The 55,325-nt window shown below is 53.7% G+C and carries 66 protein-coding genes (2 of these 66 running past the window's edge); 59 read left to right on the forward strand and 7 right to left on the reverse strand.

Annotated features, from left to right (window positions below):
• The 10 genes from AC07V9_RS06815 to AC07V9_RS06860 all read left to right on the forward strand — a co-directional run.
• A protein-coding gene (locus tag AC07V9_RS06815; RefSeq protein ID WP_495014960.1) for a hypothetical protein crosses the window boundary here: on the forward strand, positions 1-21 show its end. It extends 309 nt beyond the left edge of the window; 21 of the gene's 330 nt are visible here — the last part of the coding sequence; the start codon falls outside the window, past its left edge; the stop codon is at positions 19-21.
• A 48-nt stretch (positions 22-69) separates the two neighbouring features.
• A complete protein-coding gene (locus AC07V9_RS06820; protein WP_495014961.1) occupies positions 70-678 on the forward strand; it encodes a hypothetical protein in 609 nt (202 codons plus the stop codon).
• Between the two features lie 10 nt (positions 679-688).
• Entirely contained in the window at positions 689-1,513 is an 825-nt protein-coding gene (locus tag AC07V9_RS06825; protein ID WP_495014962.1) for a hypothetical protein, read from the forward strand.
• A gap of 184 nt (positions 1,514-1,697) precedes the next feature.
• Positions 1,698-1,982, forward strand: a complete 285-nt coding sequence (locus AC07V9_RS06830) for a hypothetical protein (RefSeq protein ID WP_495014963.1) — start codon at positions 1,698-1,700, stop codon at positions 1,980-1,982.
• Positions 1,983-1,997: 15 nt separating this feature from the next.
• The gene (locus tag AC07V9_RS06835) at positions 1,998-2,609 is read left to right on the forward strand and encodes a hypothetical protein (RefSeq protein WP_495014964.1); all 612 of its coding nucleotides are present in this window, start codon (positions 1,998-2,000) and stop codon (positions 2,607-2,609) included.
• Between the two features lie 54 nt (positions 2,610-2,663).
• Positions 2,664-3,044 carry a hypothetical protein gene (locus AC07V9_RS06840; protein WP_495014965.1) on the forward strand — a complete coding sequence of 127 codons (381 nt, stop codon included), beginning with the start codon at positions 2,664-2,666 and terminating at the stop codon, positions 3,042-3,044.
• A 60-nt stretch (positions 3,045-3,104) separates the two neighbouring features.
• The gene (locus AC07V9_RS06845) at positions 3,105-3,977 is read left to right on the forward strand and encodes a hypothetical protein (protein ID WP_495014966.1); all 873 of its coding nucleotides are present in this window, start codon (positions 3,105-3,107) and stop codon (positions 3,975-3,977) included.
• A 106-nt stretch (positions 3,978-4,083) separates the two neighbouring features.
• On the forward strand, positions 4,084-5,577 hold the full coding sequence (locus AC07V9_RS06850; protein WP_495014967.1) for a UvrD-helicase domain-containing protein: 1,494 nt from the start codon (positions 4,084-4,086) through the stop codon (positions 5,575-5,577).
• A 375-nt stretch (positions 5,578-5,952) separates the two neighbouring features.
• Positions 5,953-6,567, forward strand: a complete 615-nt coding sequence (locus AC07V9_RS06855) for a DUF262 domain-containing protein (protein WP_495014968.1) — start codon at positions 5,953-5,955, stop codon at positions 6,565-6,567.
• Positions 6,568-6,687: 120 nt separating this feature from the next.
• Complete coding sequence (locus AC07V9_RS06860; protein WP_495014969.1) at positions 6,688-7,350, forward strand: YiaD family glycine zipper/OmpA-like lipoprotein; 663 nt, start codon at positions 6,688-6,690, stop codon at positions 7,348-7,350.
• Position 7,351: 1 nt separating this feature from the next.
• On the opposite strand, the gene AC07V9_RS06865 is transcribed toward AC07V9_RS06860, so the two are convergent.
• Complete coding sequence (locus AC07V9_RS06865; RefSeq protein ID WP_495014970.1) at positions 7,352-8,041, reverse strand: YcbK family protein; 690 nt, start codon at positions 8,039-8,041, stop codon at positions 7,352-7,354.
• A gap of 480 nt (positions 8,042-8,521) precedes the next feature.
• Here AC07V9_RS06865 and AC07V9_RS06870 point away from each other — a divergent pair, with 480 nt between their 5' ends.
• From AC07V9_RS06870 to AC07V9_RS06990, 25 genes are all read left to right on the forward strand, one after another.
• A complete protein-coding gene (locus AC07V9_RS06870) occupies positions 8,522-9,166 on the forward strand; it encodes a hypothetical protein (protein ID WP_495014971.1) in 645 nt (214 codons plus the stop codon).
• Positions 9,167-9,248: 82 nt separating this feature from the next.
• Complete coding sequence (locus AC07V9_RS06875; protein ID WP_495014972.1) at positions 9,249-10,625, forward strand: hypothetical protein; 1,377 nt, start codon at positions 9,249-9,251, stop codon at positions 10,623-10,625.
• A 54-nt stretch (positions 10,626-10,679) separates the two neighbouring features.
• Positions 10,680-11,204 (forward strand): hypothetical protein, encoded by a 525-nt coding sequence (locus AC07V9_RS06880; RefSeq protein WP_495014973.1) that lies wholly within the window; start codon positions 10,680-10,682, stop codon positions 11,202-11,204.
• A gap of 875 nt (positions 11,205-12,079) precedes the next feature.
• The gene (locus AC07V9_RS06885) at positions 12,080-12,613 is read left to right on the forward strand and encodes a hypothetical protein (protein ID WP_495014974.1); all 534 of its coding nucleotides are present in this window, start codon (positions 12,080-12,082) and stop codon (positions 12,611-12,613) included.
• A gap of 734 nt (positions 12,614-13,347) precedes the next feature.
• Positions 13,348-13,614 carry a hypothetical protein gene (locus tag AC07V9_RS06890; protein ID WP_495014975.1) on the forward strand — a complete coding sequence of 89 codons (267 nt, stop codon included), beginning with the start codon at positions 13,348-13,350 and terminating at the stop codon, positions 13,612-13,614.
• Positions 13,615-13,646: 32 nt separating this feature from the next.
• Positions 13,647-14,222, forward strand: coding sequence for a hypothetical protein (locus AC07V9_RS06895; protein WP_495014976.1), 576 nt, complete (start codon positions 13,647-13,649; stop codon positions 14,220-14,222).
• Positions 14,215-14,745, forward strand: coding sequence for an HD domain-containing protein (locus AC07V9_RS06900; protein WP_495014977.1), 531 nt, complete (start codon positions 14,215-14,217; stop codon positions 14,743-14,745). Before AC07V9_RS06895 ends, AC07V9_RS06900 begins: the two co-directional genes overlap by 8 nt.
• 57 nt (positions 14,746-14,802) lie before the next feature.
• Entirely contained in the window at positions 14,803-15,225 is a 423-nt protein-coding gene (locus tag AC07V9_RS06905) for a hypothetical protein (protein WP_495014978.1), read from the forward strand.
• A 113-nt stretch (positions 15,226-15,338) separates the two neighbouring features.
• The gene (gene ssb / locus AC07V9_RS06910) at positions 15,339-15,884 is read left to right on the forward strand and encodes a single-stranded DNA-binding protein (RefSeq protein ID WP_495014979.1); all 546 of its coding nucleotides are present in this window, start codon (positions 15,339-15,341) and stop codon (positions 15,882-15,884) included.
• A gap of 211 nt (positions 15,885-16,095) precedes the next feature.
• Positions 16,096-16,902 (forward strand): hypothetical protein, encoded by an 807-nt coding sequence (locus AC07V9_RS06915; RefSeq protein WP_495014980.1) that lies wholly within the window; start codon positions 16,096-16,098, stop codon positions 16,900-16,902.
• 86 nt (positions 16,903-16,988) lie between these two features.
• A complete protein-coding gene (locus AC07V9_RS06920) occupies positions 16,989-17,306 on the forward strand; it encodes a hypothetical protein (protein WP_495014981.1) in 318 nt (105 codons plus the stop codon).
• A gap of 91 nt (positions 17,307-17,397) precedes the next feature.
• Entirely contained in the window at positions 17,398-18,432 is a 1,035-nt protein-coding gene (locus AC07V9_RS06925) for a COG3904 family protein (protein ID WP_495014982.1), read from the forward strand.
• 126 nt (positions 18,433-18,558) lie between these two features.
• Entirely contained in the window at positions 18,559-18,804 is a 246-nt protein-coding gene (locus tag AC07V9_RS06930) for a YheU family protein (protein WP_495014983.1), read from the forward strand.
• A gap of 952 nt (positions 18,805-19,756) precedes the next feature.
• Positions 19,757-20,035 carry a hypothetical protein gene (locus tag AC07V9_RS06935; protein WP_495014984.1) on the forward strand — a complete coding sequence of 93 codons (279 nt, stop codon included), beginning with the start codon at positions 19,757-19,759 and terminating at the stop codon, positions 20,033-20,035.
• Positions 20,036-20,591: 556 nt separating this feature from the next.
• Positions 20,592-21,341, forward strand: a complete 750-nt coding sequence (locus AC07V9_RS06940) for a tetratricopeptide repeat protein (protein ID WP_495014985.1) — start codon at positions 20,592-20,594, stop codon at positions 21,339-21,341.
• A gap of 500 nt (positions 21,342-21,841) precedes the next feature.
• On the forward strand, positions 21,842-22,231 hold the full coding sequence (locus AC07V9_RS06945) for a response regulator (protein WP_495015110.1): 390 nt from the start codon (positions 21,842-21,844) through the stop codon (positions 22,229-22,231).
• A 211-nt stretch (positions 22,232-22,442) separates the two neighbouring features.
• The gene (locus AC07V9_RS06950; RefSeq protein WP_495014986.1) at positions 22,443-22,898 is read left to right on the forward strand and encodes a hypothetical protein; all 456 of its coding nucleotides are present in this window, start codon (positions 22,443-22,445) and stop codon (positions 22,896-22,898) included.
• Positions 22,899-23,381: 483 nt separating this feature from the next.
• Positions 23,382-24,068, forward strand: a complete 687-nt coding sequence (locus AC07V9_RS06955; protein ID WP_495014987.1) for a hypothetical protein — start codon at positions 23,382-23,384, stop codon at positions 24,066-24,068.
• Complete coding sequence (locus tag AC07V9_RS06960) at positions 24,068-24,520, forward strand: hypothetical protein (protein ID WP_495014988.1); 453 nt, start codon at positions 24,068-24,070, stop codon at positions 24,518-24,520. Before AC07V9_RS06955 ends, AC07V9_RS06960 begins: the two co-directional genes overlap by 1 nt.
• A 30-nt stretch (positions 24,521-24,550) precedes the next feature.
• Entirely contained in the window at positions 24,551-24,940 is a 390-nt protein-coding gene (locus AC07V9_RS06965) for a hypothetical protein (RefSeq protein ID WP_495014989.1), read from the forward strand.
• Between the two features lie 101 nt (positions 24,941-25,041).
• Positions 25,042-25,962, forward strand: a complete 921-nt coding sequence (gene rdgC / locus AC07V9_RS06970; protein WP_495014990.1) for a recombination-associated protein RdgC — start codon at positions 25,042-25,044, stop codon at positions 25,960-25,962.
• A gap of 41 nt (positions 25,963-26,003) precedes the next feature.
• Positions 26,004-26,249, forward strand: a complete 246-nt coding sequence (locus tag AC07V9_RS06975) for a hypothetical protein (protein ID WP_495014991.1) — start codon at positions 26,004-26,006, stop codon at positions 26,247-26,249.
• Positions 26,239-26,937 carry a hypothetical protein gene (locus AC07V9_RS06980; protein ID WP_495014992.1) on the forward strand — a complete coding sequence of 233 codons (699 nt, stop codon included), beginning with the start codon at positions 26,239-26,241 and terminating at the stop codon, positions 26,935-26,937. The genes AC07V9_RS06975 and AC07V9_RS06980 overlap by 11 nt, the downstream gene beginning before the upstream one ends.
• A complete protein-coding gene (locus AC07V9_RS06985; RefSeq protein WP_495014993.1) occupies positions 26,934-27,398 on the forward strand; it encodes a hypothetical protein in 465 nt (154 codons plus the stop codon). Before AC07V9_RS06980 ends, AC07V9_RS06985 begins: the two co-directional genes overlap by 4 nt.
• Positions 27,395-27,934, forward strand: coding sequence for a hypothetical protein (locus AC07V9_RS06990; RefSeq protein ID WP_495014994.1), 540 nt, complete (start codon positions 27,395-27,397; stop codon positions 27,932-27,934). The genes AC07V9_RS06985 and AC07V9_RS06990 overlap by 4 nt, the downstream gene beginning before the upstream one ends.
• Before the next feature lie 422 nt (positions 27,935-28,356).
• Here AC07V9_RS06990 and csrA read toward each other — a convergent pair whose 3' ends face one another.
• Positions 28,357-28,545: a carbon storage regulator CsrA gene (gene csrA, locus AC07V9_RS06995; RefSeq protein ID WP_495014995.1), complete on the reverse strand. Its 189-nt coding sequence runs from the start codon at positions 28,543-28,545 to the stop codon at positions 28,357-28,359.
• 178 nt (positions 28,546-28,723) lie between these two features.
• On the opposite strand from csrA, the gene AC07V9_RS07000 reads away from it, so the two are divergent.
• From AC07V9_RS07000 to AC07V9_RS07020, 5 genes are all read left to right on the forward strand, one after another.
• Entirely contained in the window at positions 28,724-29,146 is a 423-nt protein-coding gene (locus tag AC07V9_RS07000; RefSeq protein WP_495014996.1) for a hypothetical protein, read from the forward strand.
• Positions 29,147-29,321: 175 nt separating this feature from the next.
• Positions 29,322-30,494 carry a replication protein gene (locus AC07V9_RS07005; RefSeq protein WP_495014997.1) on the forward strand — a complete coding sequence of 391 codons (1,173 nt, stop codon included), beginning with the start codon at positions 29,322-29,324 and terminating at the stop codon, positions 30,492-30,494.
• 861 nt (positions 30,495-31,355) lie between these two features.
• Complete coding sequence (locus tag AC07V9_RS07010; RefSeq protein ID WP_495014998.1) at positions 31,356-31,808, forward strand: hypothetical protein; 453 nt, start codon at positions 31,356-31,358, stop codon at positions 31,806-31,808.
• A 35-nt stretch (positions 31,809-31,843) separates the two neighbouring features.
• The gene (locus AC07V9_RS07015; RefSeq protein ID WP_495014999.1) at positions 31,844-32,221 is read left to right on the forward strand and encodes a hypothetical protein; all 378 of its coding nucleotides are present in this window, start codon (positions 31,844-31,846) and stop codon (positions 32,219-32,221) included.
• The gene (locus AC07V9_RS07020; protein ID WP_495015000.1) at positions 32,218-32,547 is read left to right on the forward strand and encodes a hypothetical protein; all 330 of its coding nucleotides are present in this window, start codon (positions 32,218-32,220) and stop codon (positions 32,545-32,547) included. The genes AC07V9_RS07015 and AC07V9_RS07020 overlap by 4 nt, the downstream gene beginning before the upstream one ends.
• Here AC07V9_RS07020 and AC07V9_RS07025 read toward each other — a convergent pair.
• Entirely contained in the window at positions 32,544-32,822 is a 279-nt protein-coding gene (locus tag AC07V9_RS07025) for a hypothetical protein (protein ID WP_495015001.1), read from the reverse strand. The genes AC07V9_RS07020 and AC07V9_RS07025 overlap by 4 nt on opposite strands.
• A gap of 160 nt (positions 32,823-32,982) precedes the next feature.
• Here AC07V9_RS07025 and AC07V9_RS07030 point away from each other — a divergent pair, with 160 nt between their 5' ends.
• From AC07V9_RS07030 to AC07V9_RS07080, 11 genes are all read left to right on the forward strand, one after another.
• Positions 32,983-33,378, forward strand: a complete 396-nt coding sequence (locus tag AC07V9_RS07030) for a response regulator (RefSeq protein ID WP_495015002.1) — start codon at positions 32,983-32,985, stop codon at positions 33,376-33,378.
• Between the two features lie 8 nt (positions 33,379-33,386).
• On the forward strand, positions 33,387-34,019 hold the full coding sequence (locus AC07V9_RS07035) for a hypothetical protein (RefSeq protein ID WP_495015003.1): 633 nt from the start codon (positions 33,387-33,389) through the stop codon (positions 34,017-34,019).
• Between the two features lie 11 nt (positions 34,020-34,030).
• Entirely contained in the window at positions 34,031-34,363 is a 333-nt protein-coding gene (locus AC07V9_RS07040) for a hypothetical protein (RefSeq protein ID WP_495015004.1), read from the forward strand.
• A gap of 11 nt (positions 34,364-34,374) precedes the next feature.
• Positions 34,375-34,842, forward strand: coding sequence for a hypothetical protein (locus AC07V9_RS07045; RefSeq protein WP_495015005.1), 468 nt, complete (start codon positions 34,375-34,377; stop codon positions 34,840-34,842).
• Between the two features lie 28 nt (positions 34,843-34,870).
• Positions 34,871-35,653: a hypothetical protein gene (locus tag AC07V9_RS07050; RefSeq protein WP_495015006.1), complete on the forward strand. Its 783-nt coding sequence runs from the start codon at positions 34,871-34,873 to the stop codon at positions 35,651-35,653.
• 108 nt (positions 35,654-35,761) lie between these two features.
• A complete protein-coding gene (locus tag AC07V9_RS07055; protein WP_495015007.1) occupies positions 35,762-37,579 on the forward strand; it encodes a PRTRC system ParB family protein in 1,818 nt (605 codons plus the stop codon).
• A 41-nt stretch (positions 37,580-37,620) separates the two neighbouring features.
• Positions 37,621-38,079 (forward strand): PRTRC system protein E, encoded by a 459-nt coding sequence (locus tag AC07V9_RS07060; protein WP_495015008.1) that lies wholly within the window; start codon positions 37,621-37,623, stop codon positions 38,077-38,079.
• A gap of 9 nt (positions 38,080-38,088) precedes the next feature.
• Positions 38,089-38,301, forward strand: a complete 213-nt coding sequence (locus AC07V9_RS07065; RefSeq protein ID WP_495015009.1) for a PRTRC system protein C — start codon at positions 38,089-38,091, stop codon at positions 38,299-38,301.
• Between the two features lie 102 nt (positions 38,302-38,403).
• Positions 38,404-39,870 (forward strand): hypothetical protein, encoded by a 1,467-nt coding sequence (locus AC07V9_RS07070; RefSeq protein WP_495015010.1) that lies wholly within the window; start codon positions 38,404-38,406, stop codon positions 39,868-39,870.
• Complete coding sequence (locus AC07V9_RS07075; protein WP_495015011.1) at positions 39,863-40,564, forward strand: PRTRC system protein B; 702 nt, start codon at positions 39,863-39,865, stop codon at positions 40,562-40,564. Before AC07V9_RS07070 ends, AC07V9_RS07075 begins: the two co-directional genes overlap by 8 nt.
• Positions 40,561-41,337, forward strand: coding sequence for a PRTRC system ThiF family protein (locus tag AC07V9_RS07080; protein ID WP_495015012.1), 777 nt, complete (start codon positions 40,561-40,563; stop codon positions 41,335-41,337). Before AC07V9_RS07075 ends, AC07V9_RS07080 begins: the two co-directional genes overlap by 4 nt.
• Here AC07V9_RS07080 and AC07V9_RS07085 read toward each other — a convergent pair.
• Positions 41,325-41,675, reverse strand: coding sequence for a hypothetical protein (locus tag AC07V9_RS07085; RefSeq protein WP_495015013.1), 351 nt, complete (start codon positions 41,673-41,675; stop codon positions 41,325-41,327). The two genes, AC07V9_RS07080 and AC07V9_RS07085, sit on opposite strands and share 13 nt — an antisense overlap.
• 153 nt (positions 41,676-41,828) lie before the next feature.
• On the opposite strand from AC07V9_RS07085, the gene AC07V9_RS07090 reads away from it, so the two are divergent.
• From AC07V9_RS07090 to AC07V9_RS07110, 5 genes are all read left to right on the forward strand, one after another.
• Complete coding sequence (locus AC07V9_RS07090) at positions 41,829-43,226, forward strand: hypothetical protein (protein ID WP_495015014.1); 1,398 nt, start codon at positions 41,829-41,831, stop codon at positions 43,224-43,226.
• Between the two features lie 3 nt (positions 43,227-43,229).
• Positions 43,230-43,988, forward strand: a complete 759-nt coding sequence (locus AC07V9_RS07095; protein ID WP_495015015.1) for an NADAR family protein — start codon at positions 43,230-43,232, stop codon at positions 43,986-43,988.
• Complete coding sequence (locus tag AC07V9_RS07100; RefSeq protein ID WP_495015016.1) at positions 43,988-44,968, forward strand: hypothetical protein; 981 nt, start codon at positions 43,988-43,990, stop codon at positions 44,966-44,968. Before AC07V9_RS07095 ends, AC07V9_RS07100 begins: the two co-directional genes overlap by 1 nt.
• 170 nt (positions 44,969-45,138) lie before the next feature.
• Positions 45,139-46,248, forward strand: a complete 1,110-nt coding sequence (gene dnaN / locus AC07V9_RS07105; protein ID WP_495015017.1) for a DNA polymerase III subunit beta — start codon at positions 45,139-45,141, stop codon at positions 46,246-46,248.
• A 22-nt stretch (positions 46,249-46,270) separates the two neighbouring features.
• Entirely contained in the window at positions 46,271-47,872 is a 1,602-nt protein-coding gene (locus tag AC07V9_RS07110) for a sigma-70 family RNA polymerase sigma factor (RefSeq protein ID WP_495015018.1), read from the forward strand.
• Positions 47,873-48,188: 316 nt separating this feature from the next.
• Here the strand turns inward: AC07V9_RS07110 and AC07V9_RS07115 are convergent, their stop codons facing one another.
• Positions 48,189-48,656 (reverse strand): hypothetical protein, encoded by a 468-nt coding sequence (locus tag AC07V9_RS07115; RefSeq protein ID WP_495015019.1) that lies wholly within the window; start codon positions 48,654-48,656, stop codon positions 48,189-48,191.
• Between the two features lie 120 nt (positions 48,657-48,776).
• Here AC07V9_RS07115 and AC07V9_RS07120 point away from each other — a divergent pair, with 120 nt between their 5' ends.
• From AC07V9_RS07120 to AC07V9_RS07130, 3 genes are read left to right on the forward strand one after another with little or no spacing between them, the layout of a single operon-like run.
• A complete protein-coding gene (locus AC07V9_RS07120) occupies positions 48,777-49,325 on the forward strand; it encodes a hypothetical protein (protein WP_495015020.1) in 549 nt (182 codons plus the stop codon).
• A gap of 56 nt (positions 49,326-49,381) precedes the next feature.
• Complete coding sequence (locus AC07V9_RS07125; protein ID WP_495015021.1) at positions 49,382-50,383, forward strand: hypothetical protein; 1,002 nt, start codon at positions 49,382-49,384, stop codon at positions 50,381-50,383.
• 59 nt (positions 50,384-50,442) lie between these two features.
• Entirely contained in the window at positions 50,443-50,739 is a 297-nt protein-coding gene (locus AC07V9_RS07130; RefSeq protein ID WP_495015022.1) for a hypothetical protein, read from the forward strand.
• A gap of 60 nt (positions 50,740-50,799) precedes the next feature.
• Here AC07V9_RS07130 and AC07V9_RS07135 read toward each other — a convergent pair whose 3' ends face one another.
• Positions 50,800-51,735, reverse strand: a complete 936-nt coding sequence (locus AC07V9_RS07135; RefSeq protein WP_495015023.1) for a chemotaxis protein CheB — start codon at positions 51,733-51,735, stop codon at positions 50,800-50,802.
• Positions 51,732-55,325 carry the 3' portion of a response regulator gene (locus AC07V9_RS07140; RefSeq protein ID WP_495015024.1) on the reverse strand. 2,400 nt of this gene lie beyond the right edge of the window, so 3,594 of the gene's 5,994 nt are visible here — the last part of the coding sequence; its start codon lies off the right edge, out of view; the stop codon is at positions 51,732-51,734. Before AC07V9_RS07140 ends, AC07V9_RS07135 begins: the two co-directional genes overlap by 4 nt.

The following is a 55,325-nucleotide window of genomic DNA, read 5'->3' on the forward strand; positions in this document are numbered from 1 at the left end:
GATCTCGTAGACCCGTTTTGATGGCTGCTGCCGATCGGCACGCGTCAATGCGCCAAAAAGGATGATGAAATGGACCAGTTTCTTCTGCAGGACACCCGAGAGCTGATTGGCAGCCGGCTGACTTGGTGGAGAGATGGTGGGGGATATACCTCGAGCCTGGATGAGGCTCAGGTATTTACCCGCCAAAGTGCGCTTTCCCAACATGCAAGTCGTGAGACCGACGTTCCTTGGCCGGCGGAATTTGTCCGTGCCCGCCATGAATTGGCAGTCGACTTCCAATACTTGCGCATCAAATGGGTTCCCCAGTCTGACGACGAGCTGTGCTATGTCGCGGTCAAGCGCGACTTCGACGGTAATGACATCAAGTGGGTTGGCGACTCTGGCACCCTCCCAGACCTTTCGAAAGCTACCGTGTTTACGATTCGTGATGCAGCCGAAAAGTACGGCAGTGAATCAGACTTTTTTACCTACCAGATTTGGCCAAAGGCTCACGTAGACGCCTTGGCTCGCCCAATTGTCTCTGTAACGAGGGTGAGTGTTGATCAGGCTTTAGCAGGTACAGGAATCCAGTTGATCAAAAGACCTGTTAAACGACGAGCTACCCCGAAGTGCTACGGATGTGGTCGGTACGTGACGGCCGACCAAGCGCCTGGCTGCCTTTGTCGCGATTGCAGGTAGGAGAGCGCCCATGAATGAGATACCTCCGAATCCACGTGTACTGGCGCGCTACCGAGCCGTTGTGGCTGCTGCCGGTGGCACTGAAAATCACATCCTGCAGAAATCCTCGCTGTACCAGCGTTTGCTAGATGACAAGCGGCCCTTCGCATTACCACCGCCGCTAAACCACAGCTACCCTTGGTATTCAGTTATTGAATCAGAAACCCCATTGCCATTGCCATTTGCGCCGTCTGATTGGAGTCCCGACTGGGACTCTAGAAGCGGCATCGCCATCAACCAGGATGTGTGGACCAAGCTCGATGGCGACGTGGCGAGGGATCTGACAGTTACTTTCCCCGGCTGGCATGAGTTAGGTTTTGTCTGGCGAGTCTGGCAAGCAGACGAACCTGCTGAGATCACCCAGGCTCTGCTTTGCTGCTGGCACCGAGATGATGTTAGCAAGCTCACCACCCCAGAGTTGGTTGAAGCGGAATGTCGGTGGCGCATCGAGCGCACAGCTAGCTGGGTGGCCGAATCGGAAAAGCTTGATGATGAGGCATTCAAAGCGGCCTATCTAGCTTCAGGCCAAGCAGGAAAGGCAGGAGACAAGTTCGGTGAGCTTCTCTCGGAGCAACACTTAAAATCATGTCGCTCAATCGCGCAAGAGCGGTTATCTGCGGGGCTTAGCCTGGAGTACACCCAAGACGAAATTGACCTGCAAGTCGCTGAGTCGGTCACCGATCTGATGGGAGATAGCTGGTTCGCGAGAGACGGGAAGCTTTATCACCGCACATGGCTTATTCAACGTATTTTGCCCACTGCTCTCGCTGCTGAGCACTACCTGGAGCCCGCCTAACCCGCGCTTTGATGGCCCTCAAGCTAGATCCATTCCCCAGGCTGGCGCTTCTATACCTGAGCGCCAGTTTCACCCGCTCTGCTTGTCTGCTCAGGTACTTCGCGTGCACAACCGCCCCGGGAGCTAGTGGCACAAACTCCGTCGAGTGAGGATATGCCAACTCACTCAAACGGACTTTTTCTCTATGCCCGATGTTCAATCTACTTCGTCTACGGCTGAACACGTTGCGTGCCCTGTCAAGCCACTTGACCGTGTCACCTTCATCCCCCACGAAGCTTCAGATCTCAAACCTGTGATATCTGGGACCGTCTTCAACACCCTCGATACCAATACTGGCAATTGGCGGGTACGTATCGTGCGGCGTGACCAGCCGTTCCCGTTTGGAGTGTCGGCAAATGTCTACACAAACGAAGGCACGTTCCAGTTGGAAGGTGAGCTCGACCCCAATATTCAACCGGCCGTTGCCTGATAAGGAATTCCAGTCATGAAATCTGAATCAATTTCTGCGGGTCTCAACTTTATGCTCGCGGCCTATGAGGGGATCGGTAAAAGTATCGGCGATCGCGAGCGCAGTGCGGCGCTAAACACACTGCTGACCTCAGCGATCAAGCTCAAAATGCATTTTGATGTGGATGACTCCCCTCGGCTGGCGCGGCTCGCGATGCGCACCTGTGTGGGTGTATTCCGCCCTTCTGAGGAGAGCTTCTATACCCAGGCCTGCCTTTCGGGCGGAACCTTTGCCCGGATGTGGGAGAAGGCTGCGGGCGTTAAGCCGTTCAAAGCTGTGCTGGGCGGAGCACCTGGTGAAATCCAGTCCAACATCAGAGTCGCCTCTGGTATTGCCGTGCTGCTGGATGGTGAAGACACCGACGAATTGATGCCCCGATTTGAAGGCAGGCAAGTGTGGTGGGTGACTTCGGTCAACTGGGATGAAGGCATGATCAACCTTTGTCGTTATCGTCTAAAGCCTGACGCCCGTTACCCTTTCACGCGACAGGATGGACCGGCCAATCGCACTAAGATGTCCCGGAGCGACTGGGACGCTCGTATGACTGCTATGTCTGATGCAATGCCCACAGCAGGACATGCCGCATAGGGGTTCAGGCACACCAATCTCCCGTCGACAATAGTGCTTTCCGAGGAGAGCACTATGTCCGATCACCGCCGAATCCAAATGATGTTGCGCAGCCCCAAGGCCATGATGGCGTTCGCCACAACCGGCCGACTACCCGAGTATCGCACCCCGAGTAGCCCTCTGATAACTCTGATTGAGTCTATCCCCGCAAGTTATCGCAACCGCATCACAAACGTCGTGGTCGGTCCTGAGCTTGGGTATCAAGGGCATCACCGGTTTCACAACCTGGCGCACGCCATGAATTGGTTGAAACCTAGCTATACGTCTCAAAACTACCCAAGTGAAAGCTGGCGTTTGAAGAGCTTCAAGGGGCGGCTGACGATTCAGGAATTGCTGAAGCACTGCCAGATCCCTGAGTCGGTTGAGCAAGAGTTGCTGCGTCGACTCTCGCGCTAGCTGCTTCTGCCACGTCGCCAAGCCTCTGATGATGGTGGCTTCCATAACTAGGAGACCACCATGCCTCAGCAAAGCATCCATCCCAACGCCTACCAACCGCCCAGCTGGATGCGTCCCTATTCAGATGGCAGTCGCATTGGGCATTCTCAAGCCATGCTGGCCTACAGCGCATACCACTGTGTGGACGGAAGCGCCGATGGCGATCATGAAATTGAGGAACGGATTGCGATCCCTAGAACACCGATGGTTCCTTTCGCCAGCCGCACTGGCACAAAGCAGAACCTCGATGCCATGCGCAAAAACGGCTGGGGTCTACTGGTATCGGCTAAGGGTGTGCTTCGCACCGAATCGTTCCCGACGGTGATGCTCGACAACGGAGCATGGAGTGCATTTACCCAAGGTGAGCCCTTCGACGAGCTCGCGTTCTGCAAAGCATTCGATTTGATCGGAGAAAAAGCCTCTATGGTCGTTGTACCTGACATCGTGGCTGGCGGTCTTGCCTCTCTGGATTTCTCTTTGAAGTGGCTCGATCGCTTAAACGGGTATCCGGGTACGCGTCTATTGGCTGTTCAGGATGGGATGGTGCCTGATGACGTTCGCCACCTTCTTAATCCAAGCATAGGCATCTTCGTTGGGGGCACATCTGGGTGGAAACTCCAGACGTGTCACAGCTGGGGCTTGCTCGCACGTCGTCGTAACTGCCACCTGCACGTGGGGCGGGTCAATAGCGCCAAACGCATGCTTCTCTGCTCAGCCGCCGCAGGAGCTCATTCGGTGGACGGCACTTCCGCCTCGATGTATGCCAAAACCGTTGCGCCCCTCACCGCGGCTGTGAAGCAGGGCGAGTCTCAGCAAGACTTCCTCTCGCCCAATGGACTGGAATTTGAAGCGACTCCTTACGATTGCGCCTGGCCGGCACACCTCCGCCGGTAGGTGGTGGCACGCATTTGGCGACCCTATTATGGCGGGCATCAACCAGCATCGTCGGTTAGGCTAGTCCACCGACATGGCAAACACATCAATCGTAGGACTCCCGGCCATGCACCAATGGACTGAAGAGCAGCTCCCAATCATCACTTCTCTGGCACGTCTGATCAAAGTGAACGCATTCGCTGGCACGGGTAAGACCACTACGCTTATCGGTTATGCCGAGCACCATCCGAATGACAAGATCTGCTACATCGCATACAACACCGAGGTTGCGGCTGAAGCTAAACGTAGGTTTCCAAGGAATGTGACCGCCACTACGTCGCACGGTCTTGCCTTCGGCCCGATGGGTCGCCGGTATGAGCACAAGCGCTGCAACAACATTCGTCTTACGGATATTGCAAAGGCTCTGAATACCTCGAATTGGAATCTGGCAAAGGATGTTCTCAATACCCTCAATGCGTATTTGTGCAGTCCTGATGATGTGATCAAGGACAGCCATTTTGCTCGGTTCCAAGGCGGAGCTCTAAACAGTCGACAGCTGCAACACACCCACTTGGTTTTGCAACACGCCAATCATTATTGGAAGCGCATGTGCGACGTCAACGACAGCGGCGCGCCCATGTCTCATGACGGCTATCTGAAGGCGTACTTGTTGACCAAGCCTGACCTGACCCGCCGCTTCAAAACGATTCTGCTCGACGAAGGCCAGGACACAACCAAGCTTTTGACAGTGTTTGTTCAACAGCAATATCTGAACGGCTGCAACGTCATCATCGTCGGCGATCGCCATCAGCAGCTGTACAGATTCCGTGGCGCAGAGAACGCTTTGTACGAGCCGTGGCTGCGCGACGCCGAATCGCATTGGCTTACCAGAAGCTTTCGATTCGGCTGGGCATGCAGTCACGTGGCAAACACCATCCTGGCTCTCAAAGGTGAAACAGTGCTGCTTCAGGGATTTGGTGCGCCTACGAAAATAAAATCGAGCCTGCCCGACGGGCTGGAACACAGGACGTACCTGTATCGGACTGTCGCCGGAGTGATTGACCGTGCTCTGAGCTGCCTTCCACTAGCTGGCCAACCTGATAATGGGGAACGCATTTATTGGGTTGGGGGCATTAACAAATACCAACTGTCCGCCGTTCTTGACGTGTTCTGGTTCTCAAAAGAACGCCGGGACATGATCAAAGATTTCCAACTCACGCGGGATTACAAAAACTTCGGTGAGTACTCGGATATTGCTGATCAGACCGAAGATGTTCAGATGACCCGGATTCTGAAAATCATCAAAAACTATGGCGACGATCTGCCGATCCTGATTAAGCGGTTGGAGCAAATCACAGTCCTGGACGAGATGTCGGCAACGGTGACGCTTTCAACTGGTCACGGCTCTAAAGGCCTGGAATGGCCGTATGTGCAGCTTGGGGACGATTACACCTACGATCCCTTTGATCGGGAAGCAAAAAAAGCAGACCCAGCCCGTTGGGAGGATGAGATCAATCTTTATTACGTCGTATGCACGCGCGGAAAGGAAATACTCGCCCTCAACTCACCTGTTATCTCGATTATGCGTGCCGCTAAAGAAAGCCGCGCCGGCCTGAGTTGAGTACCTCGACCGGTTTTGTCGGTTGAAGGTAATCCTGTGAACAATTGATGAGTTGTTTCCCTAAGCGTAGCAACCGTTGTCAGCGTGGCCCCTGCGGTTGGCAGCAGAGGTACTTTCGGAATTATTCATTGCCGAGCCACTGGGAAGAAGCGTTGAGCTCGTTCCCTCACTGAGAGTGCCACGGTTTCGCTTCAGATCCGACCTGCAAAAATGGCCATCACTGGCACCTCTAAACCCTTCATCCTCAGTCCAGCTGGGGTTCTGGCACAGCCATGCCCCCCCATTCTGACCCCACGATCAACCTGGCTTATCAACTCTCGCGGTTGGTGGTCGGGACCCCATTTCTTTTGTATACCCAGTCAGAAGGTACGCTCCATGATGCTCTCAGACATCCGCGCAAAGCTTTCAAAAGATCCAGAAGATCATCGGCAGAATACTCGCCTGCTCGAACAACTGATCAGGCCTCTCGATGCCGCGAAACAGGAGCTGAACTTCCAGTTCCGCCGCGCCCTGCCAGCTCTTCAGGACCTCGGGCTGGAGTACGGCGGTTTTAACCTGACACCTGACTATCAACGTGGTCACGTTTGGACCACCGATCAACAGACACGGTATGTCGAGAGTGTGCTGAGAGGGGTCATCGACACCTCAGGCCTGCTTTTGAAATTCAACTGTCCGAATTGGTCTGGTTCTTCCTACAAGGGCGCGGTACCCCTGGGCTTCGAGTGCCTTGACGGTCTCCAACGGTTGACAGCTGTCGTCAAGTTCTGCGCCGGCGAAGTGCGACCGTTCGGGCTGCACGTAGAAGACCTGGCCCTCAGCTCTTTCGCTATCCACAATTTTCACCTCCGGGTGGCGTTCTATGAGTTTCAAACCCGAGCTGATGTTCTGAGGCACTACATCGCGTTTAACCGAGGGGGCGTGATCCACAGTGACGAGGAAATCACACGAGTCTCTGCTTTGCTCCAGGATGCCATTGAGCACAACCGATAAAAGTGAAGCAAACCTGACTATCTGAATATTCCCCCGACAAACTTATTTCTTGATCGGACGGTTCTGCCACAGCCAAGTGGCGCTGAACATGAGCCTCACACCAATCAAGGAGATTCACACATGAAAAACACAATCAAAGTTGCCGCTATTGCTTTCTGCCTCGCTGCCGTCACAGGTTGCTCAGTTAACCCTCAAACTGGCGAGCGGGAGTTCAACCGCACCGCAATAGGGGCGACTGTCGGCGGGGTGGCCGGTGGAATTCTGGGTGCGGCTGTGGGCGGTCAACGTGGCGCGCTTATTGGGGTGGCTGCTGGTGCCGCACTTGGGGGCGGCACGGGGTACTGGATGGACAACCGTGCAGCCAAATTGAAGGAAGACCTCAAACGCCAAGGCATGTCGGCTTCCACTGAAGTCGACCCCGCAACTGGCCGGCAGATGATGACTATCCAAGCCCCAGCAGATGTTGCCTTTGCTACATCTTCGGCTGACCTTCAACCTGCAGCATTTCAAGGCTTGAGCGCGATCGCAAATGCTCTCAAAGGCCAACCCAATCTTCGCATCGAGATCACCGGGCACACAGACGCAAGCGGCAAGCCCCAGTTCAATAACGTGCTCAGCTATGCGCGAGCTCAGGCTGTGGCGCAATACCTGTACGCAGCCGGCGTGCCTGCTCAGTCGATTTCTGTGCGAGGTGTTGGATCGAGCATGCCGATCGCAAATGATGCCACGACGCAGGGGCGCGCCCAGAATCGACGTGTTGAGATTCAAATTAAGCAGGCATGATCTAGGTGTAGATAATTCGCCCGTGTTCAGGCACGTCTGGCCGCGAAAACATCAGATCAAGCTCATGGCTTGCAAGACCCGCAAGCCAGCTGTCCTCGTGAGGAGCGTAATAGGCTCCCCTCCAGGTCCGTACCCGACCCACATCCAAATGCACGAATTCCCGGGTCAAATACGTGCCCACGCCGCCGACCCCGATCACTTTGATGAGGTTGGCGAGCGGTTCAGTGTCCACGCCAGGAATTCGAATATCAGCTGCCTTGGCTTTTACATGTTCCGAATTCTGCGCGCTACCTTCCAGAGACGAGTTAAACGCCGCAGTTCTGTATCCGCTGTTAATCATGATTTTCGCGGGCAGTTGTTTAACTCGTAGGTAGGCGCTGGCAATCCAAAGCAAGTCCAGAAGCTTCAAATCAATCTGCACCGTCTTCTTGGAGACCACATCCCGCAGGAGGGTGCAAGCTATGGCATACCCCCGCGAGTCCCAACCCTGACCTTTTCGGTAGTAGTAAAATCGTGCTTTCTCGCCGGACTGTGGGCGCTCTAGGTCCAGGAACCTATCTCGATCTAGAAGCACAGCGCGCCAGTCCCTCTGGCCAGGATTTGCAAACACTGGCGCAGACATCGCGGCGATCGGGGCTGCCATCGCTGCGGTCAGGATCTGGCGACGGCTTAGGAATGTATTTTGACTCATACCAGCGGGCATCAATTGGCTATAACTGTGCCGAGTGTATGACCCAAGGTCTTGCATAGCATCCCAAAACAGGGGGTCGTTTTTCTGAATGCCCCATTTAATTTTCAGTATCGTGTATCAATCCTGACTAACAACCGGCTCTTCGTGAGGGTATATGACGTTGCTAAATCCGCCGCCTGCACCAGAGGGGTATTCGCTGATAGCGACAGGCTTGATCCGATTCGGAGACATTGCCTATGGCTGCGATACCGAGACCTGGGGTCCCATCACCCCAATGGATCGTGAATGCCTTGGAACTCAAGCCACCAGCTATTACGCGTTAGCCAGACACGATGGTAAAGGTCCTCGGCTCGGCAAACTTTAAACCTGAGCCGGGGATTCCAAGTCGCTTCTCGTTAGTCAGGATTGGTGCATGATTCCTGCTTCTGGCACAAGCGCCTCACCTTCAGACTTCGCTCCAGTCAACATCTGGAGCGTCACATGTCCCTGTCAACACCTACACTGCGAAACGTCGGCAAGCTTCTATCTCCTCTGGGAGCCGATACTCATGTCTTCCTAGAAATTCATCCTTGTCAGGATCTGCAGCTCCTCGAATCCGTTGCACTAGATATCGGAACTCCACCAGGCCTGTGCGTGGTCGCAGACGCAACCAGTTTCATCCTGCTTGAGCAAGCGGACTTCGATGCGTGTATTGCCGGGGTCATGGTTTCTACTCTTGATGCGGATACCAGTGAATGGGTGCGAAGCCGTGCGGATGATGCGGCCCATGAATGGTATGGCTGCGTTACGGAGGTAGCTCTCCCGGGTGAAGGCAAGATGCCGACAATCGTCCTTGGCCACTACCCGCGCGAGCAGGCCGAGGCAATTGCAGAAGCGATCTCGCCTAAGGCGGATATCTTCGTATTGAACCCCAAACAAGTACTCATTTCTCACGCAGCCGGTGATCTCTACCACTACCAGTTGCGTGTTCCCGGCGACGATGAAGATACGGTGTTGTTCGTGCGTGCGGTCGATTGCGACACCGGTCTTGAGTACGCCATAAACCACCTCCGCACTGCCCGTGCCTTAGAGCCTGGATCAGATATCTGCGGGATCAACACCGGGCTAGTAGCTCGAGTCGCCTGACCAGAATTCCATCACCCCTTTCTTGCTGGTGGCACGCTCTGCCGCCGGTAGAATTATTTCATCGACTACTGAGAATATCCTGATGAACTCCTGTGAAGTCCTGCGTGCAATCGATGCTGTAGCTTCTCTTGATGGCAAGAATGACAAGGCGGCACTGTTGGCTACCTTCATGGTTGACCCGACCTTTCAGCGCGTCATGAAGCTGATGCTCAACCCCCTGATCAGCTTCTACAAGCGGCCTGCGCGATCGACGTCATTTGGCACCGCGCAGTTCACTGATGAAACATGGCTTATGCTCGATCGTCTTTCCATGCGGACCTTGTCCGGCGACGCAGCGTCTCGAGAGATCCACCACGCCCTCTCGACCTTGACTCCTGAGTCCTCCGAGCTGCTTTGGCGGGTGCTGCATCGCGACCCCAGAGCGGGTTTCTCGGAAGGTTCGATCAACAAGATTCAACCGTTGACCATTCCTGAAGTGCCGTACATGCGCTGCTCCCTGCCTTCTGACGTAGACCTGAGCACTTGGCCGTGGCTCACAAAGGGGGTGTTCGTTCAAGAAAAGGCTGACGGGACCTTCTTCAACCTGACGGTCAAGCAAGGTGGCGTGACGCTAAGCAGCCGCTCAGGGTTCCACTGGCCGATGGAGCTGTACGGTGAGCTTGAAACCATCTTCAGCACCTTTCCTGATGGTCAGTATCACGGTGAGATGCTGGTTGAACAGGACGGCCAGATCCTTGCTCGTGAAGTAGGTAATGGCATGCTGGGCTCTGTGAACAAGGGCACACCATTTCCGTTTGGCTGCAAGCCAGTACCGCTGCTCTGGGATGTAATCTCTCTCGAGGCAGTAACTCGGCGCGGCACTTGCCTCACCCCGTATTCTGAACGTTATGCGCAGGTTGAAAGCGTAGTGGAAACATTCGGGGCAGGCGTAGCGCGGTTGATCGATACTGTGATCGTCCACTCTCTGGATGAGGCCTACGCTGTTTCCGCTAAACACATCAAGAATCGCAAAGAGGGCGCAGTAATTAAGCACCCAGACGGTGTGTGGCGCGACACCGGATCTAGCGGCTCACCCGACTGCGTGAAGATAAAGATGGAGGCTCCGTGTGAGCTCAGAATCAAGGGGCTCACTCAAGGCAAAGGCAAGAACGCAAAGACATTTGGCTCTTTGCAGTGCGCAAGCGAGTGCGGAGTGGTTGAGGTGAACATTTCCGGCTTTTCGGATCAGCTCAGGAAGGAAATTAGCGAAAACCCTGAGCTATTCATCGATACGATCATTAAGGTCAAGTTCAACGACATTACCAAACCGAAGAAAGGGACGGGCATTGTGAGTCTTTACCTTCCACGCTTTGATGAGTTGCGACCAGATCGCACCACCGCGGACACACTTGAGCGAATTAAGCAGCAGCTTGACGACGCAAAAGCAATGGTCGGGTTGCTCGGGAAGCAAGCCGCCTGACCTTATAGCCCCGGCATGCCGGGGCAGCCTGCCAGTGTTCGCCTGAGGTCAACTATGGAACCCATCAAACACCACGGAGACAGCAATCTGGGCGTCTTCGATCCTGCCACAACCATCGGCTCATGTGTCGCCCTCATAGCCTGCTTGGCCGGCGTGTTGTTCTCTCCATATGGTTTTCAGCCATGGGTGGTGGGTACGCTTGCCGCAGGCGTGGTTATCTCTGCTGCGCGTATTAACCTGCTCACCACTCGACGCCGCCTCATCAAAGCCCAGCGTCAGCAAATGGATGAGGCATGCAGCTCCCCAGGGCGCGTGTTGCTGCTCGCCATCATGGCGAATGGTCGTTCAAGAGAATGTCGGCTCAGCGACCTGGAAGAGGCATGTTTTCGTGATTTTTTGGGTAAAAACCCCACGCGGCTCTGTCGTGAAGTGCGTGGGCGGATTGGAGGCGAGAATCTTGTTTTCCTGCCACTGACTATGAGCGGTAGCCTTCTGCGCCGTGATGACTTTGTACTGACCGGCAAGGGTTACAGAAACCCGGCCGACGGGATCGCTTCAGATTCGGCCGAATCGAATTAGGGACGATGCTCTGAATTTCGTAGGCCGGTTTTGACTTGTGGGCGGGCTAAGTCAATGCTACAAAGACGCCGTTCTATGCCCAATCCTGATTGAGGCACCCTGTCTATCTCGACGTTAATCCGTCTGATTTACAGGGACTTATCGTACCGTCATTTATTTCTGGCTGTGCTTTAGGTAGATACTGCTAGATCAATCTAAATCCGTAGTGAGGTCTCGACCTTTCTACACATCTTGGTCCCGCCGATGTTTGGTGGCGATCGCATTCAGCATCTCATCGTAGGTGCTCCCCTGACGGCAGTGATCACATCCTGCCGTTCAGGCTTGGTGTTTTCATTTCCGTAAAGGTGTGTGCGCTTAGCTTGGAGCTGTGTTTCGACACCGCTTAGGGATAATCCTCGTTAAACGAGAAATCCATTGCGCAGAACACAGCTTACCGGCTGTGTGGTTCTGATCGGCCTACCGAAACGAACCTCCTTGACCCGTCGCAATGAATCCCTGTTACACGAGTTCCCCAGCACTCGCTGCTTGTGAACTTGAATAACAGCATGTCCCTACCGCACATGCGGTTCTCCTGTGCAAAGCTGTTCATCGCAGGCCTTGGCCTTCTCTGCGTTTGTGGAGCTTCTGGTTGTCGGGAGATCAACGCCTTGTCGCATCGCTCGGCCGCTGCGCGCTTTTTAAGCTGCGCGCCCCTGTGACGCAAAGCCGTTGGGCTTCTTTGCAATGACCAGTTAAATCCACATCCAAACGCTTGAGATAACGTCGTGAACGAAGTAGGCAGAGCTCCGGCTTTGCTAGATCTGTGAACAAGACAAAACCCTTTCAGGGCATTCCCATGCCCTGGCATGGGAATGCCCATCTTCGGAGACGCACCCATGGTTCAGAATGATTTTCGAAACTACTTCTTCAGCCAAATCGAATCGACCCGCGATATGTTTCGCCCAACCGTTACAGACAAAAAACACTCCCCTTGCAGCCTTGAGAAGACCTTGGTCCGGGAAATCAAGGCTCGACATGAGAAGCTGCAAGCGGTGTATGCCGAACTCGATGAGTGCGGCCCAGGCATGATTGTTCAGAACGGATCGGGGGATTCGTTCGCTTTGATTCTGCCGGATGCTTCAGAACCTGGACGCTTTCGTTACTCAAGCTTCAGGGACATTGGTTGGATGAGTCATTTCACCACGGACACAATCGACGAGGCGGTGCTTGAGGCTTTCAAATCTGGGTTCACCCAGGTTGCGCCGAGAGACACGCTCGACAAGATGTCAGCCACGCGAGAGTGGAAAATGGGATGTGACAGACTTGTCCATATCGAGGCCCATCAACGAGGGGCCCTGACATGGAACGAGATGATCACAGAGTTTGAAAAAATTGAAGCCAAGTACGCTCAGCATCCGTTGGCGGCTTGAAGAAAGGTGCGACAGATTGTTCCGCTCGCGGTTCATATCCATGCATCAGGATTGATTGATCTAACAGGGAAAACCCTCACAGCCTTAATCGGGTTGTGGGGGTTTTTTGCTTCTGGCACATCCGTATTCCCTGAAAATAAGAGCGTTCCCGGGGCAACGCTCCGATCTAAGGGTTGCTGCAGTGGCTACTCATAGCACTCTGAGCACTTACCGTTAATTTTCGCGTTGATGGACGGGCAATGAAACCAAATTACGTAGGCTCATACACTCAGCCTCACCTAGACACATTCCACGCGCTGGGCAATCAAGTCATGGAGAAGTTAACAGCGGAGCACGCCCAGCAGCCGTTTGGACAACCCGCAGGTGATGATGAAACTCCGGATGGAGGCTCCGTACCTGTCTCGTTCTTCTTCCGCTCCAAGCGCCCCTCATGCGGGTGCGTCGGCTGTACCGTGCTTAATCGGCTGGTCTGAGTGCTCAACTACACGAGAGACAATGAGAATGGCTAAATTTCGAGAGCCTGATCGCCTGTTAAGATGGCAACTGCAAGGCCAAATGCAAACAGACAACGGCTGTGAAGGCAATGGTCAACGGGCACGGCACTGGGGGCCACGCCGCCGCACATTTCATTGTGACCCCGTCAGGTCTCTGATTTTCGACACCCTGTTTTCAGGTGCATTCTGGAATAGCCTCGTTATTCTCGGGGTAATTCGGTTTCCAGAAGGTATGCACCCATGTCCCTCAGCGTTTTCCAGCGCGAGACCAAGTTGACCAATCAGTTGCGTCCTGGCGAGTACGTCATGCAGCCGGGCGAGAACAGCCTACTGCGCGTCCAGGACGTTGTGCACCGGAGATACACTACAATCAAGCGACTTGAAGGTCATTACGCTGGAACGACCTTCACTGCAGGACAAAAGCTTGGTCGTAACTGGGAGATTGTCTCGCCTGATGAAGCAAGGGCGCGACTCGAATCTATTGCGATATTGGCACTTACCGCCTAAGACATTTCGCTGTTGCTAGGACAGGACGAACGATGGATCAATACCTCAGCAAAGCTATGGATTTTCTGAACTCCATAGGTATCACCACCCGGGTTGTCGTTGGCTCGACAGGTTTCACTCCCCACTGTGAAATTCTAAACGGGAGTATTCACGTGGACCCACGCTGCCGCGCTTCCGAGCTGCTCCACGAGGCCGGTCACTTAGCTACTGTGCCTGGACAGTATCGCCACCTGCTCTCGGGAAATATCACTAAAGGTCAAGCTGAGATTTTTCGCGATATCTCATCAAGCGAGGTTGAACCCGACTCTCCCCTATCGAAGGCCGTTGTCCAGATGAGCGATGGCGAGGCTACTGCTTGGGCCTGGGCTTGCGGGAAAAAGGCCGGCATTCCCGAGGACCTCATCATTCAAGATGACGAGTACAACGGACAGGGGGATTTTTTAAGAGGTCAGCTCACTACCAACACCTTCGAAGGTATTGAGGGACTTGCGTTCGCCGGGTTCTGTAGAGTTAAAGCCCGTCACCCTGGGAACCTGCCGGTCTATCCTGAACTGGAGTATTGGACTCATCCGGTGCTCGACGCCAAAAATGAGTGCTGGCATGGATAGTCGTATCGATGTTGCAAAGGCTCTGGCAACGGAGTGGCACGCTGGCGAAGTACGAAACTACACCGAGGCTGAGCCATACATCAATCACCCAATTGCTGTTGCCGATCTAGTGGCCACTGTGTCCGATCGTTGGGAGGAAATTGCGGCTGCTTTGCTCCATGATGTTCTGGAGTGTGATCCTGCCCTGAGGTCACATCGTGAAAAGGTGATCTTCGATAACCTAGGCGGCACCGTGCTGGGCCTGGTCCTTGAGGTCACAAATCCCAGCAAACCCTCTGATGGCAATCGAGCTGCCAGGAAGGCCGTCGACCGTCTTCATCTCTCCAAGGCCTCTGCCGGAGGCCAGACTCTTCGACTTGCAGACGCTATTCAAAACTTCTCAGATCTCCCCGAGCGCAACCCGTCATTCGCCGTGGTTTATGCGCGAGAAAAGGCTTTGATCCTGCCGATCACCCTACAAGGATCACCGCTGTTGCACGCCCGTTTGAAGAAGATGATCGAGCAGATTCTCGACCTGAACTGATGTTGGCACGCCTTCATTCGCGAGATGATGGTCTCATCATTTTTTGAGGCTTTCACAATGTCGTGGACATCGATTTCCCGTGCACTTCCAGTTCTTCCAGACAGCGAAATGGGCTATCCGCGCTCTGAACCGGTAATGGTTTACCGGAAGTCGGGACACCAGTGTGTCGCTCGATATGTCCGCGTCGACGATGAAGATCCATCATCGGTGGGGCGCTGGAGAAGTGACTGCAGCGAAGCCTGGGACATCACCGACGAGGTCACCCACTGGCGGCCTTGCTTCGAAGCTCCTTCAGATGGAATCGTAAATGAACCAATCCAAGGCTTCTTCATGGAGCCGGAGCAGCTCGATCAGCTCCGGCTGATCGCCAATGGGCTTTACGGCGACGGAAGCTCTCTGACTTCCGATCGCCGGCGAGACCTCGCGAACTCTTTGGCTGTGCTGATTGGACGTCTAAAAGACCAGCCTGTTGAGGTTTAACAAATTCTGAGGGGGTGTTTTGGATTCGCCTTCGACCTGATCGATGGTTGAATGGCGTCCGTTCCCCGGATCTTGTCCGGGGCGGAATAAATTCGGCACAGGCAATCACCTCCATGTCAAAGCGCGGCGTCAATTCGGTTACTGTAATCGGAACCATGGGCCAGGATCCTAAGGTTCAGCAGTTCGGTAATAACTCGTTCACCGTTGTTTCACTCGCTACAAGCGAGGTTTGGAACGACAAACAAAGCGGGCAAAAAACCGAGGAGACCGAATGGCACCGAGTAGTTTTGAAAGGCCGGCATGGCGAGCATGTTGCTCAATACGGCCGGAAGGGGCGCGAGCTTTACGTTCTCGGCAAGCTGAAAACACGAAAGTACACGGTCCAGGGTGTGGAGAAAACGATCACAGAAATCATCGTTGGGCCTTACGACGGCCAGTGCCACTTCATGGACAGTATTGCAGATCAGCCGCCAGGCCAGAGCAGCTCTCCAAGTCAAAATGCACAGCCTCGCCCCCAGAGCTATGCACCTCGACACTCCTCGCCGCGCCCTCAACAGGCTCCGCGAGATGTCGAAGACCATGATGACTTAATCCCACCTCCTCAAATGTTGGAGATTCCTGAGTTTGATGAAAGCTACCTCAAAAATATCCCAGTTTAATCTCGTATGACTCCCAGCGAGTCGGCCGGTTGAGTGAGAGGTATCCAATTATCCCCTTCAATCGAGGACTTTGGTCCTTAAACTGGTCAGGATATTGCTGTATCGTTCCAGCTATGTGCCCTGGGGAATGTCATTTGGGGATGAAGCTTTACCGTAGGTACTGAGGTGCCACTGAAAATTACATGCGCCTTGAAATGAAAGGCGCGAACGGTTGTCTAGGATCGATGCCGGAAGTAATCGGATCGACCTAGAAACCCTGATCGTTATGAGCCGCGAAGCACCAATGGATTCTGGAAAATTGCGTCAAACTGATAGATCGATGGACGTGTTTCAGTCCGTTAAGCGTTTTGACCTCGTATGCATGCGTCGGCGTGCATTCCTCCCACTTGATGACACTCCGGACGTCTACGACGACCCGTCCTCAGGGGACGAAGATTGTGGTCCTCCTATCTACGAACGGTCAAAACGTTGGCAGTCCCAAAAGTCGTTTGAGATGCGTCGGATCACTCTGCTGAAGAGCGCGAAAGGGACGTTAATCGGCTATCGGCCAATGATTCAGCAGGGCCACGGCGCAGAAGCCGAGCGCTTCAACCAGCCATTCCGAGCTGCTGATTATGATGGGTCGCTTGATGAGGCTCTTCGCCACGCTAAAGCCTGGCGTGATGCGACGGAGCTCCGACTTGGTATAAAGCCTGGTAGTTTACGCGCCAAGACATCTCATCGCCCTTGGTCAGGAGTGTCCCTGATTGTCTCAAACGCCCCCGGCGGCCGATCGTACTGGGGAAGCAACCATGTCATCGGAAAGCAGCCACTTCGGGCCTACATTGGCAAGCGCTCTTACGCGGATGCTTATCACGATCTGATCCTGAGAATCGCAGAGCGCGATCAGATCGCTTTGCCTGATGAACTTCCCGCTCCTCCTCCACCCAGAGTGGATCAATTTCGTCGAATGACTAAGGCTGGTCTGACTGGCATTCCTGAGCCTGTTCGCCGGAGGAGCCCAAAGACTCAATCCTGACGGAGTGAATTTGGGAGCCCCACTTTGGGTGGTCATTTCTAACCAATGCGGTACGTTGTCGACATGTGATTAAGGACGTGTTGACCATGAAACGCTTTGCATTCCTGTTACTCCCCCTTGCCCTAACGGGATGCGGGGACAGTATCAATGGCGCATATCAAGCGGCCATTCAGTATTCAGACGAGCAGCCACGACCAGTGGGTATTGCAGTCATCCAGAAAGATCGGATCGTCGCAGACGGCCGCTCAGTCACAGTCGCCGAATGGAAGAGAGATGGCGCGACCTTCACTGCCTTCGATACGAATGGTAAGCGGCTTGCGCAAATGGTTCGCAATTCAGATGGTGATCTCGTGCAAACCCTTCCCATGAGCCGAGTCATCTACCACAAATTCGACTTCAACTGAGTCCTGGACCGCCCGTGACAACGTGGGCCGACGCTATTCCCCTCTCGATCACTCTTCCTCGCCTTTCCAGAGGCGAAAGCAAGGAACAAGCATGCGTGCGCTTTACCGGCTGATCGCTGGCTCAGTTTTCTGTGCCATTTCTACATTGAGCTCTGCGAATGATGTTCGAATCCTTCCTTCTGCCACAGCAGGTAATTCATCGCCACCAGAAGTTTACCTTTCCGGTGAGATCACGGATGCCACTGTGTCTCAGCTGGCGTCGCTCATAAACACTAAAGATCTCCAGGGATCGATTATCTACCTGGATTCCGCGGGAGGAGACCCTCAAGCCGGGATGAACCTAGGCGACCTGATCCGCAAGTCGAATATGAACACAGCGATAGGAAAGCCGGGGGCGAGCCCTGGGCAGCCGTCAGCCGGACGGTGCATGAGCGCATGTGTTTTGACGTATGCCGGCGGTAAATTCCGATTTATCGATCCAGCTTCACAGCTCGGCATTCATCGGTTCTACCGTCGAACCGCATTATCCACTGATCTTGACGTTGCTCAGGTCATGTCCGCGGCGATCACTTCGTATCTGATTAAGATGGGAGTTGCACCTGCCCTTTTTGAACGGATGGTTCAAGTTGGGCGCGGTCAGATGGAGCTGTTAGCGCACGCTGACGCCGCAGCTCTCAACTTGGTGAACAATGGGGTGCTTCCAGCTGAATGGAGCATCGTTGGTAAGCAGGGAGAGGTCTATCTTTTAGGCAGGCAGCAGACCATGAATGGAAACGGGAAAATCCTGCTGAGCTGTATACCAAATCACCGACTTCGTTTGTCAGCTCTGTATGACGCCGGCAGCAACAACGCTTTCATTGCACAGAATGCTAAAAATTTCAGCCTTAGAGTCAACAAACAGTTCCTACCGGTTGGATCTCTGCAGGGACGCCCTGCTGTTTCTGGTGATTACGTGCTTGCCAGCTTCATCCCTGACGACATCATGCTGGCCGCTCTTGCGGGCGCTGAGCAGGTTGGCTTTGGATTCCATACGAACTCAACTGGTACCTTCTATGGGTTCTTAGTGGATGCGACTGGTGAGCAGGACCTGGTCAGAAGTTGGATTAAGCATTGCACAGATCGATAGGGGTTCTGGAACGCGTGTGACAGAGTCAGGATTGCTCCATCATTCCAAGGAGCAATCCACCATGTACAGACTCGAAGCCCCCCACCTGCCTCGTTTTGGATCGATTCAGATCCGTGGTAATCAGTGATGCTGATTCCCTACAAGCGCCTGGAAGCCGAGACTCTTCAAAACCTCATTGAGGACTTTGTTAGCCGGGAAGGTACCGATAACGGAGACGATTCGACTGAGGCACAGAAGGTTGCACTCGTACGGTCCCAGTTAGCCTCTGGCCAGGCTGTTATCTATTTCGACGCTGAACATGCTCAGTGCATACTCACGACGCGAGACCTTGTGCCGGAAGAAATGCTGCTGGCTTGGAGTGATCAAGCCTGATTGTCCAGGAGCAGTTAATTCCGATGGCTACTTTTCGTTTGGCAACATTTGGAATGAACGGTAGCTTGTGATTTGTATCCGTTTCTCACACCGGACGTCTGTCCAAGGCTGTAACGCCGTGCCAAACCTGTGCATCCAAAGCTCCGCTCAATCGCCCGTTCTCTGTGCGCTCTCTTCGCTGCTCCGTTCAAAGGGCTTGGCGAGCGCTGCGGTGATTGATGATCATGTTTTCTTTCACCTACCCCACTCCCCAATGATTCATTGCGCCCCAGTCAATGATGGCGTCGCCACTGAAGGCTTACTAAGGGCTGTCGCACGCGATGAAGATCTCGTTGATCTGAAGCTTTCCGAAAGCGTCAAACGGTTCGTAGACGTGCCAGGCAGCTTTTGCGCCCAATCGAAGGGGTTCGTTCGGTCGTTCCTGGGAGCATGGGCCTCTAGGGTCGCCCAAGCTTCTTGCGCACCCGATCTTATTCATATGATCGTGGACGGTCTGTTGGAAGTAGAGCATTGGCTGTCGGATGACGGGCCTGGCGCTTGTGTCATTGTAGGAAAATGGGTGATGTGGACTTCTGGCCGGCACGGTATGAGCGATCTTCAGTGGGCGCAGAATCTTGGCGATCGGCCAGCGCCGGACATGGCCACAGCTAGCCGTTGGGACAGTATTTCAACTCTCAACATCGATGACTTGCATGAGATGCTTTGTTCCTTACAAGAATGGCATGCGGCACCTTCAGTGTGGTCCTTCCGAAACCGAGCGGTCCCCGCTTGATCTTGACCGTCCTACCGTTCCTTGAGATATCCTCCCGTTATCATGCCGGCACATTATCTACTGGGTTTGATAGCCCTCTGTCGGCAGGACTTCCTAATAGATCGACCTATCACCCCTAGAATTGTTTTATCTGGCGAGCCCCAGCTCTTTTCGTTGAGGGCGAAACCATGGAGTTTAGAATTGAGCACTGTTACTTCCAAGGACGCCATGCGTGATTTGCTTGCTGCGAAGGTGGCCGAAAAACTAGAACAAGATCCAAGCGTACTGACGCGGTATGCCGCTAAGCCTTTGCCTGACTCGAAACCTTATTCGAAGAAACCAACCGTAAGTGAGAAGGCTTTTCAGAAGGAGTTGGAGAAGATGCGTGAAGACCTTTCCGCTCCTGATCGGTCCGACGCTGAACCCTCACCAACCAGTACTGGCAATAAATTGGCTCTTGATGATTACCCAGGCCTCTAGCCGTTCACCTCATACGAATTCGGAACCCCTGTTTTGGCTGTGATGTGTATCGGCATTCTGTAATTATTTGGGTTATCCCTTTGCAGGAACTGCCCATTACATGCGCTTCACTCGCCTACATCTCTGCCTTGTGGCTGCCGCTATGGCGGCAGGCTGCTCTTCAGCGCCTAACTACGACACATCCAGGAACCCATTTGACGAGCCACTGGCAGCCCCTGAGGTGCCAAGGGCTCGTATCACTGCGCATGTCCCAATTCAAACTGAGCAAGCAGCGGTCTTGCCGTCGATACCGGAAGCGTTGACGACGTCAAGTCAGCCCCAAGTGAACACAGCACCTGCCTCTGACGTTCAGGTGTTTGCTCTCGACGGAGCGCCCTACACGCCGGTTTCTGTTCCGATTGCTGTGGACGGGGGCGGAAGTGAGGTGACTGGACAGGAACACGCCACTGCTCCGACTTCAACCGGACAAGTCGATGAGGTTTTGCAAGAAGCACGTCGAGTCGGATCGACTGGCGACGTTGCTGGCCAGCTATCGCTCCTCGAGCAGGCGGGTTCCATGGGAAACGCTGATGCCTTTTATGAGCTCGCCAAGATCTACCTCACTGGTGCTGGTGTCGAAAAGTCTTCTGATGCAGCTGTAGGGTATCTCAACTCAGCCGTAAGCCTTGGGCACACCGAAGCTACCAGGGTACTTGGATGGCTCTATGTAATGGGCAGTGGTGTTGGGAAGGACGTCTCCTACGGTGAGTCGCTGCTCGCCAAATCAGCGGAAACAAGCATCCGGGCCCAACGTGAATTTGGCATGGCCTTGACCAATCAGCGAATCCCACACCTTAACGACATGGAGCGTGGTCTCGAATATCTCAAAGCCGCTTCTGCAGCTGGTGACGCAGAGGCCGCTAAAGCATATGAAACAGCCTTTACGCCGGCAGCAAGCGGTGAAGCCGCACCAGCGACGAGTAGCAGCGCAATTGGAAAATCAGTTGCTGTCGGCCTGCCTGAGACGGCTGCGCCTCGGCAGACAGTTCAGGACGGTGGCGCGAGTCTTGAAGCTAGAGGTCGTAGTGGCGATCTGTCTGCCATCTACCAGGTGGCATTGAACTTGAGCTTGGGCAGGCTTCGTACTGATGGCGACCCTCAATTCAAAGCTTACTGCTGGTACTCCGTAGCGGCTTCACGTGGTTATGGCCCTGCTAAAGAGGAAGTGAAATCTTTAGCAGGGGTACGAATCCTGTCAGACAGAAAATCCCCGGGAAGCATGGACGCTTGTATAGCCGATCTGAACTCGTCAATCGATGGGTATTAATCAACACTGGCTGCGGCGCGGCCGGTGATGGTGATCTCATAGCCCCCCGCTGGTGATTGCAACGTTTTCACGAACCCAACGCTCTCGAGCCGGCGAAGATGCCGGCCACCCAGCAGTGACCTACGAGTTCCGTCAAGAGAACTGTCCAATGCTTCACCGAGGTCTGCGGGCGTGTTCACGGCCCCGCCAAGATCCCTCAGGGTTTTGAGAGCTAGTAGGTCTAGCTCTGAGATCACAATGTTCGCAGGACCCCGCGAGAAGCTGTGGTTTTCGAGGAGAGGGGTTTTTGTCTGGCTCATTATCGATTCTGCGGGTACGGGTGGATGCACTCTATACCGTCAGTCGTCGTAGGCAAGTCATTATGCCCCTTCGAAAATCTAGGGCGGCATCACTTTGCAGAATGCCTAAAAAAGGCAAGCACATTTTGGGTAGCTATCCCGCCGTTTATCGGCAACCATATGACCCGCATGGAGCACAAAATTTTTTCAGAGGTTGATTCAATGTCAGATAGACCACTCCGCGTAATGATCGTCGATGATTCTCGTACTATCCGGAAGGCCGGTGAGGACATCTTATCCGCTGCTGGATGTGAGATATCGCTGGCTGAAGACGGCTTTGACTGCTTGGCAAAGATCAAAGATTTCGGTCCGGATTTCATCTTCGTCGATGTGATGATGCCCCGAGTCGACGGATACATCGTTACTCAACTGATTCGTGCCCATGCCGAGCTTAGCGCTATCCCAGTAGTGATGCTTTCTTCTAAAGATGGTGTTTTTGACAAGGCAAAAGGCATGTCTGCTGGTGCAACCGACTACTTGTCAAAACCGTTCAATCGGGAAGACCTGCTCGGAGCCGTTACCAAACATATCCCCCGCTTCGAGCCTGCCTGATAGTCCAGTGGGTGTCCGGAACACCGGGCACCCAGTCGGCTGGCCCCGCCATTCGTCTTCGCAGGACTTATCATCCATTTTCCGCTCACATCATTTTTGATTTCCTCTTGAAATCCTGATCATCCTCGTTATCCAGATCAACACAGGCTCATCACCTGGAATCATTGAGCCGACATCGGTTCCCCTGTTGATTGAATAATGGAGACGACAAATGACTGAGCCACTTCTTCGCATCGCCTACTTCGCGATCGGGATCTACACTTTCGCCAGCGCCCTGCTTACCAGCGCCATCATTGGTCGCTCGAACACCCTTTCCGCCGTTGAAAAACTGAGCCTCGGCAGCATCTGGATTTCCTTCATTGCATTCGTCCTGATTGTGACCTGGGCGTCCAAGGCAGCAGCAGCTAAACCTGGCCAGAAAATGGCCGAATCCTTACTCCGGGTATCGTTCCTGACCATGGGGTTGTTTTTCGGAACTTGCGCGGTGGCCAGCACGCTTGCCATGACGTCCTCGAGCAGCGCTTTGCAGGATTGGTTCTGCGTCGGCGGCTTGTGGTTCGCGTTCGTCACCTTCTGCGCAATCATGGTCCTGTCCAGTAAGCATGGGCACGCCCGCGGCGCAGTCACCACAGATGAGAAGTTGGCGTCTGAAGCGCATTCGGCATAGCCGTTTTGACGTGATAACCCGGCCGGAAAGTGGCAGAGTGAACTCTCTTAAACGTACGGCCGGTGAGGTGAATTAATGACGGACCAATCGCAGACCTATGACGCGTTTGGGGGCCAGGAAGCTTATCGAGCTATCCATGAGGCGCTGTCGCGAGCATTAGCAGAGCCCGCTGCACAAGGCGACCACGCTCATGGAGCGAGGGCGGGATTTCTACTCAGCCAAATAGCCCCTCATATCCAATCGCTTCGTGTTGAAACTACGACCCGAGCGGCAGCTGATTCGGCGCGGCATACAGACCATCGCCCTCTTTCTATGAGTTAGGCACTCATTCGCCCGCTTCACCGAGAAGGGGGTTGAGAACATCGTCCGATCATTCCAGCAGCGATAATGCTTTGCGAAGTCCACCCTCTTTATTTTCTCTTTGAGGCTTCTGGCACGGCTGGGGTACATCTCCAATAGAGGTAATTTCTAAGGAGTGTACTCATGAACAATCGCACAGCATCTAGCCTGGCAACCCCCCAGTTGGGCTTTGACTTCCTCTCGGCGATGACGCCCGCAACAGCGATTAACAAACTCGGTTCTACCTCGATTTCCGAATTCGATCTTTCGAACCCATCTGGTATTGCTGCCGGAGAAGCTCTGTCTCGGTTGGTGGTGGACGATCGGGTTCTCAACATGGGCATGACGACCTGGCGCGCGCTGCTAGATCGGGCAATTTCTTTGGGGCATACCGAGCTCTACCCTACCGATGAAGGTCGAATGGGGCTTAGAACTCCAGGCATGCGGTTCGGGCCTATCAATCGGATGCCTGAACTGGGACCTGAGTACGTTCACCGTTCTGTCTTCAGCCAACGTCTTTCGAAGGCGCTCGGTGCTGGCCAAGCGGTCAAGTCGTCGCGTGTTGCGATCGACGAAGAGATCAAGCTCGATCTGAGCGTCACGGAAGAGATGTTTTTGATTGGCTTCTATAAAAACCGGAAGACGGTAGGCTCGGTAGCGGCGGCTCTAGATTCATTTCCCATCAGCGCACAATATTGCCAATCAGAAGCGCTGAAGGGTCATCTTCAAGCAGAGCTTGCAGCTGCAGTCCCTGAAGTATCAGCGGCAGCGTTCACCCGAGCAATGCAGGGAGCTGCTGCCCAGATTTTGAAAATCCTGGGGAGTAAGTGATGTCCAGGCCCATCAATCGCGCTGTAATCGAGCACCTGGTCGACATCGATCATAGAGACCTGATCAAAGGGGATGTGACCATTCAGTTGGTAGCGGCCGCCGGCGACGCTATCGCAGATGTACTGCTTGACCACGGCTTTCAACTTGAACGCAGCTACATGGACGGCCGGGACATCGTGCATTGCTATATCAATCCGCGGACCGGTGTGATTCTTGACGGGATCGGATTCTCGTTGGGACTCATCAACAACGAGAATTGTGATCCAAACCTCGCTGTCTTGTTGCGCACTGACGCTGCACAACCTGACCAGTCCTTGAGATTTTGTAAGCCGCTGAGAAGCTCAAAATCTTGGTACCTACCGATGTCCAATAGTGCTACTGCCGAGGATATTTTCTCGGTTGCGGTAGGGAAGCAAACCGATCCCGCCTATGAGTGGCGTGATGCTGCGTAGCGTAAGAAGTTGGGCGATTAGGTGAGAACAATGGCCAAAACATCAAAAGGAAAGGCTCAGCGCCCCTTCAACGCGTTAAGAGATGCCAGGGTGAAATTAGGCATGTCCCAGGTTGAGCTTGCAAGTGAGTTTGATATCGCGCGGACGACGGTGATTACCGCAGAGAAAGAAACACCTCGGCCATGGATGACTATTGCCTGCCTTGGACTTGGGAACCTTAGGTTCATGGATGTTGGCGTGAAAACTCTATCTGGCCGAGCGCTATCGGCGCTTCGTGAGCGCCTCGGTCTTTCGACTGCAGCCCTCGCTGACAGGCTTGGCTTCGCTGAAAGCACAATTGTCACATGGGAGCGGACAGCACCACCACTGTGGGTGCACCCGGCGATGATTGGGTTGTCAGTACTGTCGCTTGTCGACTAGGTGCTAGCTGAATTCGGATGCGGCCTTTTGAGTTGGCAGAGGCAAACAGTGCGTTAACCTGTTTGCCTCCATCCAACTTGAAGCCAGAGGCTCGCTGCCAGATGTGGTTTAAAAACGTCCTCACCTATCGTATTACTCAAGATCTATCGCTGACCCTGGAAAGCCTTGAAGCGGCGCTGCAGACCAAACCAGCCCGACGTCCAGACAGCCAAGTTCTACAGACCGTTGGCTTTCTGGCCCCGCACAGCAAAGAGCCAGACGCACCTCTCGCTCACCAGGTGGAAGGCATTTATTTGATTGCCCTGCGCACCTACGAGCGTATCTTGCCACCCAGCGTTGTCGCTGATGCACTTGCCGAAAAGGTCGAAGAAATTCAGACCGCTCAAGCACGTAAGGTCTACAAGAAGGAAAAGGACCAGATCAAGGACGAGATCATTCAGGCTTTTCTCCCTCAGGCCTTCATCAAGAAATCGACCACCTTTGCAGCGCTAGACCTGAAAAACAATATGGTCTACGTGAATACCGGTAGCGCCAAATCGGCGGAAGCTTTGCTTTCGACTCTCAGGGAAGTGCTCGGCAGCCTGCCGGTGCGGCCAGTGGCGGTGAAGATCGCGCCGTCAGCTACGTTCACTTCCTGGATCAAAACCGAAAAGTCCACGAACGACTTCTATGTCCTTAGCAACTGTCGCTTCAGTGACATCAGTGAGGAAGGTGGTGAGATCAATGTGAAGAACCAGGATCTCACCGGTGAAGACATCAAGAATTTGCTGGACACCGGCAAGGTGGTCACCCAGATCAGCCTCGCGTTCAAAGATCAGTTCAGCTTCACGATCGATGACAAGCTTGCGTTACAAGGTCTGCGGTTCGAGAGTGTCCTGCAGGAGAAGGCGACGGAGGATGGTGGGGAGGACAAGGATGGACAGTTCGATGCATCTTTCTTCCTGATGATGAGCGCGCTTCGCGAAATGGTTCCTCAGCTGCTTGAGGCGTTGGGCGGTGAAGAACTGCCCGCTGGAATTTAACGACTATGGCCCGCACTGCGCGGGCCATTTAGGTGAAGGTAATGACTGATGCCTCCAGCTTCATTCTTCAAACGCTTCAAACAGACGCGCTTCCAGATGCGTTCAGCCTTGACCAAGTGGAGCTTCTGGTAAAAGCAGCGCTCGAGCACTCGATCGACAAACAGTCAGATCTCGATGAAGAGCGTATCCGCAATCTACGTGCTGCGCTCCAGAAGATCGAAAACACGACCACTGACATCGTCGCCGCCCTCTCGGCCAGGCAAGCAAGGCTCCAAGATGACGACTGAGTTTGAGATAGAAAAAAGCCGTTCAACGCAGGATCTCGGTCACGGTGAATCAAATGCTACCGCGACCGCCGGCCTCCGCCTATTGGCGGAGTGCTTTGCCTTAGGTTTGACCGACTCTGGAGCACCTACCAGCGTTGACGTGCGTGGTGATTGGGCATTGCTGTGCACCAGAATTGAAGGCCACTGCATGAGCTTTGCCGTCATGGAGCCAGAGTTTCCCGAGCTGGCCGAGGGAGCCGTACCTTTGCAGTTCGGTTTGCCCATGGCGTTTGGCTTACCTTCTGGCGACATGATCTTGGAGAAACCTGACACGTTCTTCTATCTACCAGCTGACTTTTCGGTTGATCGCCTCTTCTCCCTGTGCCGCGGCCATTTCTCTCCGGTTCAGTTCACAGAGTTGTTGAATTTTTCAGTTCGGCACGCCATGTCCGTTCCTCGTAATAAGTTTCCTAAATCAATCCTACTAATGATCCGAAATCGCACGGAACTGCACGATGCAGGTGACAAGCGATTCGAACTGTGGACTCAATCTTTAGGCAGTGTTCGGGTCATGGAGCTCAAGCCTACTAACAACCCCCATGCTGCAGCCGCCGAAGCTAATGAGCTTGGGTTCTCGCCAACCATCTACAGGTGTTCTTCAGGCAGGTTTGTCTCATTCAAGTCGACTGATGGGACGGTGTTCTTGTGATCTGCCGCACTCTGCTGATCAGTGGATTACTCCTAACAGTTCAGGCTGTGCATGGCGCTGAGCCGGTGGCTTTGCCCTCCCCCATCAAGTCTGCACTCAAAGCTGACTCCATCGTTTGTACCCACCCAGAGTCGCTTTACCTGATTTACGAAGCCAGCTCGATCGCAATGGCGGGCGGTGGCAAGGAGGCCTTCCAAGCCTATTTCACTGCAGCAGGGAAGGTGTTTGAAGCCCGATCGGAGTGCTTGGTTCAGTCCGAGAGCATTGAGGTGACTGTGGATGCATCGGCGACCATAGAAAATCCGCTGAAATCGAAACCGGTTGTGTACGGCCGGTTCGGGATCGCCGGCTCGAATAGTAAGGTTTGGGCAACGATTGGGAACCTTCCCGCGTTCGAAGGTCAGGCAATTGCCTTGGGCCTGGTTGCACCGCCAAACTCCCCAGAGGATAGTGGCAGATGAAACAGGCGATAGAGGGTGTACTGAAAGGTATGCTCGCCGGTGTGAATGCTGAGAATGTTTCAGCTTACGAAGCTGTTTCATCAAGCGAGGAATTTGTGGAGCTCGCAGAGCACCTGTCCGAACGTCTACCGGACCGATTCGGAATGTGCGTTCAGAATGGACCTTTGCGAGCTGTTGAAGGGCTTCTGGTGCAGACCCTTAAGGGCAATTCGCAAGCGAAATTTCTCTTCCTTCACGCTGATTACGTCGAATCTCAGGTTCGAAAGCAAATTGAGCGATCGGAGGGGTTTCAGTGCGGTGCTGATAAGACAAGAACAGTGCTTCGCGCGCTTGCACGTCACCTAGTAGACGGAGATCCAATAGCCTTCGACTACGCGGGCAAAGTCACTTATCACTTGCCGACGAAGACTCTGAAATCCCAGGAAGAAATAGTCGGTTTTTTCGATTCGGTTCGCCGCCTCTACTATGGCGATCCACTGCCATATCTTCGGCATCTGACTGAATATGGCCTGGGCCAAGAAGCTGATGAACTTTAAATGGCCGGCGGCCGCGCGATACGCGGCCCTCTGGTCAACGTAAAGCGCAGAACTCCTTCAACTCGGCTACCCGCTCAGCTGAGTAGACGTCGCTTTTGGGGATGCTACGGGTCACGGATCGTTCAGTCGTCTGGACTATCCCAGGGATGCCATCGCGAGCTTGCGTGATTTTGTATACGACCCGAACATCATGGCAAGGCTGCGGCACACAGCCTCCCTCGGCGGTGCAAACTTTTGATGATTTTTCTACGAACGCTTCGGACTGCTTACATTCAATGCTTGAAAACCCGGCGTGGCAGTTGAAGCCCTCCAGTTTTAAGTCATTGATCAAGTTGGCCGTTGTGGGGCTGGGTTCATTTATCCACGCCGAGGTGCAAGCTGATAAAGCCGATATAGTGCTCAGGAGCAGAGCTCCCGCGGCCTTACGCACTTTCCTTCTCCGTTTTGCGCTGTTGAACGATGCGCTGATAGATTTCTTCGCGATGAACCTCGACGTTGCTGGGAGCTTTTATCCCTAAGCGTACTTGGTCCCCATTGATTCCCAGAACAGTGACTGTGATGTCGTCACCGATGTTCATTGTTTCGCCTACGCGGCGGGTCAGTATCAGCATATGGCCTCCAGTGAGCTTACACGCGCAACCATATCCGCTGATCTCTGCAGATGCACCTCAAAATGAATGCTCCGAATTCACGCACTTCCTGTAGGTGAATTCGGAGGGGGTGTTTTGGCGTGCATTCCAGTTTTGAGCCGTTATTCTCGGTTGCTGACCTGTTTACGAGAATTAACCTGTGCAGATTTCCGCGAAGAAGACCAGCTTAGTAGTTGTTGTGCTTGCGATGGCCGCAGCAGGCGCGTACGCAGCAATGCAGCGCCCCGAGTCGGCATCAGCGGCAGTCCTGCAGGTTGAAGATGCAGACGCAGTCAAAACCTCTATTGGACAGTCCTTTGCTACCTCTCCAGGGCAGTTCAGCGTGCCAGCGGCGTCATCTAAATTGGCCAATGCAAAACTCGAAGGCTACGCCGTCTGTACTCAGCACGCCGAAGCTACCGCAGCCCAGTACATCGAAGTTTCCGAAATGCTCGACAAGGCCACAACCCACGTAGCCGAATTCCAACGAGCAGTCGATGGAGTGATGGATTCCAAAGACGGAATGACTGACTGCGACTTTCGAGTCATCACTGCTATCGCCAAGGTCGCAAGAGGTGGCTAATCGTGGTCACCCACGCCTCCTGCGCATGATCTGTGAGTCCGATCCATTGAATCTAAAAGGATCGGTAACGCGGTCGTTGCGCCTTATTTCAATTTTCAAGGCGGTATCTACCGTCTCCAACGCTTCAGCCACCGCGATGCATGCAATGCATTGTGGGGTGCACGGGTAACCAAGTATGGAAAGCAGCAGCCCCGCCATTCAACAACTCCCCGGTATGGAAAATGTGCCAGCGGTCTCCCACCAGGGTACCGGCCTCAATGCAAGGATGCGCAACATCGAATTGCGCAACACTCATCGAGTAACCGGTTCAGCTGGGCAAGGGGAGCTGTTTAGCCCATACGAGATTCGTCTTGATGACGAGGACCACAGTAACCTCGTTTCGATCTATGACGCGCTGCCACGATTCAGCTGGGCCTCTAAAACGGTTCGTGACATGAACCAGATGACGACCTTGCTGGAAGGAAGCCTTAATGGCCAGCCTTTTAGAGTGATCATGAAGGCGGTGAACATGGAGGTCCCTGTCAAGGTGAAGGGGAAGTTTACCGGTGTAACGGAGTGGGTTGGACTTTACCCAGGTAGCCGGGAAGAATGTGTCGAGGAAGCGCTACGCAAATTCAGCACTCAACCTGGTCGCTTCAACGAGTCCAAATGTTCTGTTCAATTCAGTCTTTATGACCTCCGGAAAGAGCTCAAATCGTTAGGGCACACGTATACGTACGATGAGTTGCGTCAAGCGCTAGACATCCTTTCAAAATCCAGCCTGACCATTCAAACCCGCGCAGCGGACGGGGACAAGATCGACATCACCTCGACCTACCTCCCATTCCTCATGCTTCGTAGCAAGAACAAGAAGAGCAAGCACTACGTTGATGAGAAGGACATTCCTGAAGAAGATAAAGACAAAGGTGATTCCACTCTTTGCGATGCAGTTCTGCACCCCCTGATTTCCCGAGGGATCGAGCGCGGTGATTTCAGGCTTTATCATTACTCCACGTCCATGAGACTCACAAACAGTCTGGCGAAAATCCTGAATCGCGAGCTTTCAATGCGTTGGCGTAACGCATCTATGAAGCACCCCTACCGTTTTCACCTAGTCGAGTTCTTGAGCAACACCGCCCGTGGGGTTTCCAAACGGATGCCTGAGGATTTTCGTGCAGTGAACCTTGCACTCAATGAGCTGGTGAAAGAAGGCGTTCTCTCCGAGTTCACATCCACCCCGATCAAGAAACTGAAGGGCAAAGGCGCGATCGACTACGTCTACGAAGTGCTCCCAACCACCAATTTCATTGGAATGATGGTTGACGGTCACCGCAGGGAGAAACGCCGAAAGCTTGCCCTTACCGCTTGATACAGACTCATCGTGAACTTTGCCCGCATTTATGCGGGTTTTTTTTGACTTCGGAAAAGCTTCAGCTGCGAGTTACCGCTAGCCAGGATCAGTACTGGATTCAGCCACTATTTTGTGTGGAGGTAACGGCGTCCCGCAGTCGGGAACATGAGGGAGCCTAATGCAATGCGGAAGCCAGTCGTCTTGTTGCTCGTTACCGGGCATCGCATCCAAAATCATAATCAGGATTGCTTCACGATTCTTCCCTGAGCTCCGCTACGTAATCTTTTTCTCTAGTTTTTTTTGCTTCCCGATTGGTGCCAGACATAAAGCGTCTTTTGGTCGACAGCCCTTCGCCTGGGGCATCACTGGGCTTAACGCTAGTAAGGATTGGTACTATATTCAACGGGCGGTAGAGTAAGGAACTCTCAAGCCCGTCGGTAATCCATAGTCTACTATTCATCCAAATAACAAAAATCTGGCCTTATACAGTAGTCAGGTATCGTGCATGTTTGTAGTCAGGTTTGGTGCATTCACTAGTTTTTACCTTACTTATCCACAGGACTAGCCCTTGAATTGGCTCAGTCACTAGCGAGGATTCGACCACGATTTCAGTATGGATAGTAAGGTTTGGTGCACCTTCACATTTCATACAGTAAGGATTAGCCCACCTTTCTGCCATCAAAAATGGCTTCTAGTCAGGATTGGTCCGCATTTGAGGTCAGGATTGCTCCACGATTCTGAGCTGCAGCCCCCGTGGCTTCTGGTTTATCGTCCACCTTCCTTTGTTTTTCCTTTTCCTATAGTTCCTTTGTAGGGACCGCTTCTGGCACAAGCCTGGTCGTATCCAAATAACCTCGAATCCACAACGAGGTTAACCCCATGCAACGACTCACCCGCTTCAGTTGGTTCTCAATCGCCTGTTTCCTGTTCGGTATGCTGATCGGAAGCATTGCGATCGGATATTTCATGCTGACCCTTTCACCGGTTCCCATCGGAGCGACTGTCATCACAATCACTGTAGCGGCTTCCCCGCTCTGCGTTTTCGCATTGGTGATCTCTCGCGTGTTACCCAGTCTCAAGTTCCTCCTGGCCCCAACGTTACTCATGGGCGGATTAGCTGTTCCTCTGGATGTAGCATTTGCCTGTCTCTTGGGTTGGATTGATCACAGCGCCTTACAGGCGGTGACTCTTTGCATAGCCTCCTTCTCTACCATTGCTTTGATCGCACTGCACTCAACGTCAAACCAGCGGCTCAACCTTGCACTCAAAGTTTCTGAAAACCAGGCGATAACGTCTGGGCCAGCGCCAGTCACCGGAGCGATCCCACAATGAGTGCACAGACACGTCAAGCTCCTAAGGGCCCATCAATGCTTGATCGCTCAAAGGCCTGGTTAAGAAATGCCCCAAGTCAACCTGATATCCAAAAGGCTGTTGCAGCAATTGTTGCAAAGGTCACCAAAGGGGATGTCGCTAATGACAGTGATTGCAAGGAGACCTGGGATGCTCTCGCTGATCACTACGTGGAAGCAGGGGGCGATCTTTGTGATCTAGCTTCATTGCCGGATACGGAAGCTGCCGTGTCCACGGTGGGTGAGAATCAAACTCCGCTCGCGTCGGTGGGGCTGGACTACGGCAATCTCTATCCCGTTGATGCGCCTGCAGCCCCTCCCCTGACGTTTGAAGAGAAGCAGATCCGTCTGGCAGGTCTCAAAGCTGCGATTCCTCGTCCGGGAGGCTTTCGATGAGCCCTCTTGAGCAGGCTAAAAGTTGGCTGTTGGATGAGAAGCCCACGAGCGAGGAGATTCAGCAGTCGGTGGATAATCTCTGTCACCAGATCGCTCGACCACCAAAGGATGTGGGCAAAGAGCAGCTATTGGCTGCGATTACTTTTCTGATGGGGGCTCTGGGGAAAGACCCTTCGGAGGTTGTGCTTCCTGAATCACCTCCGAGAGCTGAACTGGACCTGTCGCCCCTTGGGGAGATTACTGGGGAGTCGACTACCCCTCTAAGTGCGTCGGAGCGCCGTAAACGCTTCGAGGAGCTAAAACTGGAGCTAGGGGCACCGTTCTAAACAAGGGGCCGTTTACGGCCCTTGAGGGCTTCGGTTGGAAGAGTCGGCACTACTTTTGCGTCAACCAGCAGATCAGCGTCAAAAAAATTCATCACTGTCTTCAAGCCCGGATCTCTTAGGAGAGTCGCAAGGGCAGGATTGGTCGTCGATATTACTGCCCAGGCCTCTCTTTTGTACTTTTCAGGTAAGCCACTGAGCATCACGTACCTCTCGCCGGCAGGTACTACGGGCATGGAGTACGTTGTCATCCACGGATCGACTTTTTCTTCAGACATGATGTGCCAGCTGTGAGTGTGTTCCCCCTACTCTGCCCAGTTCATTGCCACACGCAAGCCAGAACGCACCTCTCGAAATTCCGAAGGGGTGTTTTGGATTCGTTTACTGATTCTTGGCGGTTAGACTCTGGTAAATCATTGGCCAGAACCGCAAACAGTCATGGCAAAAGCACTCATTTTGACAGATGACCCATCTGAGGCATTTCACACTCAGCAGATCCTCGCTGAGCTCTTTGAAGTCGTAAGAGCGTGCAACACCGTGGATGCTGCATCTGCTCAATTAGTCGAGCTGGCTCCTGATTTGGTGATTGTCTACGGCCTGGAAGGTTCCTCCGCACAACCCTTCAAAGCCGCGGCTCAGGTCATAACCAGTTCAACCCCGGCACTGCTTATGTGCGCCGGACTTCAAGTAGCAGGCGTTGGCGAGCCCACCCGTTCAGTGCGCGTAGTCCCTCCACTCAATCTGACCAACACACTGAAGGCTATGCATGAGCTGGGCCTTTCGACAATCGTGGACCAATCCATTCTTCATCACCATCGCCGACCAGCAAAATAAGGACGACCATGTTCAAGCCCCTTTTCTGTGCCACAGCCATTTGCTTAGCAATGACAGGCTGCGCCAGCAAACCAGAGTTTCAGCAGACTACCTACCAGTACGAGTCCAAGCAGCACTCAGGGACCGTAGCTGTGACCGAGATGACAAACGTACCAGCTGAACAGTGCGGTGCCCGCTGGCGCGATGAGCGCACCTATCAGCCTAACGGTGTGCAGCAGATCACGGGCTTTCGCTTGGAGATCCAAGTTCATGACCAGAGCCCGGACACCTATGGGAATGTGATCAAGGTCGAACTGCCTTCCAACCACGGCCGCGATGTGCTCGTGCGTGATTTTCAGAAATCAAAAACACTGATGCTCGGTGTCGACAAGAACGGCATGGTTAAGCAGGGTGATCTTTTCTACTTCCCCGAAGGCTATTTCGTGCGCGCGGCCCAGCCGCAGTTCAACGACGAAAATGTCAGCTTCTGCCTGGGGGTCGATCGGACATATGTTCCTGAGCCAGAGCTGAGCACCCCGAACCCTCTGATCCACATGGATCGGCTGAATGTGCGATTCAATGCCAAGCCTGGGGAAGAGAAAACCTACACCTTCGGCTCCGTGCAGCCAGTAAGCGTGACAGTGCGAGCGGTACCACTGTGACGACTAAATCAGTGCTGGTCTTCGCTCCAAACGTTGCGATTGCGTTCGCGCTTGATGGTCAGACGGCGGTTGAGCTTGCGCAATACGCAATGGGTTACTACGAAAGCATGTTTCAAACCCTTGCGGTTTCTTACCCAGATGGGAAGCAAGCCTTCTTGATCGACGTTTTGTGTAATGGCTATCTCGAGTGTGATCTGGTTACCGCCTGGGCGGGAGTGCCGGAGGTGATCGAGGTCGACTTTAACAATTTCCCCGCCACTGAAAAGTCGAAGCTTGACCATACGACGTTTGGTGACCATCACGCTGTAAAGCTGATCATGACCAAGTTTCAGAATCTTCTTTGAGGTTTTCACCTATGCGTTTGATTGGTTTCATGCTGTGCCTGGCTCCATTAATGGTTCAGGCGGCGAATAACGAGTTGCAGGTCTCTGTAGCTTCTGGAAGCGAGGAGCCGCAGGCGTACAGCTACGCGATCGACGGCTCCAAAAATGAGCTTGATCTGCGCGACAGTCATCGCTACCAGGCGGCGTTCAAGGACACCGCAACCAAGCGTGATGTTTGCCGGGAGGGTGAATATAAAACGGGGCTGTTGTTGTCGCTCCGTTCGCTGCCCAAAGCTGCAGACGGATCGCAACCTGTCGAAGTAATTGGTCAGGTTTCAAACCTTGACGGGGTCACTGAAGGCCAAAATCTCTCCTGCGGGGCCAACCAGGTCGTGAAAATGTCCAACAAAGCATTTTCCGACACGGTCCAGGTCGAGCCGAACCGCACCAAGGTTGTCGTGATCGATGGCAAATACACGGTAATGCTTAAGGTGCTCTAACGATCCAAGCTCAGCCGAGGACTTTTTTATGTGGCAATACTCCCGTGTTGATCATCTTCCTCCGGCTGCAGCATGTCTGTTCTGCAACCGCCCCCTCAAAAGCGCCAAAGGCATTGTCATCACTGACGGCTCGCAAGAAGCTTACGCGGGCCCGAATTGCGCGAAGAAGATGCTTGGCGCGCCTGAGGAGCGTCTTCTTGATGTAACCCGCTTGGCGCTATTAGTGGTGTCCGATGAGGATCCGTCGGCCGCCGGCACGGTACCCACGGATGCTGGCTCGACTTCAATTCCCCGCTCAGCCTCTGAAGCCTCGGTGCCGACTCCAGTCCGTCAGCCCCTGCCCCCACTTGATCGTGTAATTCAGTACCTCAGATTGAGGTGCGAATTCATGGAAGAATTCCAATATCACCGCTCAAAACTGCTTGCCGAGGCTTATGACGGCTATCGAGCTACCGGGAATCTCGATGAAGCCAACCGAAAGAAAGTGGCCGGTACTATTCGAAATGCGGCTGAACGAAATACGGTCTTCAGCGAGGACAACGTAAAACGCTGCATTGGCATCAATCACTGGTTGCATGAGGCTTTAGAACACACCAAACCAGAGCGCCGGGACTTCTTGAAATCGATGTTGAACAAACTGCACCGGCATTGGCATCTGACTACCGCTCAGCTGAATGCTGTCAACAACTGGGGTGCGGGCGTGCGCAAGCGCGTGCATACATTCCCTCACCTGGACCCCGAAACATTTTCGGGGGTATCGATCCCTGAGTTCATGCAGCCCAAAAAAAGAGGGGCGTCTGACCCTGTTTAGGTCTATTTCTGGGATCTGAAGTATCTGCTCGTGATGGGTAACTGAGGGTTCTGGCACAGCCTTGACCGCGAAAGAATTACCCCATTCCGAACAGACGAGATCCAAACCGTGACTAATCTTTCTCTCGCAGCTACCAACACCGCAACGAACTCTATCGAGACGACTCTGGCTGGTCAGCGCGTGCGTCTTGATCTTATTTGCCGCAATCCCAAGATCGACCCTCGCAAGGGGCGCAATAAAGCTCGCTACGCCCAGATGAAGGAAAGCATTCGTGCAGAGGGCGTAATCCAGCCCATCCTGCTACGTCCAATTCCGGGCGGTGCTGTGCCTTATGAAGTCGTTTTTGGTAACTCCCGATTCGATATCTCGGTCGAACTCGGCCTGCACGATATCCTCGCCAACATTCGTGAGATGACTGACTTTGAGGCTCGTAAAGCCGCGGCTATCGAAAACATCCAGCGCGCCGACCTGACACCTATCGAAGAAGCGTACAACGCTGTCGATCTTCTCGCGGATCACAACAACGACCACAACGAGGTGTGTCTTATTCTTGGCTGGGCACGCCACAAGCTGGACGCCCGGGTGTTGCTATCCAAATGCTGCGATGAGGTTGCGGAAGCCCTTGTGCAAGGCGAAATCAAGCTGGGTCATGCTGAGCTTCTGGCCCCCATGCTTCATGAAGATCAGCGCCTGATCTGCGGGCGGATTATCGAACGTGGCATGACAGTCGCGGCAACTCGCGACCGGCTGAACGAGATGTCCGGCGTAATCGCCAAAGCGCCGTTTGATACAGCGGATTGCCAAACCTGTGAGCACAACAGCGCCAAATTTGGCGATCTGTTTGGCACGTCGTTGGGCGATGCTAAATGTCAAAATCGTAGCTGCTGGGAGAGCAAAACCGAGAACCTCATCAAGGTAAAACTGATCGAGGCAAAGGAAGAATATGGCGTTGTTCACACCGATTTGACCCTGCCGGATCATGGCTACGTTCTGTTGGAGGAAACTGGAGCAGAGGGCGTGGGAAGCACACAGTTTGCAGCCTGCACCAGTTGCAGTAGCTACGGCGCTGTAGTCAGTACGAAGCCGGGTAATGAAGGCCGTATCGTTGGTGGGCACTGTTTCAATAAAACCTGCCACACCGAACACAACAATTCGTACAAGGCATTGATCGCGAGTGCAACGGCATCGCCTGTCACGACTACCACGGGCACCCATGAACCAAATAAGCAGAATGTTGACAAGGCTGGTACTGCGACGGCCAAAGCTGCTGGTGGAAAATCGACTGCCCAAGCCAAGCCTCAAGAAGTGAAGAAGGCAATCAAGCGTGAGGCATTCACGTTGTTCTCCCAAATGGGTAGTCAGGCTATTCAAGGGAACCCTTCCTACGTGTTGGCCATCAGCATCGTATCGCTGTATCTCGACATGCGCTCTGATCTGCCGTCCGAACTCCTTGCCCGTCTCCAGAAGGCCACCGGGATTCCGAGCAGCCTCTACGGTCAAGACCGTACTCCTGTTGAGGCAATGTTGGCGCAGAAGCCGTATGAGGAGCTTCAGAGCATTCTGACCAAGCTTGCAGCATGCACAGTCTTCCGTCGCGATAGTACAGATCAATTCCAAAAATCGACTCCAGGTGCTCAGTCCCTCGCCTTCATCAAGGCCGCAGGCATGGACCCTGTTGATCACTTCAAGATGACTGAGAGCTACCTCAAGGCGCTGACCAAGGCCGGGATCGTTGCGGACTGCAAGGCAAGTGGTTTCGAGTCCAAATTCGACGAGGTCAAGGGGGCGAAGGAGTTCGCCAAGGTGGCAGCAGGCAAGGCAGACGACCTTATCAAAGCCATTCTCGCCTTCACCGACTTTAGCTGGAGTGGGTACTTGCCGGAGACGATGAAAATTTCTGCCTACGACGGTTCTGTCACTGCCTAAGCCACTACAAACTGGCTCCAACTTAACTAGGGAAACCAACCATGAATACCTTTCTGCAATCTGTAGGCGCCGTTCTGACTTCTGGCCTCAAGGCCAACATTCAACTTGAAGGCTTGGGTAATGGAGCCGTCAAGTTGATCTACACCCCGGACATCGGCCCTACCCCGGAAAGTGCCAGCGAAGCGGTTGTTCAGCTTCGTGCCGCGATTGCCAAGCCCATGGTAGTTAGCGGTACTCCCGAAGAAATCGAGGAGGCCTTTGCAGAATTGATCGCGTCCAAATCCGCAGTAGTCGGTCGTGGCCTGAACGCTCTGGATGAAATTGAGCGTCTCGCCGCCAAGGCTGTCGATGAAGCCAAAAGCAAGGTAGCGACCAAAGCTACTGACGCGCCAGCCGCTGCCATCGATGATGAGGGGGAGGAGGAAGACGAAGGCAGCGGCCAAGCTGCTGCACCGGCTCCTACACCCGCGCCTAACGGCTCCGCAGCTTCGTCGTTCTAAGGGGGATTTATGGCAGTCTCAATTCTTACCCTGACCCGTCTGTTTCGCTTTTCCGGTCGTGATCTTCCTGACCCCGACCCAAGCATGCAGCCCGGTGACGTTCTGAAGCACTACGCTCGGCAATTCCCGAAGCTCAATGGCGGGAAGGTAATCGACCCAATCAACGAGGCAGATAAGCAAGTCTATGAGTTCCGACAAGGCAACTTCGGTGACCGCGGTTAATCCGCTCGATCAACTCAGGGCATGGGCGGGCGGCGCTGCCGCCCCCTCTCCCGAAAAAAACATCAACAATTGCTGCCTTGAGCGCAACCAGCAGGTGAGACTGTGGAATCTCTTGCACAAACCAAGCAAGCCTGGAACGCTTTCAAGTTCCCAAGTGCCCCGCTAAGCGCGCTGACAATCCCGCACGTAAGCTCTGCGATGCAAAGTGGGTCTGCCGCACTGTTTATGCGTGACTACGGCTATCTGGTAGACCACAAAGGCCACAGTGCTTTCTGCTTGGAAGCTCTTGAGGGAGGTTTGGTCCACGAATCTGACCTGTCGCCCTTGTTGCACTACCCAAATGGATATGGGCTGCATCAGGTGACCGGGAGGGTCGTCAAGAGTATCGAGTCCCGTGTTTCATTCACTGTAGGCGGCGCCCTACCTGATGCGGATCGGATCATCTTTGATCTTAGCCGCCGAGAGGTGGAACTCCCCTACGCAGCAGGTCTTGCTCTGGCAGTTGCGGAGGCGGGCTTACTTTCTGAGTCCGATATCGCCCCATGCCTATCGCGTGGTTCTGATGCCGGTTACGACCTACTGAATGCAACTTCGGTAGCGTTAGACGCCCTTCTCCCCGTCCCTCAACGTCAAGAGCGTGTCATCGAGGGCGGTACCACCTACCTTGATACGTCTTTCGACCTATCCATCGTAGGCTCAGAGCTTCACCTCAACGCCTACGAACGTAACCGGTTCACTTTTGAGTGGCCCGAGGTTAACGATGCGAATCATGAGATTCACGTCCTGTTGATCAAGACGCTTGATGCAATGTCGACCTACCTCGCGCCATTTCATACCCCAGCCTCGGCGTTTGGCTGGTGGGGGCAATACAGCCACGGCGTCTCTGAGTGCTACGAGGGCTACAAGAACGATGTTGATGGAAAGTCGTTAGAGGAAATCATCGACTTTTTGCTCGAGCAGGACGACGTTGTCGCCGAACTCGATTGGCTCGGCGTTGAGGAGAATGATGATGGCGGGCCAGAAATGGACTCGCTCGTTAAAGCTGCGAAAATGCTTTGGCAGATGGCGGATATCGAAACCAACTTCAGAGGCTCATTGACCTACGGTCAAGAACTCGAAGCCGATTTCCAAAAGACTGAGATGAAGGAATTGCTTTCCCAGGGCCGGGAAGTGATTGCGAAAGGTGGGCCTCACGCGAAGCTGGCTGAAGTGCTGTGTGATGCACTCCAAGCCTGTATCGCGCGATTTGACAGCCATCAGAACATCGACCAGATGGTGAGCAGCGAGCAGGACGACGAGAACCCATATGCGGAGTTCGAGAACAGTCCCAACCGATTCTATGATTGCATCTGGATACTGGCCGGTCAGCGACATGAGGAGCTACATATGGATGCCCTTGAGGGATTCAACGCTGACCTTCAGGAGTGTTCAGAGGTCGCAGTCAAGCTACCTCTTTCCTCCGGGCAGCTGGTGGCACAGGTTACTATCCCGATAATGGAGAGAACTAATCAGTGCTTAGCATTGCTACGCCGAATCCAGCTTTCACTCGAGGTATCTCCAGATGCTTAATTCCGATGTCACCGCCCGCGCGATGCTCGCATTCCATCACAAGCGAACAGGTCGCCTCGACTTCACATCACATGAAGTGATGCCCGCGCCTGTTGAGGGCGGCTTCACTCTGGGAGCCGGTCGCGCATTCTCCGAGGAAGACAAAGAGGTGCTCATCGACTTGCTGATGAATGTCGAAAGCAGCATCGAATTCATCGACACCCGAATTTTAGTTAAGTCCCGTTGCATGCTTGTCTGGTACAACGCGCCGCAAGTGATCGACGTCCTGTTCAAGGGGGCTTCCTACAAGGCACCTATCCCGGGTCTGATCTACATCGCAACGCCCGGAAAACTGCGCTGCTACGCCTTTAAGGGGAAGGCACGCCCTACCCCGGACACCAAGTTGTTTCTTGCACCGCTCGGCAACATGTACAGCACAGGTTCGTTTTGCACCGGGAACTGTGATGTGCCCAAGGATAACTCCATCGGCAGCATCCCCGGCTGGGAGCGCTTTGTGCTCCAGTGCGTGAACACACATATGGGTGGAGCGCGGGTGCTCAAGTCCACCGACAGCTATGAGCAAGCGATGGCTTTCTACAAGTCCCTTGAGGAGTCAGGCGCGAAGGCATTTCCACCGCGTGAGTTGATGCCAGTGCTTTCAAAGAAAGTCCACCTAACCCTCAAGGATGCGTTCGTTACAGGAGGTGAGGAATGAGCGCGGTTGTGCAGGCGCTGCCGGTCCAAACCCGATTTAAAGCGCCAGATGATTGGACAACCAAACCTATCCGCATTGTCGTGCTGGGTGCCGGAGGGAACGGAAGTGAGGTTGTCGACTGCCTAGCGTCATTTCATTGTGCAATCCGCAGCCTTGGCCATCCTTACGGCTTGAATGTGACGATTATCGACGATGCGGTGGTGCGGGAATCGAATCTGGTAAGACAGAGGTTCTGGCCCGCCGACCTAGGCTCCTATAAGAGCATCGTCCTCGCCAATCGTTACAACCTGAACCTGGGGCTTGAGTGGACTGGCCTCCCCGCCCGTTTCCCTTGTGAGGAGACACGATTCGCGATTTCTCAAGCTGATATCGTCATTTCATGTGTAGACGTCAACTCCGCTCGGATGGCGGTTTTGCAAAGTGCCGACTCGTTCAAAAGAAATGCAATGTGGTTGGACATGGGCAATGGGCACCGGCACGGTCAGGTGGTTTTCGGTGCGCTTAGCGAGAAGGCCCGAAAGCTGTACCCGAACGTGTTCGACCATTATCCCGAAATTGCGGAAATGGCCGACAACAACACCAAGTCTTGCTCCGCTGCGGAATCTATCGCTGCTCAGGATTGCCTGATAAATCGCACCGTGGCGACAGCAGCAATGAATATTGTATGGGAGTTGATTCGTACCGGGTCTACGGATCGGAACTGGATCACAGTCAGTTTAGAATCTGGCGAGCAGATGACCCACCATTTCCCAATGCAAGGTCAGAACAACTGAAGCTGATTAGCCTCGAAATGCCGCCGCTCTGCGCATAGGGGCGGCTGGATGGCCAGCTGGGCAGCCCGAACCCGAGCCAACATCCCATCCCTCAGGTGGGCGACGAATTCTGAGGCGCATGCCGGGCAGATGGTGAAATCCTGAAGCGTCGAAAGATCCTCATCCCCTACTGCACCAATAACCTCGCCGTTCGTTACGGGAAGCCCACAAAGAATCATACGCGCCCTCAGCGCGGGAATGGTTCGAGCGGTTCCAAGATGAACTTGCTGGTTCTTCACCAGCATCACAAGCGTATCGCCTTCAAGCACTGCTTCTTTCGCGGTAATGATTGGGGCCACGGGGCTAACACTTCAGGTGAGTAGTCCAGCGAGTATAACGCTGGGATGCAATCAGTCATCCGCAAACACCCTCACCTTTTTGACAATGAGATCGCCACAGATCCTCTGAATGGGGCAGTTCGTCTCCACTATTAGGGAGACAGAGGAGCAAAAATGTCAGCCATTCATTTCTACGATGCCATTACCGCGGGCAAGTCTGCTGCCGAGGGTCAGATTGTTCGATATGACTCCCTGATGTTTACGGGATCTGATGCCGCCCGCGCCCAGGAACTGAATGTGGCGCTGCGTGACGATGTACACGTCGACATCGATGCCGCTTCACAATCAGAGCTTTCATCCATGGATCTGGTGGGCGGCGTAAGTGAATTGGATTGGGCGAGAGTAGCCCACCAACATTTTTCTGAGCCTGACTGCCTTCACGTGGGTTACGGTACCTCGACACGGATCGATCCATACATTCGATACGGGCTTTATCGCAACCTGCTGCCCTATCCGTGCATCGGCCTCCCCGTAGGAACTCAATTCCTTGACGTCGATACTCTTCTTCGAGCAATCCACATCCTCAGGCCAGATGAGTACCCATGGCCCACAGGCCCATCACCTATGAGATTTGACGCGACTCACCATTTCCTGATGTGGGATCTGAAGGTGGGCGGCGGGAACAGGGCTGTTCGAATCCGAGACCTGGTTGAGCAAGTTCAGAAAGCTTGTCCCAAGCTCATGTCCCACGCACTGAGCATGACTTCCATCGATCGTATCAAGAACGCCTTAGGCCTTGATGATGGGGAAGTTAGCGACCTGGATAGCTCTATGCCCAGTTTCCTTGTTCACCCCTCTTTACTGACAGATCGGGGCTTTGTGTTGGGTATGCCTGTCGGTATCGATATCACGTATCCGGACATCCTTTTTGTCGTGGATTTACAGGCAGATTTGACGCAGCTTACGGATCCCGAGATCACGTCATATCAGGGTTTTGTCAGGCAGAATGCTAAACAGATGGACAAGCCATTGGTGCGGGTACCTCTAAATCGATTCCCCTTCTGTGCACCTTTGAGATCGGTTCGTCCTGAGGATGCAAGACGCCTTCAGATCGACGTTTCATACGTTAAGCAGAACATTGCTCGCCTCCGTGCGGCAGGGTTCATTGCAGCCCGACTGAAAGACGCGCCAGTTCTTGAGCTTCCATCTCAGCCGGCTGACGCCTATCACCGCTTGTGGGCCGGCGATTTCTCATCAAAGGACCAAGCACTTATGAGGGAACTGCACTCAGCCCCAGCCGCCGAATGGCTACGGGTAGCCGCAAGGGGTAGCGATTCGCGATTTTTGGACCTCGCTGTGCGAATGGTCTGGCGTGAGTCTCCCGAGCATCTGTCTTCTCATCAAATGGCTGAATGCACCAGGTACTTGAAAGCACGAACGACCCGAGAGGATTTGGAGCCCCCACTTTGGGTGGCAGATCTCGCAAAACAGGCACATCATGGTTCTGCTGTTCCCGCTGCGGCAGTTGGGCTTCTTCAACTGCACGAACGCTACACCCGCACGATCGGATAAGTCATGGAATCATCGACAACACCCACCTACGACCCGTACGCAATTCTTCCATTCAAAGCGTATCGATCTCCGGATTCACCTGATGGCGAGCTCTGCTGCTCACTCATGCACTTCGTCGAGTCTGAAAAGTTTCGGGGTGTTGATGAGTGTTATCGGCGTTTCCTGCTTGAGCAGACTGACCCTGATGATTTTCTGCTGGAAACTGGGGCGATTGACCAAGGGAACGTTCGTGAGGATTGGGCGGACGTACGCTTCGGGTTGATCCGAGCCGGGATGTGGATGCAGCTGGTTCAAAACCAGGAGGCACTCCGCGACTCTTTGCTCCAGCCAAAGTGCACCACCGGGATTCCCTTGATCGACGCTGTAGCGGCGAGCATCTATGCACGGCTCGTTGAAGCAAGTGAACCTGGCTTTGAACTCAGACGTGTAGTGCTGTCCGGAGACGTAAGCCTATGCAGTCAGGAAATTTATCATACGTTTGATCACCTCTTCCAAAATCGCTCTCCTGATGAGATCTACGTGTCGGATGAGTCTGGATTGGCGGAGCTTGTGCAGCATTACGCAGTGAGTCGTTACCTCCCTATTCGCGTTTACGGATCTTCCCCGAGTATTGATAATTGCGCGAGCGCCATGCTTGAGAAGGGAACGCACGTATTCGTCGTCAGCGTCGAAGAGGAGTCGAACTCAGCTTTGGCAAATCGGCTTCTCGCACTGGCTCGTGAGCAGGGGAAAACCGCTCACAGAATCGAATGGGCTGAGTAATGTTCAAACAATCCTTGGCGCTCTTCGCTTTTGCTGGGCTCGCAGGCTGCGCTTCAGATCCTCAGTGGGTAACTGCTCCACCCAAGGCAATTTGCTTTGAGCACGCAGACAAGGCCTGCATCGGTGATTTGATAGCGAAGAGCGTGGAGGCGGAGAAGCCCGGGATAAATCGTGACGACTCAATGCGAGTCACTTCGGCGCTAGCCAAAGGTGCAGGCATTGCCGACCCCAACGGCATCGTCAAGCTGCGGAACCAGGCTGAGACCTACATGTGCCTTATCCCGAATGATGACTATGTCGCTGCTGGCACCGCCATCAACGCAGCTCGGGAGAAGCATTTCAACATCGCGATTGATGACGCGATAAAGGTTCAGGACACGAAAGCGCGCCTTTTGGCTCTTCGACATATTGCCGCGTTAGCAGCGAGGTCAACCGATGAGAAGGCGATAGCGCTGTCTCTCACCACGCTCAGTGAGCAGGACAAACCTGCCTATATGGAGGCGCTGCAGCAACGTCTTCTCACGCTCCTTTCCACAGGGGACATGGAGCGCGCAACAGCGTTGAGAGAGGGACTACTCAATTACTATTCGGATCAGCCGGCGAGCACCATGGCCGTTGCGCAAATTGCCATCAGTTATGCAACAACCGGGCATATTGAAGATGCTAACGCTTTCCTTCAGCGCGCCGCTGTCCGGGTGAGTGGTCTGAACACCAAAGACATGGGCGTCCTGTTTGAGGTCATCGTCAAAGCGGGTAAGGGTGAGTACCCTCCTCCCCAGGATTTTTATGCGTTCTCAAGCGATGCAATGCGGCTTGAGGCCTATGTGCAACTTGCTGTCCTTTTCGACCGTTCGGGGCAGGTCGGCTACTCCCGCCGTATTGCAAGTGATATGGCTCGTTTCGCTCAGAAGTCATCGTTCAAAGTAGACGGTGCGCTGGCCACCAAAGCATTCAGCAAGGTCCTCATTGAGGCCATGTGACCTGCGACTGGGCTTATCCACAAAAGCCGTGGACAAGGCTGTTAATAAGTCGCGAAAAAGCTTCCGGGATAACGGATAGGAAGGCTGATCGTTTTTTGATCAATCCCATCTGCTTCTGACACAAGATATTGCAGCTGATCATGAGGCATACCTTCTCACCGGGATTGCCCATGAAACTCTCGATCAAATCTCAAGACCTGGCTCCTTTCCTCAAAACAGTCGCCCGCGTTCCTCAAAAGAAAGCCACCGATGTGTATGGCCATATCTTGCTGGAGGTGAGCTCAGAAAAGGTTCTCCTCTCGGCCCATAACGGGCATAAGCAGATGTCTCTTGCGGTTCCCGCCGACCTGTTTAGCTACCCAGGCGTAAGTTTCTCGGTATGCGTGCCAGCCGTGAAGTTCGACCAAGTGATCAGTGCTCTGCCAAAGGACGCTGTGGTCAACATTCATGTAGCTGAAGAGAAACTGGTTATTTCGGCGGCGCGTTCCCGATTCACCCTGGCGACCCTGCCTGCCGACCAGTTTCCCGTGATGGAATTCACGGTCGATCAGAGCAAGGGCGAAGTGACGCTTCCTGGGTCCACCATTAGCACTGCACTGCATCAAGTCGGTTTCTGCGCTGCACGGACAGACGTGCGAGCGGTGCTGAATGGTGTGCTGTTCGATTTTCAGGCCGGACATATGACTCTCGCGGCCTCTGATGGATTGCGCATGGGGGTGGTTGAGGTGCCTGTGCAAAACGGCCAGATGCAGAACTTCATTCTGCCTAGCACATGCATCGAGGATGTATGCCAGTTCGTTGGCACTGGCGAGGTCCAAATCTCTACCTCGGGATACATGGCCCGCTTCACAAAAGCTGGGGGCGTCTTACACACAAAACTGATCGAGGGAAAATTCCCAGAGTATCGCAGGCTCATTTTGGCAGCTGAAAAGGGGGACGCGGCCCGGGTAGCCCGTGATGAACTTGCGGGCGCAATGACACGTGTGGGTCTGCTTTCTGAGGGATCAGTTTCGCTGGTACGTCTATCTGTGACTTCTGATTCTATTGCCATCCAATCGATTGGCGGCAAGGCCGAGGACATGGCCAATGACGTGCTCCCCTGTGACTACCACGCAGCCCCGTTGGAAATTGGATTCAACGGCTCTATTGCCTGCGAAATCATTCGCTCGTTGGGGGCTCCAGAGATTGATGTGCATTTTACGGATGCTGCTTCTGGCACGCTCCTAAGAGCTCGAGACTTGCCATCACACAGTTTCGTATTGATGCCGGTTCGTCTTTAAGGCCTGGCTCTGGAGATCACAGATGAGCAACGTAGCGATTAAGCAATTGAATGCCTCTCTGGGCGCGCAGGAGGCGCGCCTGGGTGCAGGTTTCGCCTTTCCCACCCATACCCCTCCATTTCCTCTTTTGGATGGTCCAAAAGGGTTGCTGACTGCCCAGAATGAGAAGGACCTCTCCTTCAGGATCATCATGGGTCAGCTTGACTTGGTTCGAGCTCTCGCGGTCGACTCGGGCATCGTCTCCTCGATGGTCAAAGAGATCTGGGACGCAATGGGCGATAAAGACAATGTTGAGAAAGCAGTAGCGTTGATTTATCACGATGGGGCGTGGCTTCGTGTCGGAACGCTGCCAGAGGGCGATGACTACTCGGACAAGAAGGTTCGCAAGGCTGCAAAAGCGGCGTCTGATCGAGAGTTTGCAATCTTGGTTCGACGCAAGCTCAACGCCATCCAAACACTGATTTCGGAACTGCGTGCATACGCCGCCGAAGGTATGGATGGCACCTTGTTTAGCTCCGTGGTTCGCGAAGAGCTTCGCCAGAAATTGTCTGAGATCCTCCCGTACGACTACATCCTGAATCGAGCTGCCGAGCAGTTCCGTGTGAACTGTAAAGAGTTGAGCAGCCGTGCGCGCGATCTGATCAAGTTCATCTGTGATGAGGTCCGAATCTCAAAGCTGAAGGCCGAAGGGATCATCTCCGGGAACTGGACTTCACCAAAGCTGATTCCAGCGTTGCTGAAATCTGGCGGGTATGAATTGAGCCTGTTCCCGCCGGCAGCAATGAAGAAGCTTCGTATGGGAATCGTCGAACGTCAAAGCTCCATTCTTGAGGCTGCGTCCACTGGTGAAGCCCCGGCCTCCGAAATCCTGGCTGCCTGGACTGTGTTCATGCGTGTTGATCGCGATATTGAGAAGTGCGCAGCGATTTTCACAAATGCGAACGTACGTCTCGTAGAGCAGCAGGTAAACCGCTACCGCTTCTCAGACGTAAAAATCGCGCGTTCGGCTGCAAATATGGGGTTAACCCGTGCGGTTTATCGATTCGCGCCCGAACTGGGTTTCCGATTTACAACGATCGCGATCCAATGGATCAAGGTCTCTATTAACCGAGACTTGGCGGACCAGGAGACCATCCGACTGCCTGAGGGGATGCACAAGCATCTGCGTCTGGTGAAAGAGATGCTGCGGGAAAATCCAAATGCGTCCGTCCAAGTACTGGCTAAAGCTACAAAGCTTGATCCTGACTTGGTTCGGGATCTCGTTCACGTTGCTGGCAGCCAGATGTCGATCGACACTGCTTTTCAGGAAAGCGGTTCAAATGAATCGGACGGTCTCCACGAAACCCTCACGGATACCAACAACGATTTCATGAAGGAGATCGAAGAGGACAGCTCGCGAGCGTACCTTCTTCAAGCTCTGGCTGAGATCCTGGATAAGCGTGAGATTACGGTTCTTCTGAATCGCTTCGGTCTCGGGGATTCGAGCGAGATGACCCTGGCCGAGCTGTCAGAGCAGATGAATCTGTCGAAGGAGCGTGTTCGCCAGCTGGAAGTTCAAGCACTCGGCAAACTGCGTGATTCCAAATACGCGGACAGCCTTTTGGAAATGTGGGGTGACCTGTGAATATGCGTTTTCCTCTGCCGGGCGCTGATGTCGAAGTTCGTGGCGTAATGGGCACTTTTGTCGGTGCGGATCTGATGAGCAACGGTGAGGTCCACTTCACGATTCGTTGTTCTTCGAGAAATGCTGACCTAATGGAAACCAGGTGCCTGGTTGAGTCAGATGGCAGTCAACGTATTCACGCGAACTTTATGACTGTCCCTTCAACCGCATGCCAGTGGCGACGTGGTCCGGCTGGTGGGTTGTTCGATGAGGAAGGGCAAATGATGCTGGGTCATACGGAGGGTTATTTATCTGCCTCCGATGACGCCCAGGCGTTTCAGGCGATGCTGTCTCTGCGCAACATGGCATGGGCTCGGTCTCGTTGACGTGGAGAGGCCTCGGAGTCGTTGGCGACCATCGACGCGTACTCGTCCCTACCCTCGAAGTCACCATGGACCTCTAGCTTCCACGCCAGATCAAGCATTCGCTCAGCGTCGTCACTGTCTGGAATGTCATCAAGAGTGGCTTCTGGATCGCTCTCTAAAACCTCTGCTCTGATCTCAATCTCTGCCGGCTTCTCATCCAGAATAATTTCTACAGGTGGCGGAGCAGGTGCGAGAACAGGCATTCCCCTGTACCTGCGAGTGCTCCCCTCAGCTTCAGAGCTGAATACCTCAAGCTCTTTTTCTACTGTCGGCAGGGGGGCGGCATGGTTGCTTAGCCTCATGTTCCAAAGGAACGCCAGGGCGAACACAAGCAAAACCAAGCCGACAATCCAGATCACATTCGATGGCACATCAAACACGACACAATCTCCAGTTCCTAATGACCTAATAGTGGCCTGTCACTGCCCCAAATATGCAGTCTCCGCTAGTGGCACAGGCGATTGAGCAGATACTCGAAGCATTATCTCAAGGGCATCATCATGAACACACCAGATATCGGTCAAACCCAAAACGTTGCTATCCCTGTCAACCTGAACGGTACGTTGAATGTCACCTTACCTGCACATTTGAACGCAGAGGAATTTGCCGCCAGAGCTCTCGAACAGTTCAAGCGAATGATCGAGGCTGAAACTCAAATGGGTGAGTCTGGTGATTCCGCTTTCTCCTTTGAAGGCGATGTATGGAGCACTGAAGGCCAGGCTCAGGTTGGTGATCTGATGTTCGAAGTGCAGCACGACATGTCCATGAACGTTTCGGGTGCACTGGTCGCCCTAAAGCCTCGAGAAGGTCAATTCGGAGCCGATCGTTACCGGAGTCGTATCTGTGCATATGTGTCCATGCACGATGTCTATGTGACAGGCCGTTGCCCGCAAACAGACGCTGAGCGGGTCTTGGTTGTTGTGCGGATGGATGACTCTGACCCTACTGTGCACGTTATGAACCCTTCATTCCAAGACGCTACGGCTGTTGATGGCCAAGCTCCATTGGTGAGCGTGCCGTTTCGAGGAATGTCATTCGCACTGAACTGACGGAATTAGGGCACCCGAAGGCCACTATTAGGGAAAGATTCCATTTGGAGATGGAAATGGCCTTTACCCGACGTGAGTTCAACAAACTGTCAGCCGTCACAGGTATGGCTGCAGCCGCGGGGCTTACCCTCAAGCCCGAGGACGCTCAAGCCCTCAACGCTTCGCTAGCAACGTTGCTCGTGATTGATCCTTTAACTCTGAGTTATATGGTCTATGGGCCATGCTGCTGGTGGTGCGAGGATTACCTCATTGTCTCTCATTACCAACCTGTCGCTTTATGTGAAGTGATCAAGGGCGGCGGCGACACGGCTCTCGGCCAACCTATCGGCGGCCCGCTGAGCGTGGGTACAGACAACAATGACTACACATCAATGCATGTGCGCCTCTGGGAGCTTCCAGACTGGGCAATCGACATAGCAATGGCGTTTCAGAGCTGCAAGCTCTGCGGCGTCGACAAAGCCCGATCAACCAACGTTCCCACATCGAGCATGTTGGACATATGTGGCGCTGCGTCTAACGTCCTGCAAGCTCAGGCGTTGAAAGCTGCGAACCAAGCATTGCCAAGCTGCTTCCCAAAACTGATTTACGACACTGAGTTAGATCCAACCTGGAACACTGGCTGTCGAGACATTGGTGTTGCGTCGGCGCTTGGGATGCTGGCTTGTACGAACCCAATTACATCCAATGTGTCCGTTTTCGGTACCGAGATTTGTATCGGCACAAACTGGGGGCCACTCTACCCACGGCAAATGGCTGACCATAACGACAACGCGGCGATCGCTGCCGGCAAGGCAGCTTACCGAGCAATCCACGTCAGTGGGTTTGCTGTTGGATCATTCCCTTTCAACGCCTCTCTATCTGTTGGGAAGCTGCAACAGACTTCACCTGGAGTCACAGTGGGCTTCTCAGCTGGGAGTTTGTTGCTGGACACTCAGATGCGTCTCTACCCTGTATCTCTCGAAGAGATCTACACGTTCGTATGGTGGGTACCAGTAGTGTGCTGCAAATCGTACGACGAGATCATGGGGTTCTGTACACCTCAGATGTGTGGTGCATAGGCAAGGCTTCTGGCACGCCGTAACATCTCTAAAGTGGTCCTCAACATGAGGGCCACACCATGCAAAGCGTACAAATTATTACCTCTCCCCTTCTTCGCAATTTTGCTACTCGAATGCCGAATGAACGCATTCAGGTCAGCACCAAACTGGGAAGCCAGACCCTTGTTAGAGTCGATTTTCTCCCGGCGAGCTACCCCGACTCATCGGAGCAACAGCTAGATTTTTTGATGGAGTTGATCTCTTCTTCGAGTCCGGGGGCACTCGATCTTTTGAAGGACGTTGCAGCTAAGTGTGTTGAAGATCAACGTACGGCGATCGGTAGCTTGATGGCGGATGAGGTCAATCGGATCGCATGAAATCAGCATCCACCAGTTGATAGCAGGTAAGAAAAAGGCCACCTCAGGGTGGCCATTTTTTTAGAAGGTTTTTTGCCCATACAGTTGAGCCAGCTTTCTGGCCAGGCCTTCAGGCGGGGCCGAGAACTGCACTGCTCCAGTGTTACGCGCTGAATCAGGCATGCTCTTGGCCCCGGAGGATTCATGGTCCTGAGCCATGATCATCTTGGCTTTACCTTTAATCGTTCGAATACCACCAGAGCCGTCCATTCCCATTCCCGACATGATGATCACACCGACTTGAGGATGGCATTCGTAAACCGATCTAATCACGGCATCAATGCAGGGGTTGAATGACACAGACTGCGCACTATACGCCTGCAGGGTGATCACTCCTGAGCTGATTTCGATCGTATTGTCCCGCGGTACCAGGTAGACGGAGTTCGGCTTAATCTTCATCCCCGTCTCTGCAGAGTGCACGCTCCAACGAGAGGCAACATCCTTCAACCTGGCCAGCATCTGCCCATATCCGGCTTCAGACATGTGCTGCGCGACCAAAATCGAGATGGGCATACGTGGAAGGTCAGCAAAGAATTGCCGCAGAGCCTGAGGACCACCCGAGCTTGCACCGATGACCCATACGTCAGGGATGTTCTTGTTGTCGGCCTCGTCCTTCTTGTCATCCAATTCGCTCGCCAGATCGGGGATAGCCTTTTTGATCTCCTCGATCGTCCGGTTGCGCCATGAGAGGCGTTCACGGGGCTGCATGCTGTAGAGATCCTTGTCGTGCACGAGGCAGATAGGTTCTTCTCGGCCCAGGGCGTCCATGACCTCTTCACAGTCAACCACGTTCTGGTCACTCATATCGATCAGCAAGATATGGACATTGCTGATCTCGAGATCGCCGTTTTTCGCATGCGTAATGTCGTAATTCGTCAACTCACCGACTAGCGGTGAGAGGAGTTCAGCAAACAGTGCTTTTTGAACCTCGTTGGTGCTGACGATACCAATTCTCATACTGCTACCTCACTTTGGCTCTTTTCAGCTTTGATCTGGTTTACAGCTTGCTGCAACGTTGGGGCGTCACATGGTTTAAGAAGGTACTTCGTAACCCCTGCCCGCATGGCCTTATCTTCCAAGCCGGTGCGTGTTGTGATCATGATGATCGGAGTGTCGTCGTACTCGGGCTTCTTCCGAATCGCTTCAGTGAACTCAAATCCGTTCATATTCGGCATTTCGACATCGACCATCATCAGATCGGGCTTAGGGTCCAAGGGCAGCTTGTGAAGGGCATTCTGCCCATCAACTGCAGTTACAACCGCATACCCAAAACTTGTGAAAATTCGCTCCAGTTGGGTTCGATAGCTACGGGAGTCATCGACGATCAAAACCGTTGGCTTCGTTTCCCGTTTCATCGTGCGCACACGATTCTGACGGACCTGATAGCCATGTTTTCCTAGTTTAAGATTGAGTCGGGCCAACTCCATCACATCGAGGACAAAGACCGGGCTGCCGTCTTGCATCTCGGTTTCGCCGACAATTCCTCGAACGTTGGACAGGATGCCTTCAAGTTTGCGAATGTGAATTTCTGGCATCGAGTCGACTTTAGCGACTTCAATTGCGATTCGATCATCACCCTGCTCACATAGAATGAGGGTGACCTCATCCTCTTTGTGGTCGCCGCCGCGAGACTCAGGCATTGCAACGAGGTCTGCGAGATGGACTACATCAAACGCACGATTCTCGTATGTCACGGTTGCATAACCGTTGGACGCTCGTTGTGCGGCCAGTTCCTCACGAGAGACTAGAAGTACCTGGCGCATCGAGTAACTTTGGATAGCAAACCATTGGCTACCTGAGTTAACCATCATTGCCTTGTTCGAACCGATGGTGAACGGAAGCTCGATAAGGAACGAGGTCCCTTTGCCCGCATGGCTGTCGATGTACAGGCGGCCACCAAGGCTCTCTACAGCCGAAGCTACGATATCCATGCCCACCCCTCGACCTGAAACCTGGGTGACCTTGGCTGCAGTAGAGAACCCGCTATGAGTGATTAACCGCATGATCTCCTGAGGGCTTAGTTGGTCGCTCTCTTTGATTATCTTCATCTCGATCGCTTTACGGCGGACTGCATCCACGTCGATCCCCCGACCGTCGTCACGGATTTCGATGATGATGTGTTTCGCACGACGGTAGGCTTTGATCTTCACCGTACCAGTCGCGGGCTTGCCTCGCGCAATTCGATCCGAAGGGCTTTCGATGCCGTGATCAATCGCGTTCCGCAAGATATGGGTCAGCGGGTCGGCGATGGCGTCGAGCATCATCTTGTCCATGATGACCTGCTCACCTTCCATGCTCGCTTCGACTTCCTTATGAGTCGCCTTAGCAGCAGTGGTAACCGCTCCAAACAGTTTTTGCCTGGCGTTCAGGAATGGAACAAGTCTCGAGTGGAGCAGGTCTTTTTGCAGTCCAGTCAGCGCAGGATCGAGCTCGTTCAACGTGGCCCTCATCTGACGGATAAAGGCAAAGATCTCATGGACCTGCTCACGGACCTCATCAACCTGAGCCCCCATCGCAACGTGCATCGCGGATAGATCGTTGAACCGCTCAAGGTCAGCTTCATCAGCGTCTTCGTTCTTTCGAGCTTGAGGCTGATTATTGAAGTAGCTGCGGAGGGCCGTTGTGAGTTGACCATGCTGAAGGCTGTTTGCTTCAAGGAGCTCCCTTGCGCCAGTGAGACGCAGATGAGCTTCCTCGTTAAGGGAATTCAGACGGTAGCGGACAGCGATGAGCTCGCTGGCTTTCTCCGCTGCGGCTTCAAGGTGGCGCAGGTCAACTCGAATTTTTTCGGAGGTTCCACCTGAGGATTTTTTCCCATCTTCACCTTGAGAAGCTTCCTCACGCGCCAGCATATCCAAAACCGCTGTGCTGACGATCGACTCCTGCCCCCCAAAATCATCAACAAGGTCTAGTGAGTGGAGCTTATCGAAATTTTCGGATGCTTCCCGTGCATAAGCAGCCCGGACTGGATCGTCGTAAAAAGATTTCGCATGCAGAATCTTTTCAGAAGGCTTAACTGCGAATGCAGCTACCTTCTCAGTTTCGGAAACACGTTCTCCTACATCATCAACATGATCGAGGTTCGAAGAAGGCTCAGGCAGGACGACATTTTCGGTCGTGCTGAGTTGGTGGTTGTCCACCAGTGTTTCGGCTTGCTCGATCTCTGGTGCCGGAGGGGTCCAAGTTTGGTCCTCACCAAACGCTTCAATAATCGCTACTGCGGGGATCTGATCACCATTCTCCGCGCTACTGTCACCAGCCGGGGAGATATCCTGAGCGGGATCTTCAGCGCTTGCCTTGCTGGTAAGCGCTTGGCCTTTACCGCCTTTGCCGCGGCCACCTCTTCTTTTACGTTGAGGTTTGCCCTCAGTCTCCTGAGCTTCAGCCCCATCCAACCCAAGATCTGCGCTTGAGCTGACAGTCTCTGACTCACTTTCCTCAGGCGTAGTTTCGACAACTACCGGCGTTTGGCTCGCTGCAGTAGATACAGGATCTGATGGTGGAGCCTTCTCGATCACTTCGGCCGGTGTCGTCTCAACTGCCGGGGCTGCATAGAGAAGAGTCAGATCAATCTTGTTCGTGCTAACGCACTGCTCGAGACATTCGATGAGCGCTGTCGGGATCCGATAGGCTCGACCTAGCTTCATCTCCTCTGTCATCGACATGATGGCATCCATCACGTGCCGTACGAGCTCCGCACATTCCTCCCCTGGGCTGATGAGTTTGATTGACAGGCTTTCGAACAGATCCTCCATCGAGTGAGTCAAGGCGGCGATTGCACCCGCTTCAGCCATCAGTGCAGCACCCTTGAGGGTATGCATGTTCCGCTTGATGGTGACGACAAGTTCTTTGTTGGTCATGTCCCCAAGCCATGCGGCCACATTGGCTTCTAGGTCCGGAAATACGTCCTCGGTCTCATCCAAATAGAACTGATAATCATCGTTGTACTCAGGACGTAGTTCGGCAGTTGGGGCTTCGGCCAGGATCGGCCCGCTCGAAGGCAATTCGGATGGTTTCCACGTATCGGCAGAAAAAGATTCTGCATGCGAAAACTCTTCACCAATCTCAGCTGGTGAATTTTTCTCGGTAACCGAGCATTCTTCCTCTGGCTGCGGGACGGAGAAAGATTCTGCATGCGGAATCTTTTCGGAGCTTGTGAAGGACGACAGTTGATCCTGCGATACCGAATGCTCTGGGCTCTCTGAGCTGTATTCGACCTGCATGACATCAGTCAATGCATGTTGGCGCTCCTGCACTTCCGTGAACTGCGCTTCTTCAATCTCCTCACCGATGCTTGCAGCAATTGATACCCAGATATCTAAACGCGGGGTTTCTACTGTCCATGGAAATTCCAGCATGAAGCCCTGAGTTTCATCGAGCAGGTGTCGAATCTGAGCTTTGTCATCAGTGGTCAGAGCCTGTCCAGCTGTGGCAATCACGTCGAGGCGGGATTCGAGAACCCCATAGACTTCATGAAGCACATCGCAACCTACAGAGCCTGAAATCCCGTGGAGGGAATGCGCGGCTCGGCAAACGTCGCGGGTCAG

It is taken from the genome of Pseudomonas sp. GW821-FHT02A11 (genome assembly GCF_059421985.1).

What these genes read in the sequence shown, in the direction of transcription:
- AC07V9_RS06820 (WP_495014961.1), top strand. Translation starts at nt 70, where the DNA reads ATGGACCAGTTTCTTCTGCAGGACACCCGAGAGCTGATTGGCAGCCGG.
- AC07V9_RS06825 (WP_495014962.1), top strand. Translation starts at nt 689, where the DNA reads ATGAATGAGATACCTCCGAATCCACGTGTACTGGCGCGCTACCGAGCC.
- AC07V9_RS06830 (WP_495014963.1), top strand. Translation starts at nt 1,698, where the DNA reads ATGCCCGATGTTCAATCTACTTCGTCTACGGCTGAACACGTTGCGTGC.
- AC07V9_RS06835 (WP_495014964.1), top strand. Translation starts at nt 1,998, where the DNA reads ATGAAATCTGAATCAATTTCTGCGGGTCTCAACTTTATGCTCGCGGCC.
- AC07V9_RS06840 (WP_495014965.1), top strand. Translation starts at nt 2,664, where the DNA reads ATGTCCGATCACCGCCGAATCCAAATGATGTTGCGCAGCCCCAAGGCC.
- AC07V9_RS06845 (WP_495014966.1), top strand. Translation starts at nt 3,105, where the DNA reads ATGCCTCAGCAAAGCATCCATCCCAACGCCTACCAACCGCCCAGCTGG.
- AC07V9_RS06850 (WP_495014967.1), top strand. Translation starts at nt 4,084, where the DNA reads ATGCACCAATGGACTGAAGAGCAGCTCCCAATCATCACTTCTCTGGCA.
- AC07V9_RS06855 (WP_495014968.1), top strand. Translation starts at nt 5,953, where the DNA reads ATGATGCTCTCAGACATCCGCGCAAAGCTTTCAAAAGATCCAGAAGAT.
- AC07V9_RS06860 (WP_495014969.1), top strand. Translation starts at nt 6,688, where the DNA reads ATGAAAAACACAATCAAAGTTGCCGCTATTGCTTTCTGCCTCGCTGCC.
- AC07V9_RS06865 (WP_495014970.1), bottom strand. Translation starts at nt 8,041, where the DNA reads ATGAGTCAAAATACATTCCTAAGCCGTCGCCAGATCCTGACCGCAGCG.
- AC07V9_RS06870 (WP_495014971.1), top strand. Translation starts at nt 8,522, where the DNA reads ATGTCCCTGTCAACACCTACACTGCGAAACGTCGGCAAGCTTCTATCT.
- AC07V9_RS06875 (WP_495014972.1), top strand. Translation starts at nt 9,249, where the DNA reads ATGAACTCCTGTGAAGTCCTGCGTGCAATCGATGCTGTAGCTTCTCTT.
- AC07V9_RS06880 (WP_495014973.1), top strand. Translation starts at nt 10,680, where the DNA reads ATGGAACCCATCAAACACCACGGAGACAGCAATCTGGGCGTCTTCGAT.
- AC07V9_RS06885 (WP_495014974.1), top strand. Translation starts at nt 12,080, where the DNA reads ATGGTTCAGAATGATTTTCGAAACTACTTCTTCAGCCAAATCGAATCG.
- AC07V9_RS06890 (WP_495014975.1), top strand. Translation starts at nt 13,348, where the DNA reads ATGTCCCTCAGCGTTTTCCAGCGCGAGACCAAGTTGACCAATCAGTTG.
- AC07V9_RS06895 (WP_495014976.1), top strand. Translation starts at nt 13,647, where the DNA reads ATGGATCAATACCTCAGCAAAGCTATGGATTTTCTGAACTCCATAGGT.
- AC07V9_RS06900 (WP_495014977.1), top strand. Translation starts at nt 14,215, where the DNA reads ATGGATAGTCGTATCGATGTTGCAAAGGCTCTGGCAACGGAGTGGCAC.
- AC07V9_RS06905 (WP_495014978.1), top strand. Translation starts at nt 14,803, where the DNA reads ATGTCGTGGACATCGATTTCCCGTGCACTTCCAGTTCTTCCAGACAGC.
- ssb (WP_495014979.1), top strand. Translation starts at nt 15,339, where the DNA reads ATGTCAAAGCGCGGCGTCAATTCGGTTACTGTAATCGGAACCATGGGC.
- AC07V9_RS06920 (WP_495014981.1), top strand. Translation starts at nt 16,989, where the DNA reads ATGAAACGCTTTGCATTCCTGTTACTCCCCCTTGCCCTAACGGGATGC.
- AC07V9_RS06925 (WP_495014982.1), top strand. Translation starts at nt 17,398, where the DNA reads ATGCGTGCGCTTTACCGGCTGATCGCTGGCTCAGTTTTCTGTGCCATT.
- AC07V9_RS06930 (WP_495014983.1), top strand. Translation starts at nt 18,559, where the DNA reads ATGCTGATTCCCTACAAGCGCCTGGAAGCCGAGACTCTTCAAAACCTC.
- AC07V9_RS06940 (WP_495014985.1), top strand. Translation starts at nt 20,592, where the DNA reads ATGGGAAACGCTGATGCCTTTTATGAGCTCGCCAAGATCTACCTCACT.
- AC07V9_RS06945 (WP_495015110.1), top strand. Translation starts at nt 21,842, where the DNA reads ATGTCAGATAGACCACTCCGCGTAATGATCGTCGATGATTCTCGTACT.
- AC07V9_RS06950 (WP_495014986.1), top strand. Translation starts at nt 22,443, where the DNA reads ATGACTGAGCCACTTCTTCGCATCGCCTACTTCGCGATCGGGATCTAC.
- AC07V9_RS06955 (WP_495014987.1), top strand. Translation starts at nt 23,382, where the DNA reads ATGAACAATCGCACAGCATCTAGCCTGGCAACCCCCCAGTTGGGCTTT.
- AC07V9_RS06960 (WP_495014988.1), top strand. Translation starts at nt 24,068, where the DNA reads ATGTCCAGGCCCATCAATCGCGCTGTAATCGAGCACCTGGTCGACATC.
- AC07V9_RS06965 (WP_495014989.1), top strand. Translation starts at nt 24,551, where the DNA reads ATGGCCAAAACATCAAAAGGAAAGGCTCAGCGCCCCTTCAACGCGTTA.
- rdgC (WP_495014990.1), top strand. Translation starts at nt 25,042, where the DNA reads ATGTGGTTTAAAAACGTCCTCACCTATCGTATTACTCAAGATCTATCG.
- AC07V9_RS06975 (WP_495014991.1), top strand. Translation starts at nt 26,004, where the DNA reads ATGACTGATGCCTCCAGCTTCATTCTTCAAACGCTTCAAACAGACGCG.
- AC07V9_RS06980 (WP_495014992.1), top strand. Translation starts at nt 26,239, where the DNA reads ATGACGACTGAGTTTGAGATAGAAAAAAGCCGTTCAACGCAGGATCTC.
- AC07V9_RS06990 (WP_495014994.1), top strand. Translation starts at nt 27,395, where the DNA reads ATGAAACAGGCGATAGAGGGTGTACTGAAAGGTATGCTCGCCGGTGTG.
- csrA (WP_495014995.1), bottom strand. Translation starts at nt 28,545, where the DNA reads ATGCTGATACTGACCCGCCGCGTAGGCGAAACAATGAACATCGGTGAC.
- AC07V9_RS07005 (WP_495014997.1), top strand. Translation starts at nt 29,322, where the DNA reads ATGGAAAGCAGCAGCCCCGCCATTCAACAACTCCCCGGTATGGAAAAT.
- AC07V9_RS07010 (WP_495014998.1), top strand. Translation starts at nt 31,356, where the DNA reads ATGCAACGACTCACCCGCTTCAGTTGGTTCTCAATCGCCTGTTTCCTG.
- AC07V9_RS07015 (WP_495014999.1), top strand. Translation starts at nt 31,844, where the DNA reads ATGCTTGATCGCTCAAAGGCCTGGTTAAGAAATGCCCCAAGTCAACCT.
- AC07V9_RS07020 (WP_495015000.1), top strand. Translation starts at nt 32,218, where the DNA reads ATGAGCCCTCTTGAGCAGGCTAAAAGTTGGCTGTTGGATGAGAAGCCC.
- AC07V9_RS07025 (WP_495015001.1), bottom strand. Translation starts at nt 32,822, where the DNA reads ATGTCTGAAGAAAAAGTCGATCCGTGGATGACAACGTACTCCATGCCC.
- AC07V9_RS07030 (WP_495015002.1), top strand. Translation starts at nt 32,983, where the DNA reads ATGGCAAAAGCACTCATTTTGACAGATGACCCATCTGAGGCATTTCAC.
- AC07V9_RS07035 (WP_495015003.1), top strand. Translation starts at nt 33,387, where the DNA reads ATGTTCAAGCCCCTTTTCTGTGCCACAGCCATTTGCTTAGCAATGACA.
- AC07V9_RS07045 (WP_495015005.1), top strand. Translation starts at nt 34,375, where the DNA reads ATGCGTTTGATTGGTTTCATGCTGTGCCTGGCTCCATTAATGGTTCAG.
- AC07V9_RS07050 (WP_495015006.1), top strand. Translation starts at nt 34,871, where the DNA reads ATGTGGCAATACTCCCGTGTTGATCATCTTCCTCCGGCTGCAGCATGT.
- AC07V9_RS07060 (WP_495015008.1), top strand. Translation starts at nt 37,621, where the DNA reads ATGAATACCTTTCTGCAATCTGTAGGCGCCGTTCTGACTTCTGGCCTC.
- AC07V9_RS07065 (WP_495015009.1), top strand. Translation starts at nt 38,089, where the DNA reads ATGGCAGTCTCAATTCTTACCCTGACCCGTCTGTTTCGCTTTTCCGGT.
- AC07V9_RS07075 (WP_495015011.1), top strand. Translation starts at nt 39,863, where the DNA reads ATGCTTAATTCCGATGTCACCGCCCGCGCGATGCTCGCATTCCATCAC.
- AC07V9_RS07080 (WP_495015012.1), top strand. Translation starts at nt 40,561, where the DNA reads ATGAGCGCGGTTGTGCAGGCGCTGCCGGTCCAAACCCGATTTAAAGCG.
- AC07V9_RS07090 (WP_495015014.1), top strand. Translation starts at nt 41,829, where the DNA reads ATGTCAGCCATTCATTTCTACGATGCCATTACCGCGGGCAAGTCTGCT.
- AC07V9_RS07095 (WP_495015015.1), top strand. Translation starts at nt 43,230, where the DNA reads ATGGAATCATCGACAACACCCACCTACGACCCGTACGCAATTCTTCCA.
- AC07V9_RS07100 (WP_495015016.1), top strand. Translation starts at nt 43,988, where the DNA reads ATGTTCAAACAATCCTTGGCGCTCTTCGCTTTTGCTGGGCTCGCAGGC.
- dnaN (WP_495015017.1), top strand. Translation starts at nt 45,139, where the DNA reads ATGAAACTCTCGATCAAATCTCAAGACCTGGCTCCTTTCCTCAAAACA.
- AC07V9_RS07110 (WP_495015018.1), top strand. Translation starts at nt 46,271, where the DNA reads ATGAGCAACGTAGCGATTAAGCAATTGAATGCCTCTCTGGGCGCGCAG.
- AC07V9_RS07120 (WP_495015020.1), top strand. Translation starts at nt 48,777, where the DNA reads ATGAACACACCAGATATCGGTCAAACCCAAAACGTTGCTATCCCTGTC.
- AC07V9_RS07125 (WP_495015021.1), top strand. Translation starts at nt 49,382, where the DNA reads ATGGCCTTTACCCGACGTGAGTTCAACAAACTGTCAGCCGTCACAGGT.
- AC07V9_RS07130 (WP_495015022.1), top strand. Translation starts at nt 50,443, where the DNA reads ATGCAAAGCGTACAAATTATTACCTCTCCCCTTCTTCGCAATTTTGCT.
- AC07V9_RS07135 (WP_495015023.1), bottom strand. Translation starts at nt 51,735, where the DNA reads ATGAGAATTGGTATCGTCAGCACCAACGAGGTTCAAAAAGCACTGTTT.